This is a genomic window from Rhodococcus sp. NPDC080181 (genome assembly GCF_040702225.1).
GTDB classification, from domain to species: Bacteria; Actinomycetota; Actinomycetes; order Mycobacteriales; family Mycobacteriaceae; genus Rhodococcoides; species Rhodococcoides fascians.
The window spans coordinates 1-51,650 of sequence record NZ_JBFBKN010000027.1; the positions used below are offsets into that span (position 1 = coordinate 1).

General features: G+C 65.1%; 48 protein-coding genes and 4 tRNA genes. 29 read left to right on the top strand and 23 right to left on the bottom strand.

Going from position 1 to position 51,650, the window contains the following annotated elements:
* Positions 1-107: 107 nt before the first annotated feature.
* Complete coding sequence (locus AB0O58_RS22755) at positions 108-872, bottom strand: nucleoside phosphorylase (RefSeq protein ID WP_228139152.1); 765 nt, start codon at positions 870-872, stop codon at positions 108-110.
* A gap of 103 nt (positions 873-975) precedes the next feature.
* On the opposite strand from AB0O58_RS22755, the gene purL reads away from it, so the two are divergent.
* The 10 genes from purL (at position 976) to purM (ending at position 14,497) form a co-directional block, all read left to right on the top strand.
* Positions 976-3,267, top strand: a complete 2,292-nt coding sequence (gene purL, locus AB0O58_RS22760) for a phosphoribosylformylglycinamidine synthase subunit PurL (RefSeq protein ID WP_032367486.1) — start codon at positions 976-978, stop codon at positions 3,265-3,267.
* 131 nt (positions 3,268-3,398) lie between these two features.
* The gene (locus AB0O58_RS22765) at positions 3,399-5,075 is read left to right on the top strand and encodes an alpha/beta-hydrolase family protein (RefSeq protein ID WP_230073742.1); all 1,677 of its coding nucleotides are present in this window, start codon (positions 3,399-3,401) and stop codon (positions 5,073-5,075) included.
* Positions 5,072-5,698 carry a CPBP family intramembrane glutamic endopeptidase gene (locus AB0O58_RS22770; protein WP_230591140.1) on the top strand — a complete coding sequence of 209 codons (627 nt, stop codon included), beginning with the start codon at positions 5,072-5,074 and terminating at the stop codon, positions 5,696-5,698. Before AB0O58_RS22765 ends, AB0O58_RS22770 begins: the two co-directional genes overlap by 4 nt.
* A gap of 6 nt (positions 5,699-5,704) precedes the next feature.
* Positions 5,705-6,091: a sterol carrier family protein gene (locus AB0O58_RS22775; protein ID WP_205025401.1), complete on the top strand. Its 387-nt coding sequence runs from the start codon at positions 5,705-5,707 to the stop codon at positions 6,089-6,091.
* A 124-nt stretch (positions 6,092-6,215) separates the two neighbouring features.
* Positions 6,216-7,778: an amidophosphoribosyltransferase gene (purF, locus tag AB0O58_RS22780; protein ID WP_032367510.1), complete on the top strand. Its 1,563-nt coding sequence runs from the start codon at positions 6,216-6,218 to the stop codon at positions 7,776-7,778.
* 112 nt (positions 7,779-7,890) lie between these two features.
* Positions 7,891-9,558 carry an ABC transporter substrate-binding protein gene (locus AB0O58_RS22785; RefSeq protein ID WP_366238834.1) on the top strand — a complete coding sequence of 556 codons (1,668 nt, stop codon included), beginning with the start codon at positions 7,891-7,893 and terminating at the stop codon, positions 9,556-9,558.
* A 96-nt stretch (positions 9,559-9,654) separates the two neighbouring features.
* A complete protein-coding gene (locus AB0O58_RS22790; RefSeq protein ID WP_032367512.1) occupies positions 9,655-10,650 on the top strand; it encodes an ABC transporter permease in 996 nt (331 codons plus the stop codon).
* Positions 10,650-11,618, top strand: a complete 969-nt coding sequence (locus tag AB0O58_RS22795) for an ABC transporter permease (protein ID WP_032367489.1) — start codon at positions 10,650-10,652, stop codon at positions 11,616-11,618. Before AB0O58_RS22790 ends, AB0O58_RS22795 begins: the two co-directional genes overlap by 1 nt.
* The gene (locus AB0O58_RS22800) at positions 11,615-13,285 is read left to right on the top strand and encodes an ABC transporter ATP-binding protein (protein ID WP_366238835.1); all 1,671 of its coding nucleotides are present in this window, start codon (positions 11,615-11,617) and stop codon (positions 13,283-13,285) included. Before AB0O58_RS22795 ends, AB0O58_RS22800 begins: the two co-directional genes overlap by 4 nt.
* A gap of 111 nt (positions 13,286-13,396) precedes the next feature.
* The gene (gene purM, locus AB0O58_RS22805) at positions 13,397-14,497 is read left to right on the top strand and encodes a phosphoribosylformylglycinamidine cyclo-ligase (RefSeq protein WP_027495851.1); all 1,101 of its coding nucleotides are present in this window, start codon (positions 13,397-13,399) and stop codon (positions 14,495-14,497) included.
* Between the two features lie 74 nt (positions 14,498-14,571).
* Here the strand turns inward: purM and AB0O58_RS22810 are convergent, their stop codons facing one another.
* The 3 genes from AB0O58_RS22810 to AB0O58_RS22820 all read right to left on the bottom strand — a co-directional run bounded on the left by AB0O58_RS22810 (position 14,572) and on the right by AB0O58_RS22820 (position 16,774).
* Entirely contained in the window at positions 14,572-14,769 is a 198-nt protein-coding gene (locus AB0O58_RS22810) for a DUF3073 domain-containing protein (RefSeq protein ID WP_072692062.1), read from the bottom strand.
* 248 nt (positions 14,770-15,017) lie between these two features.
* Positions 15,018-15,656: an MOSC domain-containing protein gene (locus tag AB0O58_RS22815; RefSeq protein WP_287452854.1), complete on the bottom strand. Its 639-nt coding sequence runs from the start codon at positions 15,654-15,656 to the stop codon at positions 15,018-15,020.
* Complete coding sequence (locus tag AB0O58_RS22820) at positions 15,653-16,774, bottom strand: folate-binding protein YgfZ (RefSeq protein ID WP_032373771.1); 1,122 nt, start codon at positions 16,772-16,774, stop codon at positions 15,653-15,655. The genes AB0O58_RS22815 and AB0O58_RS22820 overlap by 4 nt, the downstream gene beginning before the upstream one ends.
* A gap of 45 nt (positions 16,775-16,819) precedes the next feature.
* On the opposite strand from AB0O58_RS22820, the gene AB0O58_RS22825 reads away from it, so the two are divergent.
* The 5 genes from AB0O58_RS22825 (at position 16,820) to cydC (ending at position 23,688) form a co-directional block, all read left to right on the top strand.
* Positions 16,820-17,686, top strand: a complete 867-nt coding sequence (locus AB0O58_RS22825; protein WP_032373759.1) for an aminodeoxychorismate lyase — start codon at positions 16,820-16,822, stop codon at positions 17,684-17,686.
* Between the two features lie 131 nt (positions 17,687-17,817).
* Complete coding sequence (locus tag AB0O58_RS22830) at positions 17,818-19,287, top strand: cytochrome ubiquinol oxidase subunit I (RefSeq protein WP_366238836.1); 1,470 nt, start codon at positions 17,818-17,820, stop codon at positions 19,285-19,287.
* Between the two features lie 9 nt (positions 19,288-19,296).
* Positions 19,297-20,334: a cytochrome d ubiquinol oxidase subunit II gene (gene cydB / locus AB0O58_RS22835; RefSeq protein ID WP_048320528.1), complete on the top strand. Its 1,038-nt coding sequence runs from the start codon at positions 19,297-19,299 to the stop codon at positions 20,332-20,334.
* Positions 20,331-22,031: a thiol reductant ABC exporter subunit CydD gene (cydD, locus tag AB0O58_RS22840; protein ID WP_366238837.1), complete on the top strand. Its 1,701-nt coding sequence runs from the start codon at positions 20,331-20,333 to the stop codon at positions 22,029-22,031. Before cydB ends, cydD begins: the two co-directional genes overlap by 4 nt.
* Entirely contained in the window at positions 22,024-23,688 is a 1,665-nt protein-coding gene (gene cydC, locus AB0O58_RS22845; protein ID WP_366238838.1) for a thiol reductant ABC exporter subunit CydC, read from the top strand. Before cydD ends, cydC begins: the two co-directional genes overlap by 8 nt.
* Before the next feature lie 193 nt (positions 23,689-23,881).
* Here cydC and AB0O58_RS22850 read toward each other — a convergent pair whose 3' ends face one another.
* Positions 23,882-24,547, bottom strand: coding sequence for an FABP family protein (locus AB0O58_RS22850; RefSeq protein ID WP_027495859.1), 666 nt, complete (start codon positions 24,545-24,547; stop codon positions 23,882-23,884).
* Between the two features lie 376 nt (positions 24,548-24,923).
* Here AB0O58_RS22850 and AB0O58_RS22855 point away from each other — a divergent pair, with 376 nt between their 5' ends.
* Positions 24,924-26,483, top strand: a complete 1,560-nt coding sequence (locus AB0O58_RS22855) for a cutinase family protein (protein ID WP_366238839.1) — start codon at positions 24,924-24,926, stop codon at positions 26,481-26,483.
* A 67-nt stretch (positions 26,484-26,550) separates the two neighbouring features.
* Here the strand turns inward: AB0O58_RS22855 and AB0O58_RS22860 are convergent, their stop codons facing one another.
* From AB0O58_RS22860 to AB0O58_RS22880, 5 genes are all read right to left on the bottom strand, one after another.
* Positions 26,551-26,856 carry a DUF1416 domain-containing protein gene (locus AB0O58_RS22860; RefSeq protein WP_008719402.1) on the bottom strand — a complete coding sequence of 102 codons (306 nt, stop codon included), beginning with the start codon at positions 26,854-26,856 and terminating at the stop codon, positions 26,551-26,553.
* A 1-nt stretch (position 26,857) separates the two neighbouring features.
* On the bottom strand, positions 26,858-27,694 hold the full coding sequence (locus AB0O58_RS22865; protein WP_027495862.1) for a sulfurtransferase: 837 nt from the start codon (positions 27,692-27,694) through the stop codon (positions 26,858-26,860).
* 42 nt (positions 27,695-27,736) lie between these two features.
* On the bottom strand, positions 27,737-28,213 hold the full coding sequence (locus tag AB0O58_RS22870; RefSeq protein ID WP_027495863.1) for a DUF4395 domain-containing protein: 477 nt from the start codon (positions 28,211-28,213) through the stop codon (positions 27,737-27,739).
* Between the two features lie 254 nt (positions 28,214-28,467).
* Complete coding sequence (locus tag AB0O58_RS22875; protein ID WP_032388884.1) at positions 28,468-28,881, bottom strand: thioredoxin family protein; 414 nt, start codon at positions 28,879-28,881, stop codon at positions 28,468-28,470.
* The gene (locus tag AB0O58_RS22880) at positions 28,878-29,657 is read right to left on the bottom strand and encodes an LmeA family phospholipid-binding protein (protein ID WP_027495865.1); all 780 of its coding nucleotides are present in this window, start codon (positions 29,655-29,657) and stop codon (positions 28,878-28,880) included. Before AB0O58_RS22880 ends, AB0O58_RS22875 begins: the two co-directional genes overlap by 4 nt.
* Before the next feature lie 130 nt (positions 29,658-29,787).
* On the opposite strand from AB0O58_RS22880, the gene AB0O58_RS22885 reads away from it, so the two are divergent.
* The 6 genes from AB0O58_RS22885 to pstB all read left to right on the top strand — a co-directional run bounded on the left by AB0O58_RS22885 (position 29,788) and on the right by pstB (position 35,635).
* Entirely contained in the window at positions 29,788-30,546 is a 759-nt protein-coding gene (locus tag AB0O58_RS22885) for a response regulator transcription factor (protein ID WP_027495866.1), read from the top strand.
* Positions 30,547-31,485 (top strand): mycothiol synthase, encoded by a 939-nt coding sequence (gene mshD, locus AB0O58_RS22890; protein ID WP_366238841.1) that lies wholly within the window; start codon positions 30,547-30,549, stop codon positions 31,483-31,485.
* Between the two features lie 199 nt (positions 31,486-31,684).
* Positions 31,685-32,785, top strand: coding sequence for a phosphate ABC transporter substrate-binding protein PstS (pstS, locus tag AB0O58_RS22895; protein ID WP_032367500.1), 1,101 nt, complete (start codon positions 31,685-31,687; stop codon positions 32,783-32,785).
* 87 nt (positions 32,786-32,872) lie between these two features.
* Positions 32,873-33,910, top strand: coding sequence for a phosphate ABC transporter permease subunit PstC (gene pstC, locus AB0O58_RS22900; RefSeq protein WP_027495869.1), 1,038 nt, complete (start codon positions 32,873-32,875; stop codon positions 33,908-33,910).
* A 3-nt stretch (positions 33,911-33,913) separates the two neighbouring features.
* Positions 33,914-34,822, top strand: a complete 909-nt coding sequence (pstA, locus tag AB0O58_RS22905; protein ID WP_027495870.1) for a phosphate ABC transporter permease PstA — start codon at positions 33,914-33,916, stop codon at positions 34,820-34,822.
* A 36-nt stretch (positions 34,823-34,858) separates the two neighbouring features.
* A complete protein-coding gene (pstB, locus tag AB0O58_RS22910) occupies positions 34,859-35,635 on the top strand; it encodes a phosphate ABC transporter ATP-binding protein PstB (RefSeq protein WP_027495871.1) in 777 nt (258 codons plus the stop codon).
* A gap of 127 nt (positions 35,636-35,762) precedes the next feature.
* Here the strand turns inward: pstB and phoU are convergent, their stop codons facing one another.
* From phoU to AB0O58_RS22940, 6 genes are all read right to left on the bottom strand, one after another.
* Positions 35,763-36,437: a phosphate signaling complex protein PhoU gene (gene phoU / locus AB0O58_RS22915; protein ID WP_027495872.1), complete on the bottom strand. Its 675-nt coding sequence runs from the start codon at positions 36,435-36,437 to the stop codon at positions 35,763-35,765.
* A 66-nt stretch (positions 36,438-36,503) separates the two neighbouring features.
* Positions 36,504-38,480, bottom strand: coding sequence for an LCP family protein (locus AB0O58_RS22920; protein ID WP_283542732.1), 1,977 nt, complete (start codon positions 38,478-38,480; stop codon positions 36,504-36,506).
* 118 nt (positions 38,481-38,598) lie between these two features.
* Positions 38,599-39,738 (bottom strand): tRNA dihydrouridine synthase DusB, encoded by a 1,140-nt coding sequence (gene dusB, locus AB0O58_RS22925; protein WP_206498730.1) that lies wholly within the window; start codon positions 39,736-39,738, stop codon positions 38,599-38,601.
* 94 nt (positions 39,739-39,832) lie between these two features.
* A complete protein-coding gene (locus AB0O58_RS22930; RefSeq protein ID WP_032381649.1) occupies positions 39,833-40,789 on the bottom strand; it encodes an acyl-ACP desaturase in 957 nt (318 codons plus the stop codon).
* A 235-nt stretch (positions 40,790-41,024) separates the two neighbouring features.
* Positions 41,025-41,100, bottom strand: a tRNA-Lys gene (locus AB0O58_RS22935).
* A gap of 68 nt (positions 41,101-41,168) precedes the next feature.
* Positions 41,169-42,392 (bottom strand): lipase family protein, encoded by a 1,224-nt coding sequence (locus AB0O58_RS22940; protein WP_257886337.1) that lies wholly within the window; start codon positions 42,390-42,392, stop codon positions 41,169-41,171.
* Positions 42,393-43,014: 622 nt separating this feature from the next.
* Here AB0O58_RS22940 and AB0O58_RS22945 point away from each other — a divergent pair.
* From AB0O58_RS22945 to AB0O58_RS22970, 6 genes are all read left to right on the top strand, one after another.
* Positions 43,015-43,683 carry a TetR/AcrR family transcriptional regulator gene (locus tag AB0O58_RS22945; protein ID WP_027495877.1) on the top strand — a complete coding sequence of 223 codons (669 nt, stop codon included), beginning with the start codon at positions 43,015-43,017 and terminating at the stop codon, positions 43,681-43,683.
* Positions 43,684-43,762: 79 nt separating this feature from the next.
* A tRNA-Glu gene (locus AB0O58_RS22950) sits at positions 43,763-43,835 on the top strand.
* Positions 43,836-43,958: 123 nt separating this feature from the next.
* A tRNA-Asp gene (locus tag AB0O58_RS22955) sits at positions 43,959-44,032 on the top strand.
* 56 nt (positions 44,033-44,088) lie between these two features.
* Positions 44,089-44,165, top strand: a tRNA-Phe gene (locus AB0O58_RS22960).
* Between the two features lie 119 nt (positions 44,166-44,284).
* The gene (locus AB0O58_RS22965) at positions 44,285-44,857 is read left to right on the top strand and encodes a DUF6584 family protein (protein WP_032373747.1); all 573 of its coding nucleotides are present in this window, start codon (positions 44,285-44,287) and stop codon (positions 44,855-44,857) included.
* A 101-nt stretch (positions 44,858-44,958) separates the two neighbouring features.
* On the top strand, positions 44,959-45,255 hold the full coding sequence (locus tag AB0O58_RS22970; protein WP_045842052.1) for a hypothetical protein: 297 nt from the start codon (positions 44,959-44,961) through the stop codon (positions 45,253-45,255).
* A 12-nt stretch (positions 45,256-45,267) separates the two neighbouring features.
* On the opposite strand, the gene AB0O58_RS22975 is transcribed toward AB0O58_RS22970, so the two are convergent.
* Both AB0O58_RS22975 and AB0O58_RS22980 read right to left on the bottom strand, forming a co-directional pair.
* A complete protein-coding gene (locus AB0O58_RS22975) occupies positions 45,268-45,567 on the bottom strand; it encodes an ANTAR domain-containing protein (protein ID WP_366238842.1) in 300 nt (99 codons plus the stop codon).
* An 88-nt stretch (positions 45,568-45,655) separates the two neighbouring features.
* Positions 45,656-46,240 carry a helix-turn-helix domain-containing protein gene (locus AB0O58_RS22980; RefSeq protein WP_045842051.1) on the bottom strand — a complete coding sequence of 195 codons (585 nt, stop codon included), beginning with the start codon at positions 46,238-46,240 and terminating at the stop codon, positions 45,656-45,658.
* Between the two features lie 111 nt (positions 46,241-46,351).
* Here AB0O58_RS22980 and AB0O58_RS22985 point away from each other — a divergent pair, with 111 nt between their 5' ends.
* A complete protein-coding gene (locus AB0O58_RS22985; RefSeq protein ID WP_366238843.1) occupies positions 46,352-47,476 on the top strand; it encodes a hypothetical protein in 1,125 nt (374 codons plus the stop codon).
* Here AB0O58_RS22985 and AB0O58_RS22990 read toward each other — a convergent pair.
* From AB0O58_RS22990 to AB0O58_RS23010, 5 genes are all read right to left on the bottom strand, one after another.
* Positions 47,406-48,320 (bottom strand): pseudouridine synthase, encoded by a 915-nt coding sequence (locus tag AB0O58_RS22990; protein WP_366238844.1) that lies wholly within the window; start codon positions 48,318-48,320, stop codon positions 47,406-47,408. The two genes, AB0O58_RS22985 and AB0O58_RS22990, sit on opposite strands and share 71 nt — an antisense overlap.
* 90 nt (positions 48,321-48,410) lie before the next feature.
* Positions 48,411-49,406 (bottom strand): NADP-dependent oxidoreductase, encoded by a 996-nt coding sequence (locus AB0O58_RS22995; protein ID WP_366238845.1) that lies wholly within the window; start codon positions 49,404-49,406, stop codon positions 48,411-48,413.
* Positions 49,407-49,417: 11 nt separating this feature from the next.
* A complete protein-coding gene (locus AB0O58_RS23000) occupies positions 49,418-49,843 on the bottom strand; it encodes an organic hydroperoxide resistance protein (protein ID WP_027495882.1) in 426 nt (141 codons plus the stop codon).
* Entirely contained in the window at positions 49,840-50,298 is a 459-nt protein-coding gene (locus AB0O58_RS23005; protein ID WP_032371321.1) for a MarR family transcriptional regulator, read from the bottom strand. The genes AB0O58_RS23000 and AB0O58_RS23005 overlap by 4 nt, the downstream gene beginning before the upstream one ends.
* A gap of 97 nt (positions 50,299-50,395) precedes the next feature.
* On the bottom strand, positions 50,396-51,448 hold the full coding sequence (locus AB0O58_RS23010; protein WP_366238846.1) for an iron-siderophore ABC transporter substrate-binding protein: 1,053 nt from the start codon (positions 51,446-51,448) through the stop codon (positions 50,396-50,398).
* Positions 51,449-51,650 lie beyond the last annotated feature (202 nt).

Genomic DNA, 51,650 nt, shown 5'->3' on the forward strand with positions numbered 1-51,650 from the left:
CACCACCCCCCGGATCATTGATGACAGGGGCGAGAAGTCATACCGGGTCTGGCGACCGTAGCCCTCGGTTTCAAGGACCAGCTAAAAGATAACGGTGGGCCGAAGACCTAGAGCGGATCGAGTTGCAGGCAGGCGTCGGCAGCGAGCCAGAACAACTGTTCGCGCACCGTTGTTGCCTTGGTCCAGCCGCGGTGATCCCAGTCGGCGGCCAGGGAGTCTCCCGCGTACAGCAGTTGCGCGAATCGGACTCCGCGGAATCGGGCGACGGCGCAGAAGGCCGACGCCTCCATGTCGACCGTGCGGCAGCCTTCCTCGACGCGGCGCGAGACTCGGCCGCGGGTCTCGCGGTAGAGCGCATCGGTGGTCCAGGAGCGGCCGGTGACGAAGTCGATGCCGGCGTCGGTCAGTACCGACTGGAGTACGGCGACGCCTGCGGGATCGGCGTCGACCACTCGACCGGGCGGCAGGTAGTGGAACGAGGTGCCCTCGTCGCGCAGGGCGCTGTCGACCACCATGACGTGTCCCATGCCCAGGTCGTCGGACAGCGCCCCGGCACCGCCGACAGCGACGAACTGCGTGCAGCCCATGGCGATGGCTTCTTCGAGGAACAGTGCGGCCAGTGGCGCGCCGACGCCGGGATGGAAGACGGCAAGTTTCTGTCCGCCTCGTTCGATCTCGTAGACGGGGTGTTCGCCGTGCTCGGAGCGCATGATCGACACCACGCGGGCGTCGCCTTTCGCGCAGATGCTCTCGATCACCTCGGCGAAGAAACAGACGACGGCTTTCGGCGGTACGTCGACTCCCTTGGCCACCATCGACGGGTCGATGACGCCCGTTTCGTCCAGATCGTCCTCGGTCAGTGCAATGTCCATCAGGTGATGTTCGCACGAGGCCGATACGTCCGATGCCGTACATGTCGGCGGCACCTTATAGACTCTCCCTGGCATTTCGCTCCATCGAAGGGACCTATTCCTCGTGTCCGCTAGCTCTGTACCCACAGACACTGTCTCGAACGCCGTCGCCACCCCCGACGTTGCGCAGCCGTACAAGGAACTCGGACTCAAGGACGACGAATACGTCCGCATCAAGGAAATCCTCGGCCGCCGGCCCACGGACGCCGAATTGGCGATGTACTCCGTCATGTGGAGCGAGCACTGCTCGTACAAGTCCTCGAAGGTGCACCTGAAGTACTTCGGCGAGACCACCACCGACGAGATGCGCAAGCCGATGCTCGCCGGTATCGGCGAGAACGCGGGCGTCGTCGACGTCGGCGACGGCTGGGCCGTCACGTTCAAGGTCGAGAGCCACAATCACCCGTCGTACGTCGAGCCCTACCAGGGTGCGGCGACGGGCGTCGGCGGCATCGTCCGCGACATCATGGCCATGGGCGCTCGCCCGATCGCCGTCATGGACCAGCTGCGATTCGGTGCTGCCGATGCACCCGATACGCGCCGTGTCCTGAGCGGCATCGTCGCAGGCGTCGGTGGGTACGGAAACTCCCTCGGCCTCCCGAACATCGGCGGCGAGACGGTGTTCGACGCCTCCTACGCCGGTAACCCTCTGCTGAACGCCCTGTGTGCCGGCGTCATGCGGGTCGAGGACATGCATCTCGCGTTCGCGTCGGGCCTGGGCAACAAGATCATTCTGTTCGGTGCACGAACGGGTCTCGACGGCATCGGCGGTGTGTCCGTGCTCGCGTCGGAGACGTTCGACGGCGACGAGACCGGTGGGGGCCGCAAGAAGCTTCCCGCGGTTCAGGTGGGCGATCCGTTCACCGAGAAGGTGCTCATCGAAGCCTGCCTCGAGTTGTACTCGAACAAGCTCGTCGTCGGCATCCAGGACCTCGGTGGTGCCGGGTTGTCCTGCGCCACATCGGAACTCGCGTCCGCCGGCAGTGGTGGCATGCACATCGAGCTCGACAAGGTGCCGATGCGCGCCACCGGCATGACTCCGGCCGAGGTGCTCTCGAGCGAATCCCAGGAGCGCATGTGCGCCGTGGTGACCCCCGAGAACGTCGACGCGTTCATGGCCGTCTGCAAGAAGTGGGACGTCCTGGCCACGGTCATCGGTGAGGTCACCGACGGCGAGCACCTCCAGATCACCTGGCACGGCGATACCGTCGTCGATGTACCGCCGAAAACCGTTGCGCACGAAGGCCCGGTGTACAACCGTCCGGTGCAGCGCCCGGACACCCAGGACGCGTTGATCGCGAACAGCACGGCGTCGCTGAAGCGTCCGGAAACCGCGGACGAGCTGAAGGCCACTCTGCTGAAGATGATCGGCTCGCCGCAGCTGTGCAGCCGCCGATTCATCACCGAGCAGTACGACCGCTACGTCCGCGGCAACACCGTGCTGGCCGAGAACGCCGATGCAGGCGTCATCCGCATCGACGAGAAGACCGGTCGCGGAATCGCTTTGGCCACCGACGCGTCGGGCCGCTACACCGCACTCGACCCATACCAGGGCGCGCAGCTGGCTCTGGCCGAGGCGTTCCGCAACGTCGCGGTCACCGGTGCCACTCCCAAGGCCGTCACCAACTGCCTGAACTTCGGCTCTCCGGAGGACCCGGGTGTCATGTGGCAGTTCCAGCAGGCCGTACGCGGTTTGGCGGACGGGTGCGTCACCCTCGGGATCCCGGTCACCGGCGGCAACGTCAGCTTCTACAACCAGACCGGTGCCGAGCCGATCCTGCCGACCCCCGTGGTCGGAGTACTGGGCGTCATCGACGACGTCCATCGCCGCATCCCGACGGGACTCGGCCTCGAGCCCGGCGAGACACTCATCCTGCTGGGGGAGACCCACGACGAGTTCGACGGGTCCATCTGGGCGCAGGTCGAGCACGATCACCTCGGCGGCGTTCCGCCGAAGGTCGATCTCGCTCGGGAGCAGTTGTTGGCAGACATCCTGCTCGCATCCTCCCGCGACGGCCTGGTCTCGGCTGCCCACGACCTGTCCGAGGGTGGTCTCGCTCAGGCCGTCGTCGAGGCAGCATTGGCCGGCGAAACCGGGTGCCGCATCATCGTTCCCGAGGGCGCAGATCCGTTCGTGACCTTGTTCTCCGAATCCTCCGGCCGGGTGCTGGTCGCCGTGCCGCGCACCGAGGAGACCAGGTTCACCGGCATGTGCACCGCACGCGGACTTCCGTGGGCGCGAGTGGGCGTCGTCGACGAGGGCTCGGATTCGATCGAGGTCCAGGGGCAGTTCTCCGTGCCGATGACGGAACTGCGGGAGACGTTCGAGAGCACTCTTCCCAGACTCTTCGGCTGACCGAGGTGGGGGGACAGGTATCGGAGCGTCGAAGGGGGACCGAGCCCACACTCGAGCAGGATCAGCATCATCGGTATCACTTTCCGACGGTGGAGTTCTCGGCTCCGTCGCCGGAGAAGCATCCGTTCGTCATGTGGTCGTGGGGCCTGCTGCGTCTGGACTTCACCGGAATCGCGTTCAGCGCGTTGTTCTTCTGCTGGTCGCTGACGCCGTCGCTGCTGCCTCGTGGATGGCTGTTCCAGGGCATCATCGGCGGCATCAACTCGGCTATCGGGTACGCCTTCGGGGTGGCCGTGGGATGGGCGGTGACGCGATGGTGGCTGTCGTCGCGTTCGTGGTGGCCATTGCCGCGCAAGGTCGAACTTGCAGTCAAGGTCGTCGTACTCGTCGTCGCCGTCGCTGCGTCGATGATCATGCTGGCGGTCTCGGCGCAGTGGCAGCGTGAACTCGCCGCGCTCATGGACGCGGAGGGGACCACCACGACGGGGTACCTCCGCACCGGAGCGTTGAGCATTGCCATTGCCGCACTGCTCATCTCGATCTCGCGGGTGCTGCGCGACGTCGTCCGATTGCTCGCCCGTCAGATCAATCGCATCGTCAAGATGCCACGCGAGGTGGCCAACGCACTCGGCGTGATCGTCCTGGTGGTTCTGGTCGTCGCCCTGGTTCAGGGTGTGCTGCTGCGTGCGGTCTCCGAGGTGACCAACTCGGTGTTCAGTCTGCAGAACAACGAAACGCGAGAGGGCACAGAACAACCCGTCGCCGACGAGAGGTCGGGTAGCCCGAACTCGTTGGCACCGTGGGACACACTCGGATTCGAGGGTCGCAACTTCGTCTCCAGCGGCCTGCGAGCCGACGAGATGGAACGGGCCACCGGACGTCCGAGCCTCGAACCCATTCGGGCCTACGCCGGACTGGAAACCGCGGAGACTCAGGACGAACGACTCGACATCGTCGTCGCCGAACTCGAACGCACCGGCGCGTTCCAGCGCAAAGCCCTCATCGTCGTGCCGACCACCGGCACCGGCTGGGTCAACCCCACCGCCGTCGAGGCCGAGGAGCTGATGTTCGACGGCGATGTCGCCACCGTCGCCTCCCAGTACTCGTATCTGCCGAGTTGGATCTCGTTCATCGCCGAGGGCGACAAAGCGGCCCAGGCAGGCAAGGCTCTGATCGACAAGGTGCACGACCGGTGGCTGCAGGAGCCCGAGGCCACCCGTCCCAAGTTCTACGTCTACGGCGAAAGTCTGGGGACGAAGTCCGGTGAAGGCGCGTTCGACGGGTTGGCGGACATCCGCGCCACCACCGACGGCGTCCTGTGGGTGGGTCCGCCGAACGACAACCGCATCTGGAGTCAGTTCGTCAGCAGGCGTGATCCGGGCAGCCCCGAGGTTCGGCCGGTGTACTCCGAGGGCCTGACGGTTCGCTTCGCCGACAATTCGTCGGGCATCCCACCGGAGGATCAGCCCTGGTACGCCCCGCGCATCCTGTACGTCCAGCATGCGTCGGATCCGGTGGTCTGGTGGTCACCGGACCTGCTGTTCGAGCGTCCGGACTGGCTGTCCGAGCCGCCGGGGCCGGACCGACTGCCGAGCATGCGTTGGTTCCCGGTGGTGACGTTCTGGCAGGTGGCAGCGGACCTGACCAACGCCGCGGGCGTCCCCGACGGCCACGGTCACAACTACGGAACCCTCGTGCTCGACGGCTGGGTGGCCGTCGCCGCTCCCGAGGGGTGGACCGACCGCGACACCGAACGAGTGCGCGGCGTCATGGAGCAGTTCGCCGGACGTGACGGTCCCGAGAAGTGAGAACCGCTCTGGCAACCGGAGTGGAGCCTGCGGAACGACCCATTCTGACCGGACTCGTGACAACGGCGTGGAGCACATACGTGCTGCCTGCGGCCGGGCTCGGAGCCCGCGGGCGGGCAGTGGCCAACGCGTCGTTCGCCGTCGCTGTGGCTGCGGTGTCGGGATCGAATGCCGAACGGCTGGGCCTGCGTAACGCCGCATCCGGGCTCAAATGGGGTGCGGCTGCGGCAGCGATACCCGTCTTGGGGTCTGCGGTGGTGGCCGCCGTACCCGCACTGCGTCGACGCGTCCGTCCGTCCGAGGACGATCTCGCGGAGTGGGTGCTGTTTCGGATTCCGGTGGGGACGGTGCTGACCGAGGAGTTGCTCTTCCGCGGTGTGCTCGATGCGGCATCGCCTGCCCTGTCGCCGGTCTTCTTCGGACTGTGGCACATTCGTCCCGCCCGCGCCGCCGGGGATTCGGTGGCCGGGACCGTTGCCGCGACGACCGTCGCCGGGGTGGTGTTCTCGTGGCTGCGGGCACGCAGCGGCAGTGTGCTCGCCCCTGCTGCGCTGCACTACGCACTCAACGCGAGCGGTGCCGTGTTGGCGCATCTCGCGGCGACCGAACGTGAGAGGAGCTGACCGGAGATGCCACCGCACAAGGAGGTCGGTCCCGCCGAGGTGCGCGAGGCCGTTCTGGCCGTCGCCGACTGGATCCGAGGTGAGGCCGAGAAGCCGCCACGCGCGCAGATCGCCGCCGCCGTGCGCACCACCGCCAGAACTCTCGGTCAGAACGCACCGGGGTCGTCGGTGGAGGTGCGGGTGCCGCCGTTCGTCGCGGTGCAGTGCATCGTCGGGCCCCGGCACACCAGAGGAACCCCGCCGAACGTCGTCGAAACCGATGCTCTGACATGGCTTCAGGTGGCCACCGGGACCCGAGATTTCGCCGAGGCGCTCGGCGACGGCTCGATCGATGCGTCCGGCAGTCGGGCCGCCGAAGTGGGTCGGTGGTTGCCGTTGCTGACCATTACCTGACCGCCGGATTTCAGCGGCCGTTCGACCGTCGGGAATCTCCTGGACACACGATGCGTTGCGTCAGCCCGTGTGCCCGTAGACTGGGCACGGCCCCCCGCCCCGGACCCCCTAGGGAGCAATGCCCGTGACCAACGCCGATTTGTCGGTCGACAGTCCGAATCTTCTGGTAGGCAAACCCATCGACGAGCCGGAGAACGAGCCGCGCGAAGAGTGTGGAGTGTTCGGTGTGTGGGCACCGGGCGAGGACGTGGCCAAGCTCTCCTACTACGGCCTCTACGCACTGCAGCACCGTGGTCAGGAAGCCGCAGGCATCGCGGTGTCCGACGGCTCCCAGGTGCTCGTGTTCAAGGATCTCGGCCTGGTCAGTCAGGTGTTCGACGAGCAGACGCTCGGCGCGATGCCCGGGCACGTCGCCATCGGTCATTGCCGTTACTCCACGAGTGGTTCGGTGACGTGGGAGAACGCGCAGCCGATCTTCCGTACCACCACTGCCGGTACCGGTATCGCGCTCGGGCACAACGGCAATCTGGTGAACTTCGCAGAACTCGCCACCAAGGCTCGCGATGCGGGCCTGATCAGCGATCGGTTGCAGGGCAACGGGACGTCGGATTCCGATGTCGTGACGGCACTGCTGGCGCACAAGGCCGCCGACTGCACCATAGAGCAGGCGGCGATGGAATTGCTGCCCCTGCTCAAAGGCGCGTTCTGCCTGACCTTCATGGACGAGCACACCCTCTACGCCGCGCGTGATCCACACGGCGTTCGGCCGCTGTGCCTCGGTCGCCTCGATCGCGGCTGGGTCGTCGCCAGCGAGACCGCAGCACTCGACATCGTCGGTGCGGCGTTCGTCCGCGACATCGAGCCCGGCGAACTGTTGGCGATCGACGCCGACGGCGTTCGGTCCTCGCGTTTCGCTGCCCCCGAGCCCAAGGGCTGCGTGTTCGAGTACGTCTATCTCGCACGGCCCGACAGCGTCATCGGCGGTCGCTCGGTGCACTCGACTCGGGTGGAAATCGGACGTCGTCTCGCCAAGGAGCACCCGGCCGAGGGTGATCTGGTCATCCCGGTGCCCGAGAGCGGAACTCCGGCAGCCGTGGGCTTCGCCCAGGGCTCCGGAATCCCGTACGGCCAGGGGCTCATGAAGAACGCGTACGTGGGCCGCACGTTCATTCAACCGTCGCAGACCATTCGGCAGCTCGGTATCCGGCTCAAGCTCAACCCTCTCAAAGAGGTCATTCGCGGCAAAAGGCTCGTGGTGGTGGATGATTCGATCGTTCGCGGCAACACGCAGCGGGCGCTGATCAGGATGCTGCGCGAGGCCGGTGCCCTCGAGATCCACGTACGTATCGCGTCCCCGCCGGTGCGGTGGCCCTGCTTCTACGGCATCGACTTCGCTTCTCCCGCAGAGCTGATCGCCAACGGCGTCGATTCCGAGGACGGAATCCTCGAAGGCGTCCGGCAGGCCATCGGTGCCGACTCGCTGGGCTACATCTCCATCGACGGCATGATCGCGGCGTCGGAGCAGCCCGAATCGCGCTTGTGTGCAGCATGTTTCACCGGGAAGTACCCCATCGATCTGCCCGCGGACAATGCACTAGGCAAGCACGTGCTCGAGGGTCTGCTGGCGTCGGCCGCTGGGCAACCGGTGGACAACGACGCGAATGTGAGCGCTCTCAGCCGTCCTTGACCTGGTCTTTTCCGTTAGGGAACAGCAGGGTTTTCTCAATGCCACATATTGGAAACAGTCCATCGGTACTGTCCCGAGTTACATAGGACACACCGATTGGATAGAGGCTCAGATGACCCTGTCGCCCGACGACGGACGCATGCAGCGCTACAGCGCCGCATCACGAACGGCTGTGCGTAAGCACGGCAAGAAGACCGCCGCAGTGGCCGCACTGTCGGTACTTGCACTGACCGCCGCAGCGTGCGGCTCGGGACGCACCGACGCCGGTGGATCCGGCGACGGCGGCGGTGAGACCATCACGGTCGGCACCACGGACCAGGTCACCTCGCTCGACCCGGCCGGCTCGTACGACAACGGATCGTTCATGGTGATGAACCAGACGTATCCCTTCCTGATGAACTTCGCTCCCGGTAGCTCCGAGCTCGAGCCCGATGCGGCCGAGAGCTGCGATTTCGCGGAGCCGACCGTCTACAAGTGCACGCTCAAGGACGACCTGAAGTTCGCCAACGGCAATCCGCTGACGAGCGAGAGCGTCAAGTTCTCGTTCGACCGCATCGTCGCGATCAACGATCCGAACGGTCCGGCGTCGCTGCTGACCAATCTCGACAGCATCGCGACACCGGACGAGAAGACCGTCGAGTTCACCCTCAAAGCGGCCAACGATCAGACGTTCCCGCAGATCCTCGCGACACCCGCGGGCCCGATCGTCGACCAGACGGTGTTCCCGGCCGACAAGGTGCTCGACGACGACGCAGTGGTTGCGGGCAAGCCGTTCGCCGGCCCGTACTCCATCTCCAGCTATGGCAAGAACTCACTCGTCAGCTTCGTGGCCAACGGTGACTACAACGGCATTCTCGGCACCCCGAAGACGTCGTCGGTCAACGTGAAGTACTACACCAGCTCCGACAACCTGAAGCTCGATGTGCAGAACAAGGCCATCGATGTGGCATGGCGTTCCCTCACCCCGACCGACGTCGAATCGCTGGGAGCCGTCGACGGCCTGACGGTGCACGAGGGCCCCGGCGGCGAGTCCCGCTACATGGTCTTCAACATGAACACGATGCCCGGCAACACCGCCGAGCAGAAGTTGGCCGTACGCAAAGCAATTGCTGCCTCGGTCGATCGCCAGGCGCTCTCCGACGGCGTCTACAAGGGCACCTACACCCCGCTGTACTCCGTGGTGCCGACCGGTCTGGAGGGTTCGAACAAGGCCTTCTCCGACGTCTACGGTGAGACCCCCAACAAAGACGAGGCTGCCGGGTTCCTCTCGGCCGCAGGCGTGGCCACTCCGATCCAGCTCAACCTGCAGTACAACCCGGATCACTACGGCTCGAGCTCGAGCGAGGAGTACGCCGCGATCAAGAGTCAGCTCGACGCGACGGGCTTGTTCAATGTGAACCTGCAGTCCACCGAGTGGAGCACCTACACCAAGGAACGCGTCGCCGACGCGTACCCGGTCTACCAGCTCGGCTGGTTCCCGGACTACCCCGATGCAGACAACTACCTGACGCCGTTCTTCGGGCCGGACAACTTCCTCCAGTCGCATTTCGAGAACCCGGAGATCACGTCACTGCTCGACCTCGAGCGCACGACGGCCGACGAGAACGCACGGATGCAGATCATCGGACAGATTCAGACCGAGCTCGCGACCAACTACCTGCCGACCCTTCCGCTGTTGGAGGGCAAGCAGATCGCCGTCGCCACCGATGAGATCAGCGGTGTGGACGAGACCCTCGACGCCTCGTTCAAGTTCCGCTTCGTCACTCTCGCCAAGAGCTGACCGGTGCCCGCTACCGCACAGACGCCGGTAGGGGAGAAGAAAGCGCAGCAGGCGAGCGCGCCGTCACGATACGGCGCGCTCGCCCGCTATCTCGGGATCAGGTTTCTGTTGATCATCCCGACTGCCTGGATTCTCGTCACCGTCGTCTTCTTTCTCATGCGTGTGATCGGTGACCCGATCACCGCCGCCCTCGGCGGTCGACTACCCGCCGAACAGATCGCCCAGCGCAAGGCCGAGGCCGGATACGACCGGCCGATCCTGACGCAGTACTGGGAGTACCTGACCGGGTTGTTGCGCGGCGACTTCGGCCGCTCCGCCACCGACAATCGCGCGATCAGTGACGTCCTGCTCGTCAACGGTGCTGCCACACTGGAATTGGCGTTCTGGGCGCTGCTCGTCGCGTTCGCGGTCGGCATCCCGCTCGGGTTCTACGCCGCCACCCATCGCGACCGGTTCGGTGATGCGTCGCTGCGAATCTTCGCGATCCTGGCGTACGCGGCCCCGGTATTCTTCGTCGGCATGCTGCTCAAGCTGCTGTTCGCCGTCAAGCTCGGCTGGCTGCCGGTCGCCGGGCGGGCCAGTACCAATGTCGAACTGGCACTGCAGAACGTCTCCCCGAAGACGAACATTCTGATCATCGACTCGTTCCTGTACGGCGACACCGGTTACACCGTCGACGTGCTCGAGCACGCGGTTCTGCCCGCTCTTGCGCTCGGACTGCTGACGGCCGGTGTGTTCCTGCGATTGGTGCGAGTCAACCTGATTCAGACGTTGCAGGCGCCGTTCGTCGACGCCGCCCGCGCGCGCGGGTTGAGCGAGGGCACGGTGACGAGGCGACATGCGTTCCGTAACGCCATGATTCCCATCGTCACCGTCATCGGACTGCAGATCGCCGTCCTCCTCGGCGGTGCCGTACTCACCGAGACGACCTTCGAGTGGCAAGGACTGGGCTACGAACTCGCCCGTTATCTGCAGGCCCGCGATTTCGTTGCCGTGCAAGGCATCGTGACGTTCCTGGCCGTGGTGGTCGCCGTCGTCAGCTTCGTCACCGACGCGATCGTCGCCCTCATCGACCCGAGAGTGAGGTTCTGATGAGCACCGAAGTCGTGCTGTCCGACGTCCCTCCCACCCGTCCGCACCGCAGAGGGTTCCCCGGCGTCGCGTTCGTGAAGTCCACCTCGGGATTGCAGCGGGTCACGCTCATCGTCGGGTTGGCGCTGATGGTTGGGTTCGTGATCGCGGCGCTGTTCGCGCCGATTCTCGCGCCGTACGGTTTCTCGCAGACCAGTGACGCCGGTGCGGATTTCGCCCGCCAAGCCGCGCCGTCCGCGGATCACTGGTTCGGTACCTCGGTTCGCGGTGAGGACGTGTTCTCGCGGGTAATCTACGGTGCCAGAACCGCATTGATGGTCATCGCCTCGTCTCTGGTGCTGTCCCTGATCATCGGCGTTCCGCTCGGTCTGGCCTCGGGCTACATCGGCCGCTGGTTCGACCGGGTGCTCGTGCTGTTCATGGACGCGATGTACGCATTCCCGTCTCTGCTTCTCGCCGTGGTCATCTCGATCGTCGTGGCAGGCGGTCAGTCGTCGAGTTTCGGCGGTATCGCCTCCGCGGCCATCGCCATCACGGCGATCTTCGTGCCCCAGTACTTCCGGGTGGTCCGCAACGCGACGGTCGCCGTCAAGACCGAACCGTACGTCGACGCCGCGCGGGTGACCGGAGCCGGCACGCCGCGAATTCTGTTCCGGCACATACTCGCCAACGTGGTGCAGACACTGCCGGTCATCATCACGCTCAACGGAGCCGAGGCCATCCTCACCCTCGCCGGGCTCGGTTTCCTCGGGTTCGGGATCGAGCCGACCTCCGCCTCGGAGTGGGGATACGACATCAACAAGGCCCTACCGGACATCTCCAACGGCATCTGGTGGACGTCGGTGTTCCCAGGCCTGGGCATCGTGCTGGTGGTCCTCGGTCTGACCATGGTCGGTGAAAGTGCAAGCGAGACACTCAATCCGCTGCTGCGCACTCGCAAGAAGTTCAAGAAGGCGGTGAAGGTATGACATCGAGTGTCGTGACTCCACGCGAGTCCGCATTGTCGGTGCAGTCGTTGTCCGTTTCGTTCGTCACCGATGCCGGCGAAGTCGATGCCGTCACCGAGGTCTCGTTCGAGGTCTATCCCGGTGAAGTTCTCGCCGTCGTGGGGGAGTCGGGGTCGGGTAAATCCGTCAGTGTCCGCTCCGCCATCGGGCTGCTGCCCGATACCGCGCGAGTCGACGGGCACGTGGTTCTCGGCGGGCAGGACGTCACCACGCTGAACGACAAGGCGTGGGCGAGGCTGCGGGGCAACAAGATCTCGATGGTGTTCCAGGAGCCGGGCAGTGCTCTCGATCCGCTGTTCACCATCGGGTATCAGATCGTCGAGGCGTTGCGCGCGCACACCCGCGCCAGGAGTGGAGCCGGCGGAACGACCCGAAGTACGGACGGTAAACGGATGGGCAGTAAGGATGCCAAGGCGCGGGCCATCGAGTTGTTGACGATGGTGGGGTTGCCGAACCCCGAGCAGCGCTTCTCGTACTACCCACACGAGCTCTCCGGTGGCCAGAAGCAACGCGTCATGATCGCGATCGCGATCTCCTGCGAGGCGAAAGTCATCATCGCCGACGAGCCGACCACCGCCCTCGACGTCACTGTGCAGGCCGAGATCCTCGAGCTGCTGCGCGATCTGAAAGACCGGCTCGGGTGCGCCATCGTGCTGATCACCCACAGCATGGGCGTCGTGTCCGATCTGGCGGACCGCGTCGTCGTCATGCAGAACGGCCGAGTCGTCGAGGAAGCGCCGGTGGCACAGCTGTTCGACGCCCCCGAAGACGAGTACACCAAAAAGCTGCTGGCCGCGGTGCCGACCCTTGCTGCAGTGGAGTCGGACAAGACCGTCGACACGTCGGGCGAGCCGGTACTCGAGGTCTCGCAGCTGGTGGTGCAGTTCTCCGGTGGGGTCGGCTCCTCGGCATTCCGAGCGGTCGACGACGTCTCGCTGACCATCCACCGCGGCGAAACCCTCGGTCTGGTGGGCGAATCGGGCTCGGGTAAGTCGACGATCGGCAGGTGCGTTGCAGCGCTCCAGAAGCCGACCAGCGGCAGCGTGACGGTGATGGGACAGAACATCGCCGGCGTGAGCGAGCGCAAGCTCAAGCCCTTGCGCAAGCGATTCGGCTTCGTCTTCCAAGACCCGTCGGCGTCGCTGAACCCGCGGCTCACCGTCGGACAGTGCATCGCCGAGCCGATGATCGTGCACAAGTACGGCTCCAAGGATGCGATCGCGGCCAGGACCACCGAGCTGCTCGACGCCGTGCAACTACCGTCCGGCACCGACAAGCGTTACCCGCACGAGCTGTCCGGTGGGCAACGGCAACGCGTCAGCCTGGCGCGGGCACTGGTGCTGGGACCGGATCTGGTGGTCGCGGACGAGCCGACCAGTGCACTCGACGTCTCGGTCCAGGCGGCCGTGCTCGACCTGTTCGAGGCGCTGCAGCGGGAGTTCGGTTTCGCCTGCCTGTTCATCAGCCACGATCTGGCGGTGGTCGATCGCGTCGCACATCGGGTGGTGGTGCTGCGGGGCGGCCAGGTCGTCGAGCAGGGCACGCCGTGGAAGATTCTGCGCTCGCCGGAGGAGGAGTACACGAAGAAGCTGTTGGCCGCCATCCCGGGCAAGCGGCTGCGCACGTAAATTCTTCCCGCCAGCGGGCACTCCGGTACCGTTAGGGCGCTATCTGCGCCGCTACGCACGGTTCGCGTGCTTGGGGGCGCTGACATGAACGAGTACACAGGCTGGAGCCGAATGACCGAGGAATCCCAACCCACGAGCGCAACTCACTCGGGCGGTGCCTCCTACGCGGCGGCCGGGGTCGATATCGCCGCAGGAGACCGAGCAGTTCAACTGTTCGCGCCACTCGCCAAGAAGGCCAGCAGGCCCGAGGTCATGGGCGGTCTCGGTGGTTTCGCCGGTCTGTTCGCGCTCAAGGGCGACTACCGCGAGCCGGTCCTGGCTGCCTCGACCGACGGAGTCGGCACGAAGGTCGCCGTCGCCCAGGCCCTCGGCAAGCACGACACCCTGGGTCTCGACCTCGTGGCCATGGTCGTCGACGATCTGGTCGTGTGCGGAGCCGAGCCGCTGTTCCTGCAGGACTACATCGCCGTCGGCCGTGTCGTTCCCGAGCAGGTCGCGGAACTGGTCAAGGGCATCGCCGAGGGCTGCATCATCGCCGGTTGTGCCTTGCTCGGCGGCGAGACGGCCGAACACCCGGGGCTGATGGCCGACGGTGACTACGACCTTTCTGCCACCGGCATCGGCGTCGTGGAGGCGGACTCGATCCTCGGACCCGAGCGCGTGCGTCCCGGCGACGTCGTCATCGGCATGGGATCGTCCGGTCTGCATTCCAACGGCTACTCGCTCGCTCGCAAGGTGCTGCTCGAGATCAACCACATGGATCTCGGCGGACACGTCGAGGAGTTCGGCCGCACACTCGGCGAGGAACTGCTCGAGCCGACGAAGATCTACGCCAAGGACTGCCTCGCACTCGCGGCCGAGACCGACGTGCGCACGTTCTGCCACGTGACGGGCGGCGGACTCGCCAACAACCTCTCGCGCGTCATGCCCGAGGGTCTCGTGGCCGAACTCGATCGGACCACGTGGAGCCCGGCCCCGATCTTTTCCCTCATCGCGCAGCGCGGACGCGTCGAGCGGGCCGAGATGGAGCAGACGTTCAACATGGGTGTCGGCATGGTCGCGATCGTCGCCCCCGAGGACGTCGATCGTGCTCTGGCGGTACTGACCGCACGCCACATCGACTGCTGGACTCTCGGCACGGTCAAGAAGGCTGCGGGCAAGGACGTCGCCGATGAGCGAGCGCTGCTGCTGGGTAACCACCCGAGGTTCTGACCGACCGGTCACACGACGAACAAGTGAGGGGGAGCCGCGGTGCGGCTCCCCCTCAGTCGTTCAGTGCACAGTTTCTAGCGTCGCCAGTCCTCGTACTCGTCTTCCTCGACTCGGGAATGCACATCCGAGTCAGAGTGGATGCCGCCACGATGGGAGTTGGACGAACCACCGGAGAGCTCTCTTTGCAGACTCTCCAAGTCCGTTGTCGGCGAGCTGTACTTGAGCTCACGAGCGACCTTTGTCTGCTTTGCCTTAGCCCTGCCTCGGCCCATGGCGGTGCCCCCTCGCGGACTTGCGGGGCGGCCTGGGGAAATTTGGCGGCCCCGTTAGAGTTGGTATTTCTTCCTGGCACACACTCTAGCGCGCGAATCGCCGCGATGCGCATACGGCACCACGTGTCGAAGCCGGGCCCGGCGGCGCGACACGCCCGGGGCAGGGGTCCGCGCTGCCTGTACCTGCGCATATCCGTGCTCAGGCGAACTATTTTCGCGCTACGACACGAAAACAGTAGTGCTGCGCGTCATGGCCTCCGCGACGATTTCAGCGCCGCCGCCGCGTCGCGGTACACCTTCGGTGCCAATCCGGGCTCGTCCAGAAGAGTCTGCATCGCCGCGGCGTCCCGGCCCTCGAAGAGCATCCGCACCGTCACCGCGTGCCCAGGAACCGATTCGACCGTCACCGAATCACCGGCGGCGAAGACCCCGGGCTCGAGCACTCGGAAGTAAGCGCCCACATCTCCCCGGGCCGTGAATCGGCGAACCCACCCCGGCTCGCCCATCCACCGCGCGAACGTGCCGCAGGGCTTGCGTGCGATGGTTGCCTCCAGCGTCACCGTGCCGATGCGCCACCGCGTCCCGATCACCGCGTCGGTCACCGGGACGCCGCTGGTCCGCAGATTCTCGCCGAACCGTCCTGGCTCGACGGGCGCACCCAGCTGATCGGCCCAGTACCGGGCTTCTGCCTCGTCGTAGGCGTACACGGCTTGATCGAGACCACCGTGGAACTTGGTGTCGCGACAGTGGTCCCCGCCGATGCCGAGCTCGTGCACATCCACCGGGCCGTGCACGGGCCGCTTGTCGATGCCGCTGTCTACGACGCCGCGCCGCCCGAACGGGACGTCGGCATGCACCACGCAGACCGCCGAGACGGTCCCGGTCACCGGCCGCGTAGGCGATCGACGGCCGCGCGGCCGGCCTGCACGTCGTCGTACGAGGGGATGGAGTCGGGGTCGATCGACGCCGCACACGGACCCGCCTCCAGGGCGGTGTCCACCGGAATCGTTCTCTTGACCAGCGCGAGGGCAACGGGCCCGAGCTCGAAGTGGTCGACAACGGTCCCCAGACGCCCCACCGCGCGGCCACCGGCGGTGACAGGGTCGCCGGTCTCGGGCCGTCCGTCGGCGGAACCGTCGAGATGCAGGAGTACCAGGTGACGCGGCGGTCGACCGAGGTTGTGCACCCGCGAGACGGTCTCCTGCCCGCGATAGCAGCCCTTCTCCAGATGAACCGCCCCGAACTCGGCTGCACTGCCGATCCATCGGACCTCGTGCGGAATGGTCTTCTCGTCCGTGTCCACGCCCACCCGCGGTCGCACCGATTCGACCCGCAACGCCTCGTACGCCCAGGTTCCGGCCGGGGCGGCACCGGCGTCGCGGAGGCGAAGGAACCAGTTGCTCAGACCTGCTCGGGGGACGACGACGTCGTACGAATTGGGACCCGGCCAGGGCATCCGCCGGACGAAGCCGCCGCCGTCCACTGCCGACGCGCCGTAGATCTCGCTCGGAACCGGGAGTCCCGCCTTGTCCAGAATCGATGCCGCGTCGGATCCGAGGACGGAGAGAACGGCGAGTTCGTCGGCCTCGCGAGGTTCGGCCTTGGCCCAGAAGACCATCTTCTTCAGGAACGACAGCAGATCCGGTCCCTGTGCATGTTCGGTATCGATGTAGGTGATCCCGCCCAGATCGGTCTGTACGAAGTGATGCTCGATCCGGCCGTTGACGTCCAGGCTCAGGTTTTCGGCCGAGCTGCCGTCGGGCAGGTCCGAGACGAGCTGGCTCGAGATCGTGTTCAGCCAGCTCGAGCGCTCGTCGCCGCTGATGGCGAGCACGAATCGGTGGGATCGATCGATGACGGCGGCTGCGCTGACGGCACTGCGTTGTTCGCCGAACGGATTGCCGTAGTGCCAGGCGACGCCGGCATCGACGCTGTCGTCGGGAGAGGGCACTGCGCCGGGGAGAGTGAGAAGAGGACTCGGGGTGATCGTCACAGGATCGGACACCACTCCATAGTAGGAGCACCCGGCCACAGCCTTTAGGGTGGCGGCATGTCGGAGTCGGTAGTGGTGACGTTGGACGGCCGAGTGCACGACGCGGATCGGCCGTTGCTGTTCGCCGACGATCTGGCTGCCGTGCGTGGTGACGGCGCGTTCGAGACGCTGCTGGTGCGTGACGGCTCGGCCTGCGGCGTCGAGCTGCACCTGGCGCGTCTGGCCGTGTCGGCGGCGGCCCTGGATCTTCCCGTCCCCGATCCGGATGCCTGGCGCGCAGTGATCGAGCAGTCGGTCGGCCTGTGGACGGAGAAGTCCACGGACGAGGGCGTTCTGCGGTTGGTGCTGAGCCGTGGTCGTGAGGGCGGCGGCGATCCGACGGCGTTCGTGACGCTGGGGCCACTGCCGGGTCGAGTGCGAAACGCCCGGGAGAACGGGGTGTCGGTGATGACGCTCGATCGGGGCTACTCGGTCGACTTCTCCGCCGGTGCGCCGTGGCAGCTGGCAGGCGCGAAGACGTTGTCGTACGCGACCAACATGGCCGCGCTGCGCCACGCTGCCCGCCAGGGCGTGGACGACGTGATCTACCTCAGCAGCGAGGGCAGAGTGCTCGAGGGACCCCGGTCGACGGTGGTGGTGGCGCGCGGTAAGACTCTCGTCACACCGTCGGTCGAGCAGGGCATCCTGGCGGGCACCACAGTTGCCGCCCTGTTCTCGGTGGCCGAGGCGGCCGGCTGGACGTGCGAGCACGGACATCTGTATCCAGCGGATCTCATTGCAGCGGAGGGTGTTTGGCTGGTTTCGAGCGTCACGCTGGCGGCGCGGGTGACATCGATGAACGGCGTCGTTCTGGGGCGGCCCAGCCGCGCGGACGAGGTGCCCGAGATGGTCGATCTCGCGGTGGAGACCGTCCGGATGCTCTGAGGGCCCAACGGCCCTGTCGAAAGACTCTTCCCTACTACTACTCGTAGTAGTACATTCGAATCAGTCGCGGGCCAATGCCCTGACCTGCGGTGTTGCCCGTCACAGCTCGGGTGGAAGAGTTCGGAGTATCGATGGACGCGTTGGATGTCTCGCGGTGGCAGTTCGGTATCACCACCGTTTATCACTTCATTCTCGTACCCCTCACCATCGGCCTCGCGCCGATGGTGGCGGCCATGCAGACCATGTGGGTGATCACCGGCAAGGATTCCTGGTATCGACTGACCAAGTTCTTCGGCAAGCTGTTCCTCATCAACTTCGCACTCGGCGTCGCGACGGGAATCGTGCAGGAGTTCCAGTTCGGGATGAACTGGAGCGAATACTCACGATTCGTCGGTGACGTGTTCGGTGCACCCCTCGCACTCGAAGGACTGGTCGCGTTCTTCCTCGAGTCCACGTTCCTCGGTCTGTGGATCTTCGGATGGAGCAGACTACCCAAACTCGTTCACCTGGCGACCATTTGGCTCGTCGCCATCGGCGTCAACGCCTCGGCCTTCTTCATCATCGCGGCCAACTCCTGGATGCAGCATCCCGTCGGCGCGATCTACAACGAAGAAACCGGCCGCGCCGAGCTGACCGATATCTGGGCGCTGCTCACCAACAACACTGCGCTGGCGGCCTTCCCGCACGCGGTAGCAGGTGCATTCCTCACCGCCGCAACCTTCGTCGCCGGCATCTCCGGTTGGTGGATGGTGCGCGAGGCGCGCAAGAAGAAGCTGGATGAACCAGCCACCGACTCGCGCTCGATGTTCCGATCGGCAGCGCGCATGTCGTTCATCGTCATGATCGTTGCGGGTGGGGCGCTCGCCATCACCGGAGACATTCAGGGCAAGCTCATGTTCGAGCAGCAGCCGATGAAGATGGCCTCCGCAGAATCGTTGTGCGACACCGAAACCGGAGCCAGCTTCTCGCTCCTGACCGTGGGTACCCACAACAACTGCGAATCCGTGGTGCACCTCATCTCGATCCCCGGCCTCACGTCGTTCCTGGCGGAGAACGACTTCGGTGCCACCGTGCAGGGCGTCAATCAACTACAGGATCAATACGAGCAGCAGTTCGGACCGGGCAACTACAAGCCCAACCTGTTCGTCACCTACTGGGCCTTCCGAATGATGATCGGTCTGGCCGCAGGCTCCGCCCTGCTCGCTGTCGCGGGACTGTGGGTCACCCGAGGTGGCCGGATTCCCGACCAGAAGTGGTTCTCCTGGCTGTCACTGCTGGCCATTCCGACGCCGTTCCTGGCCAACAGCGCCGGCTGGATCTTCACCGAAATGGGGCGTCAGCCATGGGTTGTCGCGCCCAACCTCTCGGGAGTCGATCAGATCCGGCTCACCGTCGACCAAGGCGTCTCCGACCATCCCGTCGGCCTCGTCGTCGCCTCGCTGGTGACGTTCACACTGCTGTACGCCGCTCTCGGAGGTGTCTGGTTCTACCTGCTTCGACGCTACGTCATCGAAGGACCTCTCGACCACGACGCGCACCCGCACGTCGACCCACCGGAATCGGAAGACGATGAGCCCAAGCAGCTCTCGTTCGCGTACTAGGGGATAGCAATGTCACTGCCCGAATTCTGGTTTCTTATCATCGCTTTCTTCTTCGTCGGCTACTTCGTGCTCGAAGGCTTCGACTTCGGCGTCGGCATGCTCATGCCCATTCTGGGTAGGCACCCCGACCCCGTGACGGGAGAGAAGCGTCGTCGCGCAGTTCTCAACACCATCGGCCCGGTCTGGGACGGCAACGAAGTCTGGCTCATCACTGCAGGCGGTGCCCTGTTCGCGGCGTTTCCCGAGTGGTACGCCACGTTGTTCTCGGGCTTCTACCTGCCGTTGCTGTTGATCCTGGTGGCGCTCATCCTGCGCATCTGCGCCATCGAATGGCGCGGCAAGATCGACGACCCGGTGTGGCGTCGACGCTGCGACATCGGCATCGGCATCGGCTCGTGGGTTCCGGCTGTGCTGTGGGGCGTCGCGTTCGCCAACATCGTCCGCGGAGTCGCGATCGACGAGAACAAGAAGGTCACCGCAGGGTTCTTCGACCTCCTCAACCCGTACGCACTGCTCGGCGGAGTAACGATGGCCGTGGTGTTCGCACTGCACGGTGCCGTGTTCATCGCGCTCAAGACCTCCGGCGACGTCCACGAGGACTCGGTGAAAATGGCAGCGTGGCTGTCGGTTCCGGCAGTGCTCGTCGGTGGAGCCTTCGCGCTGTGGACCCAACTCGCGTACGGGAAAACCTGGACGTGGGTACTCTTCGCGGTGGCAGCAGTGGCCCTGTTGCTCGTCGTCGCGCTGACGGCGAAAGTGCGCGAGGGCTGGGCCTTCGTCTTCACCTGCATTGCCATCGTCGCCGTCGTCGTGCTGCTGTTCGCGTCCCTGTTCCCCAACGTGATGCCGTCCAGCACCGACGCCGCCTTCGATCTCACCATCGCCAACGCGTCGTCCAGCCCGTACACGTTGACGGTGATGACGTGGGCTGCGGCCTTCGCTGCGCCCGTCGTCCTCGGCTACCAGGCGTGGACGTACTGGGTTTTCCGGCAACGTATTTCGAGCGCCCAGATCCCCGACTCGATCGGGCTGTCGGTGAAGTCGTGACCGCACCCACCACTTCGCGGACACGGCCGAAGGGCCCGGTCGATCCGCGACTGTGGAAGTACTCACGCTCCGCCCGTGGCTACGTGCTCGTCACGGTCGCGCTGTCGACCGTGGTCACCCTGTGCATCATCGTGAGTGCACTGGCGATCGGACGCGTGCTGGCCGGCGTCATCACCGACCCGTCGGCCAGATCGTTGTCCGCATGGACGACGGAACTGGTCGTCCTGGCCGGTGCAACAGTGGTTCGGGTGCTCGCGACCGGAGCCCAGTCTCGTTACGCACACCGGTCGGCGTCGCGGGTCGTCGCCGAGCTGGAGATCGAAGTACTCACGACGGCAACGCGTTTCGAGCCTCGCGAGCTCGACGCCGAGCGCGAGGAACTGGCCGTCGTCGTGACCCGCGCCATCGGCGGACTACGGGCGTACCTCACCGGCTATCTGCCGGCGCTGGTGCTGGCCGTCATCGTCACCCCGTTGGTCCTGATCGTCATCCTCACACAGGATCTGACGTCGGCCGCCATCATCGCCGTGACCCTGCCGCTCATCCCCGTCTTCATGATCCTGATCGGCTTGCTGACCAAGGGCCGGGCGGCCGCCACGCTCACCACGATGACCAGGTTGTCTGCGCAACTGCTCGATCTGTTGGCAGGCTTGCCGACTCTGCGCGCGCTCGGGCGCGAGCACGGACCGGCCGCTCGTGTTCGTGCATTGGGCGACGCCCATCGTCGAACGACCATGCGCGCACTGAAGATTGCGTTCCTGTCGTCGATGGTGCTCGAGTTGCTCGCGACGCTGTGTGTAGCGCTGGTTGCCGTCGGCATCGGGCTGCGGCTGGTGTTCGGCGAGATGACACTCGAAGCCGGCATCATCGCGCTCGTCCTCGCGCCCGAGGTGTACTTTCCACTGCGCGCGGTCGGCACCCAGTTTCATGCGGCCGAGGACGGCGTCGAGGCAGCCGATCGTGCATTCCGGGTGTTGGACCGGCGAACAGCGCGGCCGACCGGTGGCCGCACCGTCGACACGACAGCCGTCGACATCGAGCTGGACGGGCTCGGCGTTGCAAGTCGGGACGGAGCGGCACCAGCGGAGCTGAGTGCGCTGTGCCGGGCGGGCACCGTCACGGTCCTGACCGGACCGAACGGCGCAGGTAAAACGGCTGCGCTGCACGCGATCCTGGGGTTGACTCCGCCGTCGACCGGCGCGGTGAGCGTCGGGGGAGTGCCGATCGCCGAACTCGATCTCGAACAGTGGTGGGCGCAGGTGGCCTGGCTCCCGCAGCGGCCGGTGTTGGTGCCGGGCACGCTCTACGACAACGTGACCCTGCACGGAATCCCCGACTCGGCTGCACTGGAACTCGCCTGCCGCGCAGCCGGATTCGACGAGGTGCTTCGAGAACACCCCGAGGGCTGGGACACCCGCGTCGGGCAGGGTGGGGTGGGGCTTTCGCTCGGCGAGCTACAGCGCCTCGCACTGACACGTACCTTCGTGTCCGATGCTCCGGTGATGCTGTTGGACGAGCCGACGGCACACCTGGATCCGGTGAGTGAAGCGACTGTGCTGCAGGCGGTTCGAGATGCCGCCGACCGCGGCGTCACCGTGGTGATGGTCGGTCATCGGCGTTCGGTGCTGCATGCCGCCGACCGCATCGTCGAGGTCCGCAGCGACTCGACCACGAAGCGGGAGTTCGAGCATGTCTGATCTGCGACGAGCGCTGGCGCTGCTCGAGCTGTCTCCGCGCAGAGTCGTACTGGCCGTGTTGGCCGGAGTGGCGACGCTGGGCAGTGCGCTCGCCCTGGCGGCACTGTCGGCGTGGTTGATCACCCGGGCGTGGCAGATGCCACCGGTGCTGGACCTGTCGGTTGCCGTCGTAGCCGTTCGGGCGCTGGGTATCTCGCGCGGGGTGTTTCGGTATCTCGAACGCTTGACCACCCATGATGTGGCGCTGCGCGGAACGACGGCGGCCCGCACGAGAATCTACGAGAAATTGGCGAACGGGAACGGCGCGGTCGCACTGCGACGGGGTGACGTTCTGGCGCGCACCGGTGCGGACGTGGACGTTCTCGGTGACGTCGTCATCCGGGCCGTCGTTCCCATCTGTGTGAGCGTGCTGATGATGCTCGCGGCCGTGGGCCTGCTCGCGGGAATCGCACCTGCCGCCGCATCGATTCTGGCGGTGGCATTGCTGATCGCCGGCGTGGGTGCACCGATACTCGCGGCCCGGTCGGCGAGGATCGCCGAGGAAGCCGGTGTCGAAGCCGACGTGCGCTTCGCCGAGACAGCCGTCCGCGCACTCGACCATGCGGCGGAACTGCGAGTCGCCCGTCGTCTGGACGCGACACTCGCCGAAGCCGAGGGCGCAGCACACGACTCGGTGAAAGCGCGAGATCGCGCGGCGCGTCCGTCGGCACTCGCCGATGCCGCACAGCCACTGGCGATCGGAGCGTCGGTGATCGGGTCGTTGCTGATCGGCATCGGGCTGTACGGCCCGGACGGAGGCACCGCGGGCGGCATGACGCCGATGGCGCTCGCGATCATCGTGTTGGTTCCACTGGCCGCATTCGAGGCGACCGCAGCGCTGCCCGCAGCGGCAATCGCACTGATGCGCGGCCGAATCGCGGCCACCCGAATCATGACCATGCTCGATGCGGCTCCCCATGTGAGTGGCAGCCTGAACGGGTCGTTCCGCGGGCTCCACTCCTGCCTGGACGGGTCGTTCCGCGGGCTCCACTCCTGCCCGACCCCTGCTACGAACTTTCGCGCACATGCGCGGAGCGCAATCATCGGGCCCAGCGGATCGGGAAAGACGACGATGCTGCGCGCACTCGCCGTCGAATTCGGCTCGGATGCAGCGCTGTTCGCCGAAGACGCGCACCTGTTCGACACCTCGATTCTGGAGAACCTGCGAGTGGTGCGCGGCGACGTGGACGAAGACCAGGCAACGCAGGCATTGCGACGAGTGGGTCTCGGACCGTGGCTCGACGCGTTGCCCCAGGGCGTTCACACGACACTGATCGGTGGGGCGCAGGCGGTCTCGGGTGGCGAGCGTCGTCGACTCCTTCTCGCACGCGCACTGCTGAGCACCGCGCCCGTCGTGCTGTTGGACGAGCCGACCGAACATCTCGACAGAATCTCCGGCGAACGGATTCTGCGCGAGCTGCTCACCACCGACGACGGGCTGTTCGGTGCCGAGCGAACGGTGGTCGTCGTCACTCACCAATTGCCCGAGAACACCGACGCCGACCAGGTGATCGACCTCGGAGACCGGACTGCGAAAAAACCCTTTGCCGACTCCCGATCGCGGGCGTACGTTGGGAGTACACGAGAGAGGAGGTGGTCTGAAGTTGATGAACTCTAGGACGCGTGAGGTGGCTGTCAGCTAGCCGCAATCGCTGACGGATTCACTGCGAAGACCGCGCGAGCGGCAGGCGAATCCCAGGCAGCTACCCGGCCCCCGAGCCCCCGACCTGTCCGGTCGGGACCTGACATCAGGTATGGCTCGGGGGCCGTTCGCATGCGAACGGCCCCCGAAATCCGAAGAAGATTCCGCGTCAGCCGATGTAGCGGGTGAGGCGGGCCGACAGACGCGGTGCGAGCGGGCCGTCGGCGACGACACGTTCCTCGACGTACGCCAGATCCCCGCCCTCGACGATTCCGTACAGGCGGCGAGCTCCGCCCACCAGTGCACCCGAGGTGCTGCGGATGACGACGTCGGTGGCAAGTTCCCAGGACGACTGGGTCAGGGCGTGACCGTAATACAGTTCGACGACGCCGGTGCTGTGCGTCAGCAGCAGCTCGACGACTTCTTCGTCCTTGGACCCCTTGACTCCGTCGCCGCCGCTGATGCGCCAGAACCCGGTCTCCCGAAGGTCGGGGTGCGCGTAATTACCGTCGGAATCGAGTCTCCAGGAGCGCGATTCCCAGCTGAGGTAGCTGCCGCCGTCATGGGAGACGACGATCTGCTGACCGAAGGGATAGTCGGTGTCCGTTTCGGGATCGTGCCCCTCGCCCTGACCGCGCCACACGCCGACGAGTGGCAGCAGCGCCAGCATCGACGGGTGCAGATCGGGGCCGAGCCGCAGGTTTGCGGTGTCGTCCGGATGGGGGATGTCGGGCAGCACCGGGATGTTGCGCGCCGACGCCTCGGCGAACTTCTGCTCGGCAGCCGAAATGGCTTGGTCACCGCTGGTGATAGGGGTGCCCAGTCCGTCGTCGATGCTGTCGGGGTTGCCCGCGCCCGGTTCCGTCACGACTCGTCGTTGACCAGTCGGTAGACGACATAGAGCGAGAACGCGATGATGGCTACTGCCGCAAGCGCCAGCAATACCTCGAAGAAGATGACCACGGAACCGAGTTTAACCCGCGGCGAGACCGGTCGATGACAACTGTCCGTTTCCGCGATGTGGCATTGGTGACACACCACCATTTTTGCGGCCCGCAGTGCCCTGGATCACTCGTAGTGATGGCGAAATCGACTCGAGCAGGTACCTTCTTCCCGGGGGCGTCGGGCTCTCGACTTCGAGAGCGCCGACGAATTCACTTTGTGTGTCGAAAAGGCTGTTGTCTTGTAAGGCTGGGGAGGTCTCTGCAGAAATGCTGCGTCGTAAGCGTGTTCTGACATCGTCGTTCGGTTCCGTATTGGTTCGATCGGCGGTTGTCACCTTGGCGTTGGCCCTTGCAGCTCCCGCTGCTGCGCTGGCCGCGCCCGACTCGGGATCGTCCGATTCGGGTTCGGCAGAGTCGGGTTCGGCCGACTTCGGTTCGTCTCAGGGCCCGAACATCGATCCGAACAACTACGCGCAGGACTGCCCGGACGTACTGCTGTTGGCGGTGTCCGGAGCCACCGACTCGGACTCCGATCGCAATCCGCTCAACGAAGAAGCGCAGACGATCGCGTCGAACTGGGTCGGCAACGTCACCGTTCCGGTCGGTGAGGCGAACGCGGACAGCCCCGGCACCGTCGGCTGGCTCTACGTCCCGTATTCCTCCACCTACGGTTTCGACGTACTCGACAACGTGCCGACCTACCAGGAGTCGATCGCCGACGGCATCGCGTCGACCAATCGGTTGATGGACGAGTACAAGACCAAGTGCGGTGAGAAGACCAAGTTCGCGCTGCTCGGGTACAGCGTCGGCGGCGAAATTCTCGATCGCGTGACGATGGAACTCGGCCACCGTGATCCCAATGCTCTCGTCACGTCCGACGACGTCGTCGGTGTCGTCATGGTGGGGTCGCCCTACCGCCCGGCCGGCGTGCCGAACTTCGGTGACGAGGTTGGCCAGTCCCTCGGCGGCTTCATGGATCAGTCGCCGCGGGACTACGGGTCGATGACGGACAAGGTCACCTGGTCGTGTCGGCCCTACGATCTCGCCTGCGACTCGCCGGACAAGATCGAACTGCTGCAGCTGGCGCTCGGTGTACTCGGTCAGATGCGGTTGACGCTGCTCAACCCGGTGCAGACCGTCTCCGACTTCGGTCGGACGGTTGCCTCCATTGCCACCCGCGCGATCATCGATATCGCCACGAACAAGTCGTGGCTCGAGTCGGACGAGACGCTCCTGCAGGTTCTCGTCAAAGTCTCCGACCGGCAGTATCAGGTGGACGACGCGAAGGCTGCAGCAGCGCTGTCGCCCGATCAACTACTTGCCGATCTCAACTGGGCCCTCGGTCCGGGTGCCGAAACGGTGAAGGCGAAGTTGCGCGCCGAGGGCGAGGGCCTGGTGGAGAACAACAAGGGCATCGTCGACGTCGTGCTCGGCCCCTACCTGGCGATCGGCTTTCTGCAGCACCTGTCCTACTGGTACAACGACCCCAACGACGGGGTCGAGTGGGAAAGCGAAAAGATGGTCGCGTGGGTGACCGATCTCGCCCGAACCGAACGTGAGAAGAAGAACGCGCCTCCCGCGGTCGACCCGGCCACCCCCGAGACCCAGGCACCCCAGCCCCAGGCACCCCAGACCCAGGCACCCCAGACCCAGGCACCCGAGACGCCCGCGCCCGCCCAGGAATCCCGGGTGCTGCCGGAGCCGGGGACGCAGACTCGCGTCAGCGACCTCGGAGCCTTCCTCGAATCCCAGGGCATCCCGGTACCTCCCGGCATGTTCCCGCCGCAGTACTCCACGGTCCCCGAGCCGGCGCGAGCGGTCGGCTAGAGCAACGAAAAGAACCCCGCACCTGGTTGCCAGGTGCGGGGTTCTTCTATGTGATCGAGTCGGTGACTCAGACTCCGACGGTGACGTCGGCCGAGTGCACGCCCGCGCCCTCGGGCGTGATGACGGTGTCGCCGTTGCCCGATGCGGACAACGCCCGCAGCGTCCACTGTCCGGGGGCAGCGAAGAAGCGGAAATCGCCGGTTCCCGACGCGACGACCTCGGCGGTGAATTCGCCGGTGCCGTCGAGGAGACGGACGAATGCGCCCGCTACCGGCTCACCGTCGCCGGCGAGGACACGGCCGGTGATGACCGTTTCCTTCTCGACGTCGACGCCTGCGGGGATGGTCTGACCCTGTACGGGTGCTCCACACATATCAGTGAACCTCCAATTCGATGGGTGCTCCGACGAGGGAGCCGTATTCGACCCAGCTGCCGTCGTAGTTCTTGACGTCTTCCTTGCCGAGGAGTTCCTTGAGCACGAACCAGGTGTGGCTCGAGCGCTCACCGATGCGGCAGTAGGCGATGGTGGCCTTGCTGTCGTCGTAGCCCTTGGTCTTGTACAGCTCTTCGAGTGCCTCGTCGGACTTGAACGTGCCGTCCTCGTTGGCGGTGGTGCTCCACGGGATGTTGATCGCGGACGGGACGTGGCCACGCTGCTGAGCCTGCTCCTGCGGGAGGTGTGCCGGCGCGAGGATCTTGCCGGAGAACTCGTCGGGGGAGCGCACGTCGATCAGGTTCTTGTTGCCGATGGCGTCGATGACCTCGTCGCGGAACGCGCGGATCGACAGATCCGGTGCCTCGGCGCGGTACTGCGTGTTCTCCCGGCTGACGACGTCCTTCGACAGCGGGCGGCCGTCGAGTTCCCACTTCTTGCGGCCGCCGTCGATCAGCTTGACGTCCTTGTGGCCGTACAGCTTGAAGTACCAGTAGGCGTAGGCGGCGAACCAGTTGTTGTTTCCGCCGTAGAGCACGACGGTGTCGTCGTTGCTGATGCCCTTGGCCGAGAGCAAGCCGGAGAACTGCTCCTGATCGAGGAAGTCGCGGCGAACCGGGTCCTGCAGGTCCTTGCGCCAGTCGAGCTTGACCGCACCTTCGATGTGTCCGCCGTCGTAGGCGCTGGCATCTTCGTCGACCTCGACGAAGACGATCTTCGGTGCGTTCAGGTTCTGCTCGGCCCAGTCGGCAGAGACCAGGACGTCGGAGCGAGCCATGGTGTTCCTTTCGGTCTTTCTTGTCGGATCAGGGGGTAGTTGTCACGCTGCGGTGCGCGAGTTGCCGCGCAATCGAGCTGCGAGGGGGTAGATCATGCAGCCCAGGCACACTGCGAACGCTGCGTTGAGAAACGCCGCGAAGAGCGCGAAGCCTGTCGCTACGGTGCCGACGACGGGAGCGCCGAGAGCGAATCCGAGGACTCCGACGGCGGCGAACACGAAGCCCACCAGTTGGGCGAACTTCAACGGGGCCACCGGCTCACGTTCTGTGGTCGGTGAGCGCCGCGGCGCAACGAATGTCGCGTAGATCGTGCCGTACGGACTGTGCTTGGGTCCGCGGACGGCTCCGATTCCGAACACGATCGCCTGGAGCCCCAGCAGGATTGCCGCTGCGGGAACCGAGACCGTGCTCGCGAGGAGGACGACGACCAGAACTGCGGTGGTGATCCACGCGGCGAAGCGCGGACCACGGACGTCGACCTGGTCGATCGTGGTGGTGTGGGTGTCGGATGTCGACATCGAGAGGTACTCCTGTGCGAGGCCGGGGCACGGCTTGTCGCCGGTGCTCGGATCTGGATTTCGATCATCGGGCCGGCATCACGCATGGGCGTGGCGGCAGACGGAAATCAGCAGCAGCGACAGCAACAACCGCCCAGTCGGCACAGATCAACCGTGCGTCGACTGGTGAGCATGAGCTCGCGGCGGGAGAACACGAAGTGCATCCTACCCGTTACCAGGGGCGCGTCGTACCACCCACCTGAGTAGCTCTTGCCCTACAGCGCGTCGAGAGCCTCGCGCAGGGCTGCGGCCGACGGCACGCCGGCAATTCTCGAACGCCGACGCAGTTCTCCGTCGAGGACGAAGGTCGTCGGCAGCGAGAGCACTCCGAGTTCACGGGCGAGAACAGGATGAGCATCGATGTCGAGTTCGACTTCGCGTGCGTCGGTGCGGTCGGCGAGAACCTGATGCACCACACGACGCACGGCAGCGCACGGACCACACCAGTCCGCGGAGAAGTGCAAAATCGTCGGAGTTCCCGAAGTCACGCCCGCATCGACGAGCAGCGGGAGAAGGTCGTCGGAATCGGTGGACGCGATGGTGCGTACGGCACCGGAACGACGACGCAGAATCAGTCCGACAGCAACGGCGAGAACCGCCACGACAACCAAAACTGTGATCCCTGTCACGGCTTTTCGATCTCGTTGAGGTCGATGTTCACGTTCTCTCCCGACCCTTCGACGACGATCTGCGAACCCTCCGCGTATACGTCCGTCGGCAGCAGTCCGAACGGCAGGCTCTGGCGTTCGATGGTCTTGGTGAACAGACCGAGAACGGTGGGCTTGGCGAAATCGGGAATCGTGAAGTCGGCCTGCCCCTCCGGTCCGAAGTAGAAGTCCGATGCCACGATGGCGACACTGTCACCTTCGAGCAGAAGGTCGGCCTGCACGCTGACGGTGGTCTGCAGCGGTCCCACCGGAACCGTTCCCGTCAGTACGACGCCACCGGCGGTGGTCTTGCCCGACCCGCCGGAGCCGCCCGTGCCGTCGGACTTGTCGGCCGGAGGTGCGGAAACCTGCAGGTCGACGATGCCGAGGAACCGTCCGAGATCGGTTGCCTCGATGCGGACGCGGCCGTCGAGCTCGTCCACCGGGATGTCGCGGACGTTGTTGTCGATCAGGTCGGACAGGGCGATGTGGACGCCGCGCAGATTGGCTTCGATGGTCGTCGAGCCGACGTATTCGGTCGGGACGTCCTGGGCCCGGATCTCGATGTTCTGATAGCGGCCGTCGGCGGCCTGGGTGAGGAACGGAAAACCGTGCACAATCACCTGGGGGTCCGAGGTGAGTTCGCCGCCGTCGCGGATGGCGCGCGAGACGCGATATTCGGAGTAGGCCGCGGCCCCGAAATCGACGACGAGCGCGAGGGCCAACAGGCTGACGAGTCCGATGAGAAGTGTGCGCACCGGTCCATTGTGACCGAAGCATCGCGTACTGCCCGCTTCGACCGGTTGTACGGACAAGCTAGTCTGTGTCCTTGACGATCACTCGATTCCAGCGTCGGCTGGACCGGCCAGCGGTAAGAACGGAGACGCAGTGGAGCTCCTGTTACTGACCTCCGATCCCAATCCGGAGGGCGTACTCCCGTCTCTCGCGTTGCTGGCTCACCACATCCGGCCGGTGCCGACCGAGGTGTCTTCTCTTCTCGAAGCCGGTTCCGCCGACATCGCGCTGGTGGATGCACGTACCGATCTGGCTGCTGCTCGCGGTCTGTGTCGGCTGCTCGGTAGTACCGGCTCGGCCATTCCCGTGGTCGCGGTCCTGACCGAAGGCGGCCTGGTCGCAGTCAATTCCGACTGGGGGCTCGACGACATCCTGCTGCCCGGCACAGGTCCCGCGGAACTGGACGCTCGGCTACGTCTGTTGGTCGGCCGGAGCGGCGGGGTTGCGAGTCCCGAGACGTCGGGCAAGATCACGCTCGGTGAGTTGGTCATCGACGAGGGCACGTACACCGCCCGGTTGCGCGGTCGCCCACTCGATCTGACCTACAAGGAATTCGAGTTGCTGAAGTACCTGGCTCAACATGCGGGCCGCGTCTTCACGCGTGCCCAGTTGCTGCAGGAAGTATGGGGCTACGACTTCTTCGGTGGCACTCGCACCGTCGACGTCCATGTTCGACGCCTCCGCGCCAAGCTCGGTACCGAGTACGAGTCGCTGATCGGAACGGTGCGGAACGTGGGCTACAAGGCCGTGCGTCCGTCGCGTAACTCCAAGGGCGGTACGGCTCCGGACGCCATGGCCGGCGATTCCGACGATGCGGATTTCGAGTTCGAGCAAGAGAGTACGCTCTCGTAGATGAATTCGGATACTGCGTTCGACGTCCACCCCCTCGACGGCGACGCACCGTCCTCGCGCGTCAGCGACGAGATTCACCGGATCCTTTCGCGTGCAACCGAAGTCGACGGTACTGCGCCGCTCTCGGAGCAGGCCGTCAAGGCCGTCGACGCGGGTGAGGGCGTCGTTCGATTCGTTGCCACCGACGGAGATCGAGTCGTCGGGTACGTCGGCGCCGCCGACGGTATGGCCGAGGCAGTGGTCGATCCGGAGTATCGCGGTCGCGGCATAGGTCGGCGATTGGTCAGCAGCGCACTCGATCTCGGCTCCGGCACGCGGATCTGGGCGCACGGAAATCTGCCCGCAGCACAGTCCGTGGCGCGTGCGCTCGGGCTGACGGTGGCCCGGGAACTGCTGCAGATGCGACGGGCCGCGGCAGAGCCCGAACTGCCCGATGTGGTTGTACCACAAGGTATTTCGCTGCGAACCTATCGCGGGCACCAGGACGATGCCGAATTGTTGAGGGTGAACAACGCGGCATTCTCCTGGCATCCCGAGCAGGGCGGCTGGACCGACCGCGACATCGCGTCGCGGCGAGACGAGCCGTGGTTCGATCCCGCGGGTCTTTTCCTGGCCTTCGAGGAAGGCAGCGACCACCTGCTCGGATTCCATTGGACGAAAGTTCACGCGGCCGAGGATCGGGTCGTTCCGCAGGCTCCACTCCCTGGGGGCAACGACCCGGCCATCGGTGAGGTGTACGTGGTCGGTATCGATCCGCAGTCGCAGGGTCGCGGTCTCGGACGGGTACTGACCCTGGCCGGGCTGCATTATCTGCGCGGTCGCGAACTGGACCAGATCATGCTGTACGTCGAGGCCGACAACACCGCGGCGGTGCACACGTACACCAAGCTCGGGTTCGCGAATTACCACGTCGACGCCGCGTACGCGCGGACCGCGTAATCGGACATTTCCAGCACGGTGTTCATCTTCCGTTCACCCACGCGGGGGTAAACGTCTACCACCTGCCTTTACCTTTCTCTCTGGGCGGCAACCTACGCTGCCTGGTGCGAGGGTTCTTCTGAGCCGGCACCTTCACAGTCGCAGCGCGAACCTCGAGTTCGCGCCGCGATCACGGCCCAAGATTCCTCGGAGGAAACAGGTGAACCTCAAGCGCAACGGTGCTCTCATGAGTGCAGTGGCAGTCAGTGCCATGTTGCTGGCCGCATGCGGTAGCGACGCGAACGTCGCCACCACGGACGGTGCATCGCAGTCCTCGGCTTCGTGCGAAGGCAAGTCCCCGTTGACCGGTGAAGGCTCGTCCGCACAGCAGAACGCCATGTCCAACTTCACCTCGATCTACTCCGGCGTTTGCGCGGGCAAGGCCGTCGAGTACACCACCAGTGGTTCGGGTAACGGCCGCACGCAGTTCGTCGCGGGCCTCGTCGACTTCGCCGGCTCCGACTCGTCCATCAAGGACGACCAGGCCGCACAGGCCGCCGTGCGCTGCGCCAACAACCCGGCGTGGAACCTGCCGCTGGTCTTCGGCCCGGTCGCAGTGGCCTACAACGTCGACGGTGTCGACAACCTGGTGCTGAACCCCGACGTCATCGCGCAGATCTTCACCGGCAAGATCACCACCTGGAACGACCCGGCCATCGCCGCACTCAACGAGGGCGCAACGCTCCCGTCGACCGCGATCACCCCGGTCTACCGCTCCGACTCGTCGGGCACCAGCGACAACTTCCAGCGCTTCCTCGCCGCATCCGCTCCCGAGGCGTGGACGCTGAACCACAGCTCCGATTGGGCCGGCGGCGTCGGCGAAGGTGCCAACGGATCCTCGGGCGTCGCCCAGGCCGTCGCCGCCACCCCCGGTGCCATCACCTACGTCGAGAAGGGCTTCGCCGACCAGGAGTCGCTGGGCAAGGCCGCTGTCGACTTCGGTAACGGACCGGTCGAGCTGAGCAGCGAGACCGCAGGCAAGGCAATCGACGCCGCGAAGTTCAAGGGCGAGGGCAACGACCTCGTCATCGACATCGACGGCCTCTACGCCAGCGACGCAGCGGACACCTACCCGCTGGTCCTCGCGACCTACGAGATCGTCTGCTCGAAGGGCTACGACGCCGACACCACGGCAGCAGTCAAGTCCTTCCTGCTCAGTGCAGCCAACGAGGGCCAGCAGGGCCTCGAAGAAGCCGGCTACGTGCCGCTGCCCGACGCATTCAAGGAACGCCTGGTCACCGCCATCGAAGCGATCGCCTGATCCTCGATAAACCCGGTTTCGCCTTCGGCTCGCGGTGACGCGGGCCGAAGGCGGACCACCCTGCATCGACACGAGACAGTGAGCGGTATGAGCGACACCCACTCGATCACCGGCATCCCCTCGGCGGCTACCGTGCCTACCACAGGTGCCGCCCACGAACCGGAAGAACCACAATTGTCAGACTCGAAAACATCGGGGACGGTCACCCGTCCCGGTGACAGGATCTTCTCCGGCCTGGCCAAGGGCTCGGGCATCTTCATCATCGCCCTGATCGCTGCGGTCGGCATCTTCCTGCTCTGGCGAGCGATTCCCTCACTGTCCAACAACACGGTCAACTTCCTGACCTACAACGGCGCGTGGGACACCTCGAACACCTCGGCAATGGTGTTCGGTGTACTCGACCTGTTTCTGGTCACCGTCACCGTGTCGTTGTTCGCTCTGATCCTGGCGATGCCCGTCGCGCTCGGTATCGCGATCTACCTGACGAACTACGCGCCCAAGCGTGTTGCCGGACCGCTCGGCTACGTCATCGACCTCCTCGCCGCCGTCCCGTCGATCGTCTTCGGCCTCTGGGGCCTGTACGTCCTGGCCCCGGCGATCAGCCCGTTCGCCGAATGGCTGAACTCGTCGCTGAGCTGGTTCCCGCTGTTCAGCACCGGCTCGGTATCGATCGCAGGCGGCGGCACCATCTTCACCGGCGGCATCGTGCTCGCCGTGATGATCCTGCCGATCATTGCCGCCGTGACCCGTGAGGTGTTCGTCCAGACGCCCAAGGGCCAGGTCGAGGCGGCTCTCGCGCTCGGAGCCACTCGCTGGGAAGTTGTTCGCACCACGGTCATTCCGTTCGGCAAGTCCGGCTTCGTCAGCGGTTCGATGCTCGGCCTCGGACGCGCACTCGGTGAGACCATCGCGCTCTACATCATCATCCGCAGCACCCAGGCGACCTTCGGCGGAACGTTGTTCGACGGCGGTTCCACATTCGCGACCAAGATCGCGCTGGCAGCAGGCGAGTTCAACAACCCGCTGCAGGCCGGTGCCTACATCGCCGCCGGTCTGGTGCTGTTCGTCCTGACCTTCGTCGTCAACGCCGGTGCCCGCGCCGCCATCGCCGGAAAGAAGGACTGACCCATGACCGCAACCATGGACAAGCCCGTCAAGGAGCCCACGTTCCAGGGCGTCAGCGCCCGGCGCAAGGCGTCGAACCTCGCGGCGACGATTCTCGTCAGCCTGTCGGTGCTCGTCGCCCTCGTACCACTGATCTGGGTGCTCTACACGGTGATCTCACGTGGACTGTCCGCTGTGGTCGCACCGGCCTGGTGGCAGAACTCGCAGGCCGGAATCACCCAGTTCATCGCCGGCGGTGGTGCGTACCACGCGATCGTGGGAACCCTCCTGCAAGGACTGTTCTGCGCCGTCATCTCCATCCCGATCGGCATCTTCGTCGCCATCTACCTCGTCGAGTACGGCGCAGGGACCAAACTGGCCAAGGTCACGACGTTCATGGTCGACATCCTCACCGGTGTTCCGTCGATCGTCGCGGCCCTGTTCATCTACGCGCTGTGGATCGCCACCTTCGGGTTCCAGCGCTCCGGTGTCGCCGTTGCTTTCGCCCTCGTGCTGCTGATGATTCCGGTCATCGTGCGGTCGGCCGAGGAGATGCTGCGCATCGTTCCGCAGGACCTGCGTGAGGCGTCCTACGCACTGGGCGTGCCGAAGTGGAAGACCATCGCCAAGATCGTCATCCCCACCGCGCTCTCCGGCATCGTCACCGGCATCATGCTGGCGCTGGCCCGCGTCATGGGTGAGACGGCTCCGGTGCTGATCCTGGTCGGCTCGGCCACCGCCATCAACTTCAACATTTTCGAGGGGCCGCAGACGTCACTGCCGCTCATGATGGTCGACCTGCAGAAAGCAGGAACCGGCGTGCTCACCGCGGAGCGCATGTGGGGAGCAGCCCTGACGCTGATCCTGATCGTCGCAATACTCAACATCGGCGCGAAGTTGGTCTCGAAGTTCTTCTCGCCCAAGAACTTCTGACCCACCCGACTCCAGAGAATCCTAAGGAATCAGAACATGGCAAAGCGTCTCGATCTCAAGGACGTCAACATCTACTACGGCAAGTTCCATGCCGTCTCCGACGTCACTCTGGCAGTCCCGCCGCGCAGCGTCACCGCGTTCATCGGACCGTCCGGCTGCGGTAAGTCGACCGTCCTGCGTTCGCTCAACCGTATGCACGAGGTCACGCCCGGCGCTCGCGTCGAAGGTTCGGTGCTGCTCGACGGCGAGGACATCTACGGCAGTGGCGTCGACCCCGTCGGTGTGCGACGCACCATCGGCATGGTCTTCCAGCGACCCAACCCGTTCCCGACCATGTCCATCAAGGACAACGTCGTCGCCGGGCTGAAGCTGCAGGGTGGCCGCGGCAAGAAGGAGCTCGACGAGATCGCCGAGCGTTCGCTCAAGGGTGCCAACCTGTGGACCGAGGTCAAGGATCGCCTCGACAAGCCCGGTGGCGGACTCTCCGGTGGTCAGCAGCAGCGTCTGTGCATCGCCCGCGCCATTGCCGTCTCTCCCGACGTGTTGCTGATGGACGAGCCGTGCTCGGCCCTGGACCCCATCTCGACACTGGCGATCGAGGACCTGATTCAGGAACTCAAGCAGGACTTCACGATCGTGATCGTCACGCACAACATGCAGCAGGCCGCGCGCGTGAGCGATCAGACCGGCTTCTTCAACCTCGAGGCAACGGGCAAGCCCGGCAAGCTGATCGAGATCGACGACACCGAGAAGATCTTCTCCAATCCGACGCAGAAGGCCACCGAGGACTACATCTCCGGCCGCTTCGGATAACCGCACACCGCACAGAGAACCCCCGCCGAGCGAAAGCTCGACGGGGGTTCTTTTTGTGCTCCTGCCCTGGGGCCGAGATCGAGTAGCGTTGTCGCGCAGCGCTACTCGACCTCGAGCGAAGTGGGTGCTACGAGCTGGGAATGTTCTGCTGGTGGAGGTCGGCGGGAAGCTGGCCGGTGACGAGGAAGATGACTCGGCGGCCGACCTCGACGGCGTGATCGGCGAAGCGTTCGTAGAAGCGGCCCAGCAGGGTCACGTCCACCGCGGCGGCGACGCCGTGGCTCCACTCACGGTCCATCAGCACCGTGAAGAGGTGACGGTGCAGATCGTCCATCGCCTCGTCCTCTTCCTGCAGCTTCGCAGCGCGCTCGGGATCGCGGGTCTCGAGCACCTCGCGGGCCGACGCACCGATCTGCACGGCGAGGCGTCCCATCTCGGCGAAGTAGCCGTTGACGACCTCGGGGAGGGCATGGTTCGGGTGCCTGCGACGGGTGATCTTGGCGACGTGGAGTGCGAGTGCGCCCATTCGGTCGATGTCGGCGACGATCTGGATGCCGGCCACCACCGAACGGAGATCGCCCGCGACCGGAGCCTGCAGCGCAAGAAGCGTGAATGCCTTCTCCTCGCAGATCGCGCTGAGCTCGGTGATCTTGTCGTGCTCGGAAATGACCTGCTCGGCGAGAACCAGGTCTGCTTGGAGGAGAGACTGCGTGGCCTTTTCCATGGCCGCACCAGCCAGGCTCGCCATTTCTCCGAGGAGATCGGCGAGCTCGTTCATCTGTTCGTTGTAGGCGACGCGCATGTGCGCAGTTTAGTAGGTCACACCGACCAGTTCTCTGTCCCGAGGGTTAACGGGGAATGAATGGAGTCAGGCGCACGTGTCGTCGGCCGCGTTGGTGAACGACAGATCCTCGGGTAGCGGAGCACTTTCGGTCGTTCCCTCCACCTGGGTGGGGTCGATCTGTGCACCGACGCCGGCCGGGTACTGGGTGTAGCCCGGGTAGTTGGAACCGAGAACCACCTCCACGACGTTGTTCAGGCTCGGAGCCAGTTCGATCGCAGCGCCGGGTATCGCCGACGCCACCGTCGCCGCAGCAGCTTCCTGATCCTGGGAATATCGAACGACGGTCTGAGCGGCGGAGCCGGAGAAGTTACCGACCGTGAGGATCTGGAATCCGTACGTCGCCAGCTGATCGGACGCGGTCTGTGCCATTCCCGCGATGTCCGACGCGTTGGACACCTGCAGCGACACGGTGCCCGGATCCACGGCCAGCAGCGGGGCCTCGGGAGCGGCGGGCGGCGGGGTCGGTTCCGGTGTCACCGGTTCCGCCCGTTCTTCGCCTGGCAACGGTAGATCGTCGATGATGGCCTGGAAGATGGCGCCGATGGCGTCGTCGTTGGGGATCTCGTTGCCGTAGTCGTTGGTTCCGGTGGTGGGAATGGTCAGGAAGGTCACCGCGCCGGCGTCGACGTTCTGCAGCGATCGGCCGAGCGTCACCAGATCCTGGGTCTTGACGTTCTCGACGAAGGTGTCGGAGGTGAACGCGTTGACGAATCCGTTCAGCTTGCCCGGGTCGAGAAGCACCTTGTTCGACAACGCCGATCGCAACAGCGACGACAGGAAGCGCTGCTGGCGCTTGATCCGGCCGTAGTCGCCGTTGCCCTCCGATTCGATGTTCCGGGCTCGGACGTAGTTCAGTGCGGTGCGTCCGTCGATGCGTTGGGTACCGGCGTTGGGCAGCACGTCTCCGAGTTCGTAGTCGACGAGAGGCTGAGCGGTACACACCTCGACACCGCCGACCTCGTCGACCATGGACTCGAAACCGGCGAAGTCCATGCCGACGAAGTGTCCGATCCGCAGTCCTGAGATCTTCTGAATGGTCTTGACCAGGCATTTCGGGCCGCCGAGGGCGTAGGTGGCGTTCAGCTTGTCGCCGTACGCCTCCGGGAACATCTCGCCCGTGTAGGTATTGGTGACGTTGTCGAACTGCTCGCACTCGGGTCGGGTCACGTCCAGGTCGCGAGGAAACGACACGGCGACGACGCGGCTGCGGTCGGCTGGAATGTTGACGAGCATGACGGTGTCCGATCGAGATCCCTCGGCATCGGTAACGGTTCCTGCGCCCACCTGCCCACTGGCACCGGCGCGCGTATCGGTGCCGACGATCAGGTAGGTCTCGTCTCCGTACTGGCCTGCGGCGTCGACGACGTCGGTCGAATCGGGGTCGAGCGCGGCGACTTGGAGGAATCCCTGATCGGTGTTGCGTAGATAGCCCCACACCACTCCGGTGAGTGCCACGGCGAGGATGGCGACGATCGAGACCAGACTTCGGCCGATCATGCGTATCCGTCGTCGTCGCCGTACTCGGCTCATCGCCAGACGCGTCAGTGCCGGCCGGTCGGCGGCGGGTGCTCCGACGGGTTCGGGGGCAGCGTGCGGCGGCGGGGTGGGCATCGGACGGTTCGCCCGAGCCGGCGGGGGAGTGGAGTCGGTGATCGGTGAGATGACCTCGGTGGGCTCTTCGACGTCCGGCCGTTCGGGGGGATCACGTCGGGTGGCTCCCGAACGAGACATCTTGTCGACCAGCTCGGCGACCGACACCGTGTCCGCGTTGCGCGGGGAGCGTTTACCCAGTCGGCCGCTGTCACCCGGCTTCGGTGGAGAATCGGAGTCTGTCGAGTCGGGTTCCGAACCAGAGGGGTCGGGTGTGGCGGGGTCGTCGGACCGAGGAGGACGTTGTCCGGAACGTCCGCCTGCGCCGGTTCGTCCGATAGAGGACAGCGGGCGCTCCCATGGGGCGCGACCCTCGGGCACAGACGGGCCCGACTCTCGATCGTCTCCCACGAATTCGAACCTGGCCTTCCATCACACGCATGTGCCGTCTACTCGGCAATCCAAGCCATAGTACTGACTCGAGCGGCGCGGTCCACTTCGTGCGAGACGGGCCCTGGTGAGGGGTCGATCAGCCGCCGGAATGCATCAGATCTGCACCGGCGGGGACACACAGGTCCTCCGGATCGTCGAGCCATCCGTCGGGCAGCGACACTGCGCCGGGCGAGCCCTGCCGGCCGCGGGGACCTTCGGCGTCCTTGGGAAACGGAACGGTTGGATCCAGTTGCGCCAGAAGGTCGTCCAGTTCGGCGAGGGTCGACACCAGTGCCATCGACACCCGAAGATCCGAGCCGGCGGGAAAGCCGCGCAGGTACCAGGACACGTGCTTGCGCAACTCTCGGAGGCCTTTGCCCTCACCGTGGTGCTGCGCGAGCAACTCGGCATGGCGCGCGATGATAGTGGCCACCTCACCCAGGGTCGGCGGCGTCGGCTCTGGCCGCCCGTTCAGGCGGGCACTGAGCTCGGCGAACAGCCATGGACGACCGAGGCAGCCACGCCCGACGACGACGCCGTCGCATCCGGTTTCCGCCATCATGCGGACGGCGTCGGACGCCGAGAAGATATCGCCGTTGCCCAGGACGGGAATCCCGGTGACGTGCTCCTTGAGTCGAGCGATCTCGTTCCAGTCGGCGGTGCCGGAGTACCGCTGCGAGGCAGTGCGGGCGTGCAACGCCACGGCCGCTGCACCCTCGTCGGCGGCGATCCGGCCGGCATCGAGATGGGTGTGATGGTTCTCGTCGATTCCGACACGGAACTTGACCGTGACGGGGATGTCGGTGCCCTCGGTGGCCTTGACCGCCGCAGCCACGATGCGGCCGAACAGGTTTCGCTTGTACGGCAATGCGGCACCGCCGCCCTTGCGGGTGACTTTCGGGACCGGGCAGCCGAAGTTCATGTCGATGTGATCGGCCAAGTTGTCGTCGACGATCATTTTCGCCGCGGCGTACGTGGTGTCCGGATCGACCGTGTAGAGCTGCAAGGACCGGGGGGTTTCGGTGGGCCCGAACGTCGTCATGTGCATCGTGGCGGGTTGCCGTTCGACGATAGCGCGTGCGGTGACCATCTCGCAGACGTACAGACCGGACGTGCTGCCCGCGCGCTCGAGTTCCTGCTCACGGCACAACGTGCGGAACGCCACATTGGTGACGCCGGCCATCGGTGCGAGGACGACGGGGCTGCGCAACTCCAGGGAGCCGATCTGCAATGTCATGGAAAACAAGCCTTTGGAACGAAGGGAGAACTTTCAGGAGAAAAGGCAGTGCCCGGCACCGAAGTCGGTACCGGGCACACCAGTCGATCGAAACTCAGGACGCGCGTGCTTCGGCCTTGGCGCGTTCGCGGGCCAGCGAGCGATCTCGCATCTCCTCGAACTTGGTGGCCTGACGTTCGAGGTCTTCGAGGAACGCGGCGAGTTCTTCGCGCTTGTTCTCACCGCGGGCGGTGAAGTCGTTGCGCTCGAAGACGCTCCACTTGCGCAGCACGGGCCAGACGACGTCTTCGAGGTGCTGACGTAGGTCGTAGATGCCGTGCTTGGCCATCAACACACCGTTGCGGCGGAAGTTCGGCATGCCGGCACCGGGCATGACGAAGTTCGTCACGATGTCGGAGACCGCGTCGAGGGTCTGGTCGGGTGCGATGTCCATCGCTGCGCCGGTGATGTTGCGGTAGAAGATCATGTGCAGGTTCTCGTCGGCGGCGATGCGCTGGAGCATGCGGTCGGCGATCGGGTCGTCACAGACCTTGCCGGTGTTGCGGTGCGAGACGCGGGTCGCGAGTTCCTGGAACGTCACGTACGCCACCGAGTGGAGCAATCCGGTCTGCGAACCTGCGGGCGAGGCGAAGCCGTTGGTCATGTGGATCATGCGGGCTTCTTCGAGGGCGACGGGGTCGACGCCTCGGGTGACGACGAGGTAGTCGCGCATGACGATGCCGTGGCGGTTCTCTTCGGCGGTCCAGCGGCCGACCCAGGTTCCCCAGGCACCGTCCTGGGAGAAGTTCTCGGCGATCTCACGGTGGTAGGACGGCAGATTGTCCTCGGTGAGCAGGTTGGTGATCATCGCGGCCTGCGCGACGTCGGAGAGCTTGGACTGCTCCGGGTCGTAGTCCTTGCCGCCGAGGGCGGCGAAGTTGCGGCCTTCGTCCCACGGCACGTAGTCGTGGGGATGCCATTCGCGCGCCATCGAAATGTGACGGTTCACGTTGTCCTCGGCAGTGGGCACCAGCTCTTGCAGAAGCTCGAGCTGTGTCAGATCCCTCGCCATTAGATCGCCTCCATAGATTGCGTACGACCGGTCCAGCTTACGGCACCGTAGGTTCGGTGTGAACCGTGTCGCGGCTGTTCACTTGCTGTTCGAGCAGTCGTGACGACCGACATCGGCCGATGTGGGGATCTTCGCGACTGCTGCAGTTCTCCCTGCACGTCGCTGCGGACGGGCCGATCGTTACCCCGAGTGTACGGACCGGGTGCCGCCGAATGCAGTTCGGCGGAAGGGTGTGTGGTGCCCCCAGTAGGACTCGAACCTACGACCTGCGGATTAAAAGTCCGTAGCTCTACCAACTGAGCTATAGGGGCGCGGATCGAAAGTGTAATGGGCAGTGCAGCCGTGTCGGTCATGCACCCCCGGCACCGCGTTTCGGGGGTCAGCGCCCGAAACTGCTGCAGCCTTGCGGCGCGGGGATACCGGCCAGGCGGTCGTCGATCCAGGAGTACGCACCGGGAATGCCGCTGATCGCGACGACGAGGTGTTCACCGAAGTACTCCTCGAGGCGTACGTCGGCACCGTGTGCGCACCACTCGTCGTACAGCGTTTCCGCACCTTCCCGGGGGATCCAGAATTCCTGACGGCCCTGGTAGATCATCGTGGGCACGGTGGGGGCGAGATCACCGCCCATCCGGGTCGCGGCGATGATGCGTTCGGCGATCTCGGTCCGGTCGACGTTCGGCACGTCCGAGAGGGCCTGGGCCGGTATCGGTGCCACCAGTCCGCCGGGAGCGAGCAGTGTGATGCAGAGATCTTTGGCCACGGTCGCCAGACGCAGTCCGTTGGCGTTCATCAGGGAGAACATCTCGGAATACTCGCGGGCAACTCCGAGCGCTGCGGACAGGAACAGCGTCGACGCGACGTTGCCGTTCATCGACGTCAGCAGAATCCGGTAGTCGGTCGGTGGACCGCCGAAGGCCGCGCCCACCAGATTGACCTCCGGCGCGTACGACGGGGCGAGTTGAGCGGCCCATCCGGTGGCGATCGCCCCGCCCGAATAGCCTGTGACGGCAATCGGGGAGGACGCGGGCAACCCGAGTTCGGGGAGGCGCACCATCGCGCGCAACGCGTCGAGCACCGCATGGCCGGCCATGCGCCCGGCCGCGTACGCCTGCCGAGGACCCTCGTGATCGGTGACGACCACTGCATAATTCTTGGCGAGGAACGCCTGCACCGCTGGAATCTCCCGGGCGATACCTCGGGGCAGGGTCCACGACGGTGCACAGGTGTTGCCCAGTGAGTTGATGGCCATGTTGTACGCGACGACGGGACGCGTGCCGGGACCGGCCCAGGGTGCGTCGGGCACGATGACGGTCGTCGCCGCAGCGACGGGTCGGTCTTTGGAATCGCTTGTGCGGTAGAGGATCTGGGTCGATATGACCGGGGTGAACAGCGGCCCCACGCTCACGCGTCGGGTGCCGAGAACCGATCCGGGCGGGAGCTCCTCGAATCCTGCCGGCGGGTCGAAGAACGGCTCGCCGAGTGGGGTCGGCAGGTAGAGGGCGGGATCGGCGACGGGATCGAGGAAGTTCGTCAGTGGGTCGGCGGCGACGGTGTGCGCGGTCGACAACGTCAAGGCCGACGACACGAGTAGTACTGTCATCGAACGACATACGCGGATCGATAGATTCATGGCGTGCACCCGTCCCCGATCGGCCGAAGCATCATGTGTGATGCGCATCACGCTATGCCCGAGGTGGTCTACGTCTTCGGCTATTCCGAGAATGTGTCGAAACCGTTACCGTTTCGCCGCTGATATCGATTATGAGACAGTGCTTTTGGTGACCTCACGGAGCGGGTTTGCCGTATTCGATTGATCAGCAACAGTTTTCATGCGCTAAGGAGCGGTGCAAACGAAGGTGCCTCGAGAGATGCTCGTGCAGAATGTAATTCGATATTCAACTGCTTTCCGGCTCTGGGAGACCGGCGGCCATTCGGCGGAATTCGTACGCATGCTCGGTATCGGCGTTGTGGCTCGAACGGCGGTGCCGACCTGGCCCGAGCGGACGTACGTGAGCGGCTCGAGTGCGCACCCCCTGCAGCGCACTCGAGCCGGGTGAACAATACCATTCGGCTTGTTTCAGTTACCCAACCGAATTTTCTGTCGGCTGCACGCGTCGTAGCGGACCGCAGGTGAGTCGAGTCGCGTGTCGTTCGGGTGAAGTACTCTCTACTTGTACTACCTGTGGATATGCAGGGCGCTTGGGCTCGGAGGCACGGAGTAAATGGCACAACAGGAGCGCGCACGGCGGACCCGGGCGGCAATCGTCGAGGCAGCGGCGGCGGAATTCGCCAAGCGCGGATATGCGGCTGCGTCCGTCAACACCATCTTGGAAGGATCGAACGCCACCAAGGGGGCGATGTACTTCCATTTTCAGTCCAAGGAAGACCTGGCCCGAGCGGTGCTCGCGGCCGGACTCGACCGTTATGTCGCAATCTCCGAGAAATGGGCGGATTCGACCGCGCATCCCTTTTACGTCATCAAGGGAATCGTCGACGACATCGCGCAGAACTTTCAGAACGATGTGATCGTGCGTGCAGAATTCCGGCTGATCGTCGAGCCCGAGTTCTACGCGGAGGTGCACTCCGGTGGTGGCCGGGTGTGGGGCGCTCAGGGGTACGCGCAGGCCGAGAGAGCGCTGGCGATGGGAGACCTCAAGCCGCAGTTCGACGCGGCCAAGTTCGTGCGGGTACTCGCCGCGTCGATGGCGGGTCAGCGTTACATGTCGGATCTGGTGGCCGACAACGCAGATCTACGCGAGCGGTTCGAGGAGTCCGTCGAGATCGTGCTCCTTGCCATGGCGTCGGATAGTTGGTTGGCCGAGTTCGAACTCCACGGGTGGGAGCAGTTCGGCGAAAACGAGGCAAAAACTGCCTCTGACCTGCCGGTTTGAGATTTACAGCGAAAGTGTCCTAAGCTATCCCAGCTCCCAACGGAACGCCGTTGAGGGTAGCGTCGAAGCAATTCGGCGGGCCCCCTTCGTCTAGCGGCCTAGGACGCCGCCCTTTCAAGGCGGTAGCGCGGGTTCGAATCCCGTAGGGGGTACGCAGGAAAGCATCGGATTGACAATCCGATGTGCAGTACAGCATTCTTCATCTCGCTCCGGCGAGAAGCAGATTTGCAGTTCGGAGAGTTGGTGCGCTAGAAATAGCGCGGCAACAACAGCAAGGCCCTGTGGCGCAGTTGGTTAGCGCGCCGCCCTGTCACGGCGGAGGTCGCGGGTTCGAGTCCCGTCAGGGTCGCAGAATCGGTGTGAAAGCGCCGAAATTGCGATGGCATTGTTTCACCGGTGCCGCCCGGCCAGGTAGCTCAGTTGGTACGAGCGTCCGCCTGAAAAGCGGAAGGTCGCCGGTTCGATCCCGGCCCTGGCCACCACGGTTGTGATCGACAAGCACTGACAAAGCCCCTCTCGACTTCGGTCGAGAGGGGCTTTGTCGTCTGCGGAGTATTCATTGTCCCGTGACGGCGCTCGATTGCAACGTTAGGCTCGACAGGTGGATGTGATCGCTCGCGCGCAAGCCGATCTCGCACGTGGAGACACCAACGCCGCACGAAACGGGCTCCTCGACGCCTTGCCGCGCAACCCGTCGTCGCCGGCGGTTCTGGAACTGCTCGCGTACACATATCTCCTTCTCGGTGATCGTGCGGCGGCCGGTGCCGTGTGGTTTCTGACCGACAAGGCAGACGACGATCCGACGGCGTCGGCTGCGTTCGCGGCACTGCAGAAGCAGTACCGGTCGCCGCTGATGCTCGCCCGAGCGCTCCCCATCCATGCGCCCTCGGATTGGTATCCGGTGCGGGCTCAGATGCGCCTGGAGCGACTGGGAGCCGCAATCGCAGCCAATGGGCAGAGCTGGATCCCACCGCGCGATGTCGTGTATTTCGACGAGGACGGAGTCGACTCCGACGACTTCTATGCCGCGCGTACCGCCGACGAGGACGATGCCGACGACGGGTTGAAGACGTCTGGTTACCGCACCGTCCGGCAACGTGCGATCGCAGCAACCATTGTCCTTGCCATCGTTGCCACCTCTGCGTCGGTGGTGTTGGCACTCGTCTTCGGGTGATGGCGATTCTCGGAGGGGCGGTTCTCGAACGGGTCGCTCGAATCCGAGCGTAGAGTTCGTCGGAGGATATCGAGGCCGACGACCGAGGGCGACTTCATTTCATGGGCACAGCGAACGGCGCACCGTTACCGCGCGACGACAATTACGACGTCAATCTTGCCCAGGCGAGAGTGTTCGCGCGAGGACTGGCCGAACACATTCGGACGTGTTCGGCGGCCATCGAAATAGCGCAATCCAAAGCATTTCGGGCTCGCGCCGATCGTGCCGAATCTCGCGCGAGGCAATTCGAGTCCGAGGCATCCACTCTCCGCACCGAGCTCTACGAGATGTATCGGCACATCGACGCGATGACGGCTCGATTCCCGGAACTGCGGACCGACCCGGCAGTCCGCGGATAGCGAGCGCCCGAATCAGACTGCGGCGGAACCGGTGACCAAGCCGAACGTGGTCTCGGCTCCACGCCGGCCCAGCGCCGAACCCCACACCGAGTACACCGCGTCAGTCGTCGTGGACTGCTCGACGTCGCGCCCCTCGGCGACAGTGATCAGCGTGCGGGAGAGCTCGAACAGACTTATCCGGTGATTCTTCGCCGTGGTGAACAACTCGTCGATGGCGTCGGCCACCGAGCCGCCGTGGATCCCGATGAGCACTCCGGTCGCGATGTCGACGTCGGTACGAGAGGCGGGTGAATCGGGCAGTCTGTCGGTCATCTTTTTCCTCGAGATGGTGTTGTCGGTGCGGATGACCGAGTGGATTCTGCGTCGAGCGGGCTTCACTGTCTCACACCGACATGACTTTTCATACAGTCGGTTTCGCGCGGACGTGCATGCGCTCGCCCTGAGGTCCGAACAGGCTCAGCAGCTCGACCGGTCGGTTACCGACAGCGCCGAACCAGTGCGGTACCCGGGTGTCGAATTCGGCGGCCTCACCGGCCTTCATCGTCAGATCGTGTTCGCCGAGAATAAGTCTCAGGGTGCCGTCGAGAACGTAGAACCACTCGTACCCCTCGTGCACCCGCGGGCGCGGCTCCTTGTCGTCCGGACGAATCAGCAGTTTGAAGGCCTGCAGTCCGCCGGGGCGGAGCGTCAGCGGAAGGATGGTGACGTTCTCGCGCACGGTGGCTGTGGTGCGTACCCGGGGATCGGCGACGGGGGGAGTCGTCACCAGATCGTCGAGCGCCATCTGATGCGCGCGGGCGATCGGCCACAGCAGTTCGAGACTGGGTTTGCGGTCACCGGATTCGAGCCGTGAGAGCGTGCTGATCGAAATTCCGGTGGTGTCGGACAGCGCGGCGAGGGTGGTGTTCTTTTCCATCCGGATGCGCTTGAGGCGGGGGCCGAGGCCGGCGATGAGCTCGTCGAGGGTGGTTTCTGCGTCCGTCATCGATCCATTGCAGTTTCGGCAAACGAATTTGTCAAGTCGCCCCATGTGGCGCGCGGGAATGCAGAGGCGAAAACAGCCCGGAGGCGACGGCGGGAAGCTCATACTCGGTTCATGATCGCTCGTCCGGGGCACCCGCAACGTACCGGCGTGGTCCGCGATGCCTACGGCAGTTCCGCGTCCGAGGCCTTCATGGTGGTGGCCATTGCCACGATTCTGGTCACCAGGGCGTATTTGGAACTCACTCACTACCCGCAGGTCGGTGGCAAGTCGCTGCACATCGCGCACGCCCTGTACGGCGGGGCGGCGATGATGCTGGCTCTGCTGATCGGGTGGATGTTCATCGGGTTCGGCGTTCGGGTCTTCACCGTGGTGCTCGGCGGAATCGGGTTCGGGTTGTTTCTCGACGAGGTCGGCAAGTTCGTCACCAAGGACAATGATTACTTCTACGGCCCGTCGTCGGAGATCATGTACGTCCTGGTGGTGCTGCTGTTGGTGTTCAGCAGGATCGTGCGGGAGTTCCGCAGGCCGTCGCGGGACGAGTCGCTGGCGAATGCGGCCGCGATCGCCGCGGATGGCGTCGCGCACGGTCTTCCCGAGCATCGGCGCGACTGGGCGCTGCGGATGGTTGCGCGAGCGGAGTCGGACGGAGCCGACCGGGACACCGTAGCCGGAATCAGATTGTTGCTCGGCACCTGCCGCCGGTCGACATCGCGTACCCACTCGATGCGCCAGTTCGTTCCACGGCTGATTCCCGCGTTCTTCACCAGTCCCCGTTGGGTTCCCGTCGTCGGCTGGGGACTGGTCCTGATCTCCGGGGCGGGAGTCGTGTTCGGGATCGTCGAACTCGTCTTGGGTGACCTGCTCATCGATCGCCGAGACCTGACGATCGACGTCGACAGGATGGGCATCGCCAGCGGCATCCTGTTCGTCAGTGCTTGCATCACATTCGCCACGGCGCTTCCGGCGATGCTGCGGTGGCGAACGGACGGTCCCCTGTGGCCGTTGCGCACTCTCCGCGTGTCCGCACTGGTGTTCACTTTGCTCAACGCGCTCGTGGATTTCGCTCAGGAAGGGTTCGCTGCGCTGGGGAATGTGGCGGTCGGCCTGTTCGCGCTCGCGGTCATCTCGCACCGCATCACCGTCCGAGCCGACGAGATAGCCAGAATTACGGGATCGGTTGCGCTGCCGGAGGATCGAGACTCCGATTGCTCTCGAACCGTCGAACCACGCCGCTGAGCGGATCGACGAACTCGATGGAGCGAGCCAGTAGGCGGAGCGGATCGGAGTAATCGTCGTCGGCGACCTCGCGGAACGACGGGTAGAAGTTGTCTCCGACGATCGGGATTCCCAACGAGCACAGATGAACCCGAAGTTGATGCGTTTTCCCGGTGCGCGGGTGCAACCGATATCGACCGAACGACCCGAGAGTGTCGACCAGTTCGACGCGTGTCTCGGCATTGGGTTCGCCCGGTACCTCAACGGCCTGAAGAACGCCGCGCTCCTTGACGATTCGACTGCGCACCGTCATCGGGAACCGGAGCTCGCGAGCGAGTGGGGCGATGGCGTCGTACTGCTTGGTGATCGTGCGCTGAGCGAACAGCTCCTGGTACGGCCGGCGAGCCTGCTGTCTGACGGTGAACACGAGAACGCCTGCCGTCAGCCTGTCCAGACGGTGCGCCGGGCTCAGCTCGGGTAGGTCGAACCGGCGGCGGAGCAGGACCAACGCCGAGCGTGCGATGTACGCGCCTCGCGGCGTCGTGGTGAGAAAGTGCGGCTTGTCCACCACGAGCAGGTTCTCGTCGCGGTGCAGCACATCGAGGGAGAACGGCACGGCCGATTCCACCGGCGGGTCACGGTAGAGATATATGTCCGCGCGCGGGCCGGCGATCGTCGACGCGTCGATCGGTACGCCCGTCGCATCGACGACCTCCCCGCCGGACACCTTTTCGGTCAGCCTGGCCGCATCCTGCGGGAAGCGGTCACACAGATACTCGAGCACCGTTGCGCCGGTCGCGACGTCGGGCATCCTCACCCTGGTGGGGTCGAGGCCGTCGCGCAACGGAAGTGGGGCGGCAGGCATGCAACGACTGTAATCGGTACGCGCATGGAAACACCCCGGTCGGAACTCCCGACCGGGGTGTGGATTGCGGTGACGCCGTGCTGGTCCGATCTAGATGGTGACGACCATCTTGCCGGTGTTCTCGCCCTTCATCAGTCCGATGAAGGCGGCCGGAGCATTGTCGAGGCCTTCGACGATCGTTTCGTCGAATTCGATTGCGCCGCTTGCGAGCCATTCCGTCATCTTCGCGCGGAATTCTTCGGTGAGGTGCGCATACGAACCGACGATGAAGCCCTTGAGTGTCAGCTCTTTGCCGATCGCCAGCGCGAGGTTGCGTGGAGCGGGAGTCGGCTCGGTGGAGTTGTACTGAGCGATGGCTCCGCACATGGCAATTCGGCCGTGCTTGTTCATCGAACCGATGGCGGCTTCGAGGTGCTCGCCGCCGACGTTGTCGAAGTACACGTCGATGCCGTCCGGTGCCGCCTTGCGCAGCTGTTCGGCGACAGGGCCGTCGTGGTAGTCGAATGCCGCGTCGAACCCGAGCTCGAGCAAGCGGGCGACCTTGGTGGGAGACCCGGCACTGCCGATGACGCGAGAAGCGCCGAGCGCCTTGGCGATCTGGCCGACGAGTGACCCGACTGCTCCGGCAGCGCCGGAGACGAAGACGACGTCACCCTCCTTGAACGAGGCAACTTCGGTCAGACCGGCGTACGCCGTCGTTCCGGTCATTCCCAGTGCGCTCAGGTATGCAGACGCCTTCGCGGCCGAGAGGTCGACCTTGCTTGCGCCGTTCGCCGGGACGATCGCAAGATCGCGCCATCCCTTGCCGTGCACAACAGCGTCGCCGGCTGCGAAACCGTCGGCCTTGGATTCGACGACCTCGCCGACGGCACCGCCGTCGAGCGGCGCATCGAGCTGGAACGGCGGGACGTACGACTTCACGTCGTTCATCCGACCACGCATGTACGGATCGACCGACATCACGATGTTGCGAACGAGGATCTGCCCGTCCTGCAGTTCGGGAAGGTCGACGACCTCCGCGCGAAAGTTGTCTTCGGTCGGCCAGCCTTCTGGGCGGGACGCGAGGTGAATTTCGTGTGCCTTCATGGTGTTTCCTCTTACTCGTCTTCGGTGACGGTGACGGTGACGTCGATGTTGCCGCGGGTGGCGTTGGAGTACGGGCAGACCTGATGGGCCTTGTCGGCCAGGGCCTGGGCGTTCTCGCGGCTCAGGTTCGGCAGAGTCACCTCGAGGGTGACTGCGAGCTGGAAGCCGCCTGCGTCGTTGGGTCCGATGTCGACGCGAGCGCCGACGGCCGAGTCGGTGACGTCGGCCTTGTCCTGACGCGCCACCATCTGCAGTGCGGAGTGGAAGCACGCGGCGTAGCCGGCTGCGAACAGCTGCTCGGGGTTGGTGCCGTTTCCGCTGCCGCCCATGGCCTCCGGGATGGCGAGATCGAGGTCGAGACGTCCGTCGGAGGTGCGGGCGTGGCCGTTGCGTCCTTCGCCGGTGGCGAGAGCTTCGGCGGTGTAGATGGTCTTCATGATTCTCCTTCTGTCGTGCGCGAATCGGTGTGATGCAGAGCGCTCGTCAATGCGTCGAGCGATTCCTTGAGCCTGACGAGATCGTCGACTCCCATGCCGGTCTTCTCGGCCAGCTTGCGGGGGAGGTCGAGTGCCTTCGCGCGCATGGCGCTACCGGTCTCGGTGAGGTGGATCTCGACCCGGCGTTCGTCGGTGCTCAGTCGTCGACGCTCGATGAAACCGAGACCTTCGAGTCGCTTGAGCATCGGCGAGAGAGTGCCGGTGTCGAGGTCGAGTTCGGCGCAGATCTCCTTGACGCCGCGCCCGTCCTTCTCCCACAGCACCAGCAGGACCAGGTACTGCGGATACGTGACGCCGAGCTCGTCGAGCATCGGGCGGTACACCGCGGTCGTAGCCCGCGATGCGGAGTACAGCGCGAAGCACACCTGACGATCGAGTGCGAGTTCGTTGGTCACGAGAAGAACGGTAGCGCACAGTTAAGTTGTGTGCAACCTATCTGCTCGATGTGAGTGGAACTTCGTAGCCTGTTACGAAGTGCCACTCACATGGGGGTCAGCTTTGCAGAGCGTTTCTCAGGCCGTCGAGCACGATGGTCGCCGCCGTGGGGCCGGCGTTGAGGTACCACGGGTCGTCGTCGACGCGCACGATGTGGTTCTGCGTTGCCGCGCTCATCCCGGTCCACAATGGATTGGTGGTGTACGACGCAGCGCTCGAATCGGCTTCCGCGTCCTGGCTGGAGACGAATACCCAGTCGGCGTTCGCCAACTGGATCTCTTCCTCGCTGAAGTCCTGCGAGGTCTTGTCGAATTGCTGGCTGGGCGGGCGCGCCAGCCCAGCGTCCGAGGCGATGAATCCCGCGAACGACGCGACGCCGAACACGCGGGCCCGGTCTGCGGTGAAGCGGACGAACGACACCGTCGGAGCGCCCCCGGATCCGCCGCCGTTGGAGACCGAATCACCCAGTGCGCGAGCGTCGGACGCGAATGTGTCCAGGAACCCTTGCGCCTGCTCGGTGCGTCCCAGTGCGTCCGCGAGAAGAAGGAAGTCCTGCTTCCAGTTCACGCCGGTGCCCTCGGTCAGTACGGTCGGCGCGATGGCCGACAGGGTCGGGTAGATGTCTTCCGAGCCGGTCTTGTTGGCCAGGATGAGGTCGGGTTCGGCGGCGGCGACGGCCTCGATGTCGACGCTCTGGCGGTTGCCCAGATCTGCCATCTGCGTCAGTTGGTCCGCGTACTGGGGGAACGAGAAGCTGATGTAGTCGGGCACCAGATCGGCTCCGTCGCCGTAGGCGGCACCGGTGGGGATCACGCCCAGGGTCAATGCGGCGTCGAGCTGGCCGGTGGCGATCACCACGATCTTCTTCGGTTCGGCGGGGATGTCGGTGGATCCGCCGAAATGCCCGACGGTGCGCGGGAACTCGCCGTCGGCGGCACCCGAACCCATCCCGTCGGGAATGCCGGTGGGGCCCGGTGCGTCCGATGCCGCGTCGGTGCTGGAGGTGGGAGGGGTGACGGTGCTCGGTGTCTGCCCGCCGCTGTCGCCGCACGCGACGGTGGTCAGGGCTGCGACTGCTACGAGGGCGGTGGCGACGAGCAGACGTTTCACTTCGATCTCTTTCACCGAGCGGGCATGGATAGGTAACCCTAGCCTGGCGACCACGTGAGCGGAACTTCGTAGCAGGGGTCGAAGTTCCGCTCAGTGATACTGGAGTTGTTCGTCGAGGTGGAAGGTATGACTCGTTTCCGCTCTGACGCCGATGGCTGTCTTTCATGTGATGTGTCGGCCTTCGCCTCGACGGACATCGTTC

Coding starts and splice junctions, on each gene's coding strand:
- AB0O58_RS22930 (WP_032381649.1), bottom strand. CDS start 40,789: ATGGCGAGGGATCTGACACAGCTCGAGCTTCTGCAAGAGCTGGTGCCC.
- AB0O58_RS22855 (WP_366238839.1), top strand. CDS start 24,924: ATGCTGCGTCGTAAGCGTGTTCTGACATCGTCGTTCGGTTCCGTATTG.
- AB0O58_RS22865 (WP_027495862.1), bottom strand. CDS start 27,694: ATGGCTCGCTCCGACGTCCTGGTCTCTGCCGACTGGGCCGAGCAGAAC.
- AB0O58_RS22975 (WP_366238842.1), bottom strand. CDS start 45,567: ATGACCGACAGACTGCCCGATTCACCCGCCTCTCGTACCGACGTCGAC.
- AB0O58_RS22785 (WP_366238834.1), top strand. CDS start 7,891: ATGACCCTGTCGCCCGACGACGGACGCATGCAGCGCTACAGCGCCGCA.
- purM (WP_027495851.1), top strand. CDS start 13,397: ATGACCGAGGAATCCCAACCCACGAGCGCAACTCACTCGGGCGGTGCC.
- dusB (WP_206498730.1), bottom strand. CDS start 39,738: ATGACATTGCAGATCGGCTCCCTGGAGTTGCGCAGCCCCGTCGTCCTC.
- pstB (WP_027495871.1), top strand. CDS start 34,859: ATGGCAAAGCGTCTCGATCTCAAGGACGTCAACATCTACTACGGCAAG.
- AB0O58_RS22860 (WP_008719402.1), bottom strand. CDS start 26,856: ATGTGTGGAGCACCCGTACAGGGTCAGACCATCCCCGCAGGCGTCGAC.
- AB0O58_RS22995 (WP_366238845.1), bottom strand. CDS start 49,406: ATGAAGGCACACGAAATTCACCTCGCGTCCCGCCCAGAAGGCTGGCCG.
- AB0O58_RS22870 (WP_027495863.1), bottom strand. CDS start 28,213: ATGTCGACATCCGACACCCACACCACCACGATCGACCAGGTCGACGTC.
- AB0O58_RS22980 (WP_045842051.1), bottom strand. CDS start 46,240: ATGACGGACGCAGAAACCACCCTCGACGAGCTCATCGCCGGCCTCGGC.
- AB0O58_RS22970 (WP_045842052.1), top strand. CDS start 44,959: ATGGGCACAGCGAACGGCGCACCGTTACCGCGCGACGACAATTACGAC.
- AB0O58_RS22775 (WP_205025401.1), top strand. CDS start 5,705: ATGCCACCGCACAAGGAGGTCGGTCCCGCCGAGGTGCGCGAGGCCGTT.
- AB0O58_RS22990 (WP_366238844.1), bottom strand. CDS start 48,320: ATGCCTGCCGCCCCACTTCCGTTGCGCGACGGCCTCGACCCCACCAGG.
- AB0O58_RS22810 (WP_072692062.1), bottom strand. CDS start 14,769: ATGGGCCGAGGCAGGGCTAAGGCAAAGCAGACAAAGGTCGCTCGTGAG.
- AB0O58_RS22800 (WP_366238835.1), top strand. CDS start 11,615: ATGACATCGAGTGTCGTGACTCCACGCGAGTCCGCATTGTCGGTGCAG.
- cydB (WP_048320528.1), top strand. CDS start 19,297: ATGTCACTGCCCGAATTCTGGTTTCTTATCATCGCTTTCTTCTTCGTC.
- pstC (WP_027495869.1), top strand. CDS start 32,873: ATGAGCGACACCCACTCGATCACCGGCATCCCCTCGGCGGCTACCGTG.
- AB0O58_RS22940 (WP_257886337.1), bottom strand. CDS start 42,392: ATGACAGTACTACTCGTGTCGTCGGCCTTGACGTTGTCGACCGCGCAC.
- AB0O58_RS22830 (WP_366238836.1), top strand. CDS start 17,818: ATGGACGCGTTGGATGTCTCGCGGTGGCAGTTCGGTATCACCACCGTT.
- AB0O58_RS22755 (WP_228139152.1), bottom strand. CDS start 872: ATGGACATTGCACTGACCGAGGACGATCTGGACGAAACGGGCGTCATC.
- AB0O58_RS22985 (WP_366238843.1), top strand. CDS start 46,352: ATGATCGCTCGTCCGGGGCACCCGCAACGTACCGGCGTGGTCCGCGAT.
- AB0O58_RS22825 (WP_032373759.1), top strand. CDS start 16,820: ATGTCGGAGTCGGTAGTGGTGACGTTGGACGGCCGAGTGCACGACGCG.
- AB0O58_RS22795 (WP_032367489.1), top strand. CDS start 10,650: ATGAGCACCGAAGTCGTGCTGTCCGACGTCCCTCCCACCCGTCCGCAC.
- mshD (WP_366238841.1), top strand. CDS start 30,547: ATGAATTCGGATACTGCGTTCGACGTCCACCCCCTCGACGGCGACGCA.
- AB0O58_RS23000 (WP_027495882.1), bottom strand. CDS start 49,843: ATGAAGACCATCTACACCGCCGAAGCTCTCGCCACCGGCGAAGGACGC.
- pstA (WP_027495870.1), top strand. CDS start 33,914: ATGACCGCAACCATGGACAAGCCCGTCAAGGAGCCCACGTTCCAGGGC.
- AB0O58_RS22945 (WP_027495877.1), top strand. CDS start 43,015: ATGGCACAACAGGAGCGCGCACGGCGGACCCGGGCGGCAATCGTCGAG.
- AB0O58_RS22765 (WP_230073742.1), top strand. CDS start 3,399: ATGTGGTCGTGGGGCCTGCTGCGTCTGGACTTCACCGGAATCGCGTTC.
- cydC (WP_366238838.1), top strand. CDS start 22,024: ATGTCTGATCTGCGACGAGCGCTGGCGCTGCTCGAGCTGTCTCCGCGC.
- phoU (WP_027495872.1), bottom strand. CDS start 36,437: ATGCGCGTCGCCTACAACGAACAGATGAACGAGCTCGCCGATCTCCTC.